This is a genomic window from Rhodococcus chondri, assembly GCF_036327435.1.
Taxonomy (GTDB): Bacteria; Actinomycetota; Actinomycetes; order Mycobacteriales; family Mycobacteriaceae; genus Rhodococcus; species Rhodococcus chondri.
The window spans coordinates 1-57,671 of sequence record NZ_JAUZMZ010000005.1; the positions used below are offsets into that span (position 1 = coordinate 1).

Annotated in this window: 54 protein-coding genes and 1 pseudogene (1 of these 55 running past the window's edge); 24 read left to right on the forward strand and 31 right to left on the reverse strand. The window is 62.8% G+C overall.

Annotated elements, in window-relative coordinates:
* The 7 genes from Q8814_RS01690 to Q8814_RS01720 all read right to left on the reverse strand — a co-directional run.
* The coding region (locus Q8814_RS01690) for a CoA transferase (protein WP_330150268.1) at positions 1-513 on the reverse strand (513 nt) is incomplete at its 3' end.
* Positions 510-2,144 (reverse strand): FAD-dependent oxidoreductase, encoded by a 1,635-nt coding sequence (locus Q8814_RS01695; protein WP_132472094.1) that lies wholly within the window; start codon positions 2,142-2,144, stop codon positions 510-512. The genes Q8814_RS01690 and Q8814_RS01695, both read right to left, overlap by 4 nt.
* 85 nt (positions 2,145-2,229) lie before the next feature.
* Entirely contained in the window at positions 2,230-3,849 is a 1,620-nt protein-coding gene (locus Q8814_RS01700) for an FAD-dependent oxidoreductase (RefSeq protein ID WP_330150269.1), read from the reverse strand.
* Positions 3,850-4,124: 275 nt separating this feature from the next.
* Positions 4,125-5,048, reverse strand: coding sequence for an SDR family NAD(P)-dependent oxidoreductase (locus Q8814_RS01705; RefSeq protein ID WP_132472092.1), 924 nt, complete (start codon positions 5,046-5,048; stop codon positions 4,125-4,127).
* 31 nt (positions 5,049-5,079) lie between these two features.
* The gene (locus Q8814_RS01710) at positions 5,080-5,538 is read right to left on the reverse strand and encodes a Zn-ribbon domain-containing OB-fold protein (protein ID WP_132472091.1); all 459 of its coding nucleotides are present in this window, start codon (positions 5,536-5,538) and stop codon (positions 5,080-5,082) included.
* A gap of 6 nt (positions 5,539-5,544) precedes the next feature.
* Entirely contained in the window at positions 5,545-6,372 is an 828-nt protein-coding gene (locus tag Q8814_RS01715; protein WP_330150270.1) for an enoyl-CoA hydratase/isomerase family protein, read from the reverse strand.
* Positions 6,373-6,415: 43 nt separating this feature from the next.
* The gene (locus Q8814_RS01720; RefSeq protein WP_330150271.1) at positions 6,416-7,648 is read right to left on the reverse strand and encodes a cytochrome P450; all 1,233 of its coding nucleotides are present in this window, start codon (positions 7,646-7,648) and stop codon (positions 6,416-6,418) included.
* 171 nt (positions 7,649-7,819) lie between these two features.
* Here Q8814_RS01720 and Q8814_RS01725 point away from each other — a divergent pair, with 171 nt between their 5' ends.
* The gene (locus tag Q8814_RS01725; protein ID WP_330150272.1) at positions 7,820-8,431 is read left to right on the forward strand and encodes a cysteine hydrolase family protein; all 612 of its coding nucleotides are present in this window, start codon (positions 7,820-7,822) and stop codon (positions 8,429-8,431) included.
* On the opposite strand, the gene Q8814_RS01730 is transcribed toward Q8814_RS01725, so the two are convergent.
* The 6 genes and pseudogenes from Q8814_RS01730 to Q8814_RS01755 all read right to left on the reverse strand — a co-directional run.
* Positions 8,432-9,226 carry an SDR family NAD(P)-dependent oxidoreductase gene (locus tag Q8814_RS01730; RefSeq protein WP_132472088.1) on the reverse strand — a complete coding sequence of 265 codons (795 nt, stop codon included), beginning with the start codon at positions 9,224-9,226 and terminating at the stop codon, positions 8,432-8,434.
* Positions 9,227-9,330: 104 nt separating this feature from the next.
* Positions 9,331-9,549, reverse strand: a complete 219-nt coding sequence (locus tag Q8814_RS01735; RefSeq protein ID WP_132472087.1) for a hypothetical protein — start codon at positions 9,547-9,549, stop codon at positions 9,331-9,333.
* A 12-nt stretch (positions 9,550-9,561) separates the two neighbouring features.
* Positions 9,562-10,785, reverse strand: a complete 1,224-nt coding sequence (locus tag Q8814_RS01740; protein ID WP_330150273.1) for an amidohydrolase family protein — start codon at positions 10,783-10,785, stop codon at positions 9,562-9,564.
* 199 nt (positions 10,786-10,984) lie between these two features.
* Complete coding sequence (locus tag Q8814_RS01745; RefSeq protein WP_330150274.1) at positions 10,985-11,770, reverse strand: SDR family NAD(P)-dependent oxidoreductase; 786 nt, start codon at positions 11,768-11,770, stop codon at positions 10,985-10,987.
* Positions 11,771-11,849: 79 nt separating this feature from the next.
* Positions 11,850-12,272 (reverse strand): hypothetical protein, encoded by a 423-nt coding sequence (locus tag Q8814_RS01750; protein ID WP_330150320.1) that lies wholly within the window; start codon positions 12,270-12,272, stop codon positions 11,850-11,852.
* A gap of 9 nt (positions 12,273-12,281) precedes the next feature.
* Positions 12,282-12,590: pseudogene (locus Q8814_RS01755) on the reverse strand (helix-turn-helix domain-containing protein); the annotation flags it as partial.
* Between Q8814_RS01755 and Q8814_RS01760 the strand changes: the two are divergent.
* The 3 genes from Q8814_RS01760 to Q8814_RS01770 are packed head-to-tail and all read left to right on the forward strand — an operon-like array spanning position 12,591 to position 14,666.
* A complete protein-coding gene (locus Q8814_RS01760) occupies positions 12,591-13,364 on the forward strand; it encodes an SDR family NAD(P)-dependent oxidoreductase (RefSeq protein WP_132472178.1) in 774 nt (257 codons plus the stop codon).
* Positions 13,361-13,852: a nuclear transport factor 2 family protein gene (locus Q8814_RS01765; protein WP_158289162.1), complete on the forward strand. Its 492-nt coding sequence runs from the start codon at positions 13,361-13,363 to the stop codon at positions 13,850-13,852. The genes Q8814_RS01760 and Q8814_RS01765 overlap by 4 nt, the downstream gene beginning before the upstream one ends.
* Positions 13,853-13,910: 58 nt before the next feature.
* Positions 13,911-14,666, forward strand: a complete 756-nt coding sequence (locus tag Q8814_RS01770; protein ID WP_330150275.1) for an SDR family NAD(P)-dependent oxidoreductase — start codon at positions 13,911-13,913, stop codon at positions 14,664-14,666.
* A 19-nt stretch (positions 14,667-14,685) separates the two neighbouring features.
* On the opposite strand, the gene Q8814_RS01775 is transcribed toward Q8814_RS01770, so the two are convergent.
* From Q8814_RS01775 to Q8814_RS01790, 4 genes are all read right to left on the reverse strand, one after another.
* Positions 14,686-15,450 carry an alpha/beta fold hydrolase gene (locus Q8814_RS01775; protein ID WP_330150276.1) on the reverse strand — a complete coding sequence of 255 codons (765 nt, stop codon included), beginning with the start codon at positions 15,448-15,450 and terminating at the stop codon, positions 14,686-14,688.
* 83 nt (positions 15,451-15,533) lie between these two features.
* Positions 15,534-16,130 carry a carboxymuconolactone decarboxylase family protein gene (locus Q8814_RS01780; protein WP_330150277.1) on the reverse strand — a complete coding sequence of 199 codons (597 nt, stop codon included), beginning with the start codon at positions 16,128-16,130 and terminating at the stop codon, positions 15,534-15,536.
* An 86-nt stretch (positions 16,131-16,216) separates the two neighbouring features.
* Positions 16,217-17,494 (reverse strand): acyl-CoA dehydrogenase family protein, encoded by a 1,278-nt coding sequence (locus tag Q8814_RS01785; RefSeq protein WP_330150278.1) that lies wholly within the window; start codon positions 17,492-17,494, stop codon positions 16,217-16,219.
* A gap of 35 nt (positions 17,495-17,529) precedes the next feature.
* The gene (locus Q8814_RS01790; protein WP_132472079.1) at positions 17,530-18,594 is read right to left on the reverse strand and encodes a phosphotransferase family protein; all 1,065 of its coding nucleotides are present in this window, start codon (positions 18,592-18,594) and stop codon (positions 17,530-17,532) included.
* A gap of 138 nt (positions 18,595-18,732) precedes the next feature.
* Here Q8814_RS01790 and Q8814_RS01795 point away from each other — a divergent pair, with 138 nt between their 5' ends.
* From Q8814_RS01795 to Q8814_RS01805, 3 genes are all read left to right on the forward strand, one after another.
* On the forward strand, positions 18,733-19,740 hold the full coding sequence (locus tag Q8814_RS01795; RefSeq protein ID WP_330150317.1) for an NADPH:quinone oxidoreductase family protein: 1,008 nt from the start codon (positions 18,733-18,735) through the stop codon (positions 19,738-19,740).
* Positions 19,741-19,884: 144 nt separating this feature from the next.
* Positions 19,885-20,379: a cupin domain-containing protein gene (locus Q8814_RS01800; protein ID WP_330150279.1), complete on the forward strand. Its 495-nt coding sequence runs from the start codon at positions 19,885-19,887 to the stop codon at positions 20,377-20,379.
* A gap of 75 nt (positions 20,380-20,454) precedes the next feature.
* Positions 20,455-21,213 carry an SDR family NAD(P)-dependent oxidoreductase gene (locus Q8814_RS01805; protein WP_330150280.1) on the forward strand — a complete coding sequence of 253 codons (759 nt, stop codon included), beginning with the start codon at positions 20,455-20,457 and terminating at the stop codon, positions 21,211-21,213.
* A 159-nt stretch (positions 21,214-21,372) separates the two neighbouring features.
* Here Q8814_RS01805 and Q8814_RS01810 read toward each other — a convergent pair whose 3' ends face one another.
* The 9 genes from Q8814_RS01810 to Q8814_RS01850 form a co-directional block, all read right to left on the reverse strand.
* On the reverse strand, positions 21,373-22,806 hold the full coding sequence (locus tag Q8814_RS01810; RefSeq protein ID WP_330150281.1) for an ABC transporter substrate-binding protein: 1,434 nt from the start codon (positions 22,804-22,806) through the stop codon (positions 21,373-21,375).
* Between the two features lie 245 nt (positions 22,807-23,051).
* Complete coding sequence (locus Q8814_RS01815; protein WP_330150318.1) at positions 23,052-24,566, reverse strand: ABC transporter substrate-binding protein; 1,515 nt, start codon at positions 24,564-24,566, stop codon at positions 23,052-23,054.
* Between the two features lie 395 nt (positions 24,567-24,961).
* Complete coding sequence (locus Q8814_RS01820; protein ID WP_330150282.1) at positions 24,962-26,392, reverse strand: ABC transporter substrate-binding protein; 1,431 nt, start codon at positions 26,390-26,392, stop codon at positions 24,962-24,964.
* Positions 26,393-26,690: 298 nt separating this feature from the next.
* Complete coding sequence (locus Q8814_RS01825) at positions 26,691-27,641, reverse strand: ABC transporter permease (RefSeq protein WP_330150283.1); 951 nt, start codon at positions 27,639-27,641, stop codon at positions 26,691-26,693.
* A gap of 154 nt (positions 27,642-27,795) precedes the next feature.
* Positions 27,796-28,626 (reverse strand): ATP-binding cassette domain-containing protein, encoded by an 831-nt coding sequence (locus Q8814_RS01830; protein ID WP_330150284.1) that lies wholly within the window; start codon positions 28,624-28,626, stop codon positions 27,796-27,798.
* Positions 28,623-29,693 carry an ABC transporter ATP-binding protein gene (locus Q8814_RS01835; protein WP_330150285.1) on the reverse strand — a complete coding sequence of 357 codons (1,071 nt, stop codon included), beginning with the start codon at positions 29,691-29,693 and terminating at the stop codon, positions 28,623-28,625. The genes Q8814_RS01830 and Q8814_RS01835 overlap by 4 nt, the downstream gene beginning before the upstream one ends.
* The gene (locus Q8814_RS01840) at positions 29,686-30,603 is read right to left on the reverse strand and encodes an ABC transporter permease (RefSeq protein ID WP_330150286.1); all 918 of its coding nucleotides are present in this window, start codon (positions 30,601-30,603) and stop codon (positions 29,686-29,688) included. The genes Q8814_RS01835 and Q8814_RS01840 overlap by 8 nt, the downstream gene beginning before the upstream one ends.
* Before the next feature lie 65 nt (positions 30,604-30,668).
* Complete coding sequence (locus Q8814_RS01845) at positions 30,669-31,853, reverse strand: thiolase family protein (protein ID WP_330150287.1); 1,185 nt, start codon at positions 31,851-31,853, stop codon at positions 30,669-30,671.
* A complete protein-coding gene (locus Q8814_RS01850; RefSeq protein ID WP_330150288.1) occupies positions 31,850-32,263 on the reverse strand; it encodes a Zn-ribbon domain-containing OB-fold protein in 414 nt (137 codons plus the stop codon). Before Q8814_RS01850 ends, Q8814_RS01845 begins: the two co-directional genes overlap by 4 nt.
* 720 nt (positions 32,264-32,983) lie before the next feature.
* Between Q8814_RS01850 and Q8814_RS01855 the strand changes: the two genes are divergently transcribed.
* Both Q8814_RS01855 and Q8814_RS01860 read left to right on the forward strand, forming a co-directional pair.
* Positions 32,984-34,186 (forward strand): CaiB/BaiF CoA transferase family protein, encoded by a 1,203-nt coding sequence (locus Q8814_RS01855; protein ID WP_330150289.1) that lies wholly within the window; start codon positions 32,984-32,986, stop codon positions 34,184-34,186.
* 87 nt (positions 34,187-34,273) lie between these two features.
* A complete protein-coding gene (locus Q8814_RS01860) occupies positions 34,274-35,821 on the forward strand; it encodes an MFS transporter (RefSeq protein ID WP_330150290.1) in 1,548 nt (515 codons plus the stop codon).
* A gap of 93 nt (positions 35,822-35,914) precedes the next feature.
* On the opposite strand, the gene Q8814_RS01865 is transcribed toward Q8814_RS01860, so the two are convergent.
* On the reverse strand, positions 35,915-37,009 hold the full coding sequence (locus tag Q8814_RS01865; protein WP_330150291.1) for a TIGR03857 family LLM class F420-dependent oxidoreductase: 1,095 nt from the start codon (positions 37,007-37,009) through the stop codon (positions 35,915-35,917).
* Between the two features lie 91 nt (positions 37,010-37,100).
* Here Q8814_RS01865 and Q8814_RS01870 point away from each other — a divergent pair, with 91 nt between their 5' ends.
* From Q8814_RS01870 to Q8814_RS01905, 8 genes are all read left to right on the forward strand, one after another.
* The gene (locus Q8814_RS01870) at positions 37,101-38,204 is read left to right on the forward strand and encodes a phosphotransferase family protein (protein WP_330150292.1); all 1,104 of its coding nucleotides are present in this window, start codon (positions 37,101-37,103) and stop codon (positions 38,202-38,204) included.
* A 14-nt stretch (positions 38,205-38,218) separates the two neighbouring features.
* Positions 38,219-38,668 (forward strand): FAS1-like dehydratase domain-containing protein, encoded by a 450-nt coding sequence (locus Q8814_RS01875; protein WP_330150293.1) that lies wholly within the window; start codon positions 38,219-38,221, stop codon positions 38,666-38,668.
* Complete coding sequence (locus tag Q8814_RS01880) at positions 38,665-39,090, forward strand: MaoC/PaaZ C-terminal domain-containing protein (RefSeq protein WP_330150294.1); 426 nt, start codon at positions 38,665-38,667, stop codon at positions 39,088-39,090. The genes Q8814_RS01875 and Q8814_RS01880 overlap by 4 nt, the downstream gene beginning before the upstream one ends.
* A gap of 66 nt (positions 39,091-39,156) precedes the next feature.
* Positions 39,157-40,488 carry a TetR/AcrR family transcriptional regulator gene (locus tag Q8814_RS01885; RefSeq protein ID WP_330150295.1) on the forward strand — a complete coding sequence of 444 codons (1,332 nt, stop codon included), beginning with the start codon at positions 39,157-39,159 and terminating at the stop codon, positions 40,486-40,488.
* A 187-nt stretch (positions 40,489-40,675) separates the two neighbouring features.
* Positions 40,676-41,446, forward strand: a complete 771-nt coding sequence (locus Q8814_RS01890; RefSeq protein ID WP_330150296.1) for an SDR family NAD(P)-dependent oxidoreductase — start codon at positions 40,676-40,678, stop codon at positions 41,444-41,446.
* A gap of 536 nt (positions 41,447-41,982) precedes the next feature.
* Entirely contained in the window at positions 41,983-42,819 is an 837-nt protein-coding gene (locus Q8814_RS01895; protein ID WP_330150297.1) for a mycofactocin-coupled SDR family oxidoreductase, read from the forward strand.
* A 33-nt stretch (positions 42,820-42,852) separates the two neighbouring features.
* Positions 42,853-44,349: an aldehyde dehydrogenase family protein gene (locus Q8814_RS01900; RefSeq protein ID WP_330150298.1), complete on the forward strand. Its 1,497-nt coding sequence runs from the start codon at positions 42,853-42,855 to the stop codon at positions 44,347-44,349.
* Positions 44,350-44,446: 97 nt separating this feature from the next.
* Positions 44,447-45,343: a LysR family transcriptional regulator gene (locus Q8814_RS01905; RefSeq protein ID WP_330150299.1), complete on the forward strand. Its 897-nt coding sequence runs from the start codon at positions 44,447-44,449 to the stop codon at positions 45,341-45,343.
* Between the two features lie 342 nt (positions 45,344-45,685).
* On the opposite strand, the gene Q8814_RS01910 is transcribed toward Q8814_RS01905, so the two are convergent.
* Entirely contained in the window at positions 45,686-46,870 is a 1,185-nt protein-coding gene (locus Q8814_RS01910; RefSeq protein ID WP_330150300.1) for a CaiB/BaiF CoA transferase family protein, read from the reverse strand.
* A gap of 51 nt (positions 46,871-46,921) precedes the next feature.
* Positions 46,922-49,072, reverse strand: a complete 2,151-nt coding sequence (locus Q8814_RS01915) for an acyl-CoA dehydrogenase (RefSeq protein WP_330150301.1) — start codon at positions 49,070-49,072, stop codon at positions 46,922-46,924.
* 309 nt (positions 49,073-49,381) lie between these two features.
* On the opposite strand from Q8814_RS01915, the gene fdxA reads away from it, so the two are divergent.
* Genes fdxA through Q8814_RS01945 form a run of 6 tightly spaced genes read left to right on the forward strand, consistent with a single transcriptional unit; the run spans position 49,382 to position 54,286 of the window.
* Positions 49,382-49,705, forward strand: a complete 324-nt coding sequence (gene fdxA / locus Q8814_RS01920; RefSeq protein ID WP_330150302.1) for a ferredoxin — start codon at positions 49,382-49,384, stop codon at positions 49,703-49,705.
* Between the two features lie 40 nt (positions 49,706-49,745).
* The gene (locus tag Q8814_RS01925; RefSeq protein ID WP_330150303.1) at positions 49,746-51,257 is read left to right on the forward strand and encodes a class I adenylate-forming enzyme family protein; all 1,512 of its coding nucleotides are present in this window, start codon (positions 49,746-49,748) and stop codon (positions 51,255-51,257) included.
* Between the two features lie 46 nt (positions 51,258-51,303).
* Entirely contained in the window at positions 51,304-51,609 is a 306-nt protein-coding gene (locus Q8814_RS01930; protein ID WP_330150304.1) for a hypothetical protein, read from the forward strand.
* Positions 51,610-51,618: 9 nt separating this feature from the next.
* Complete coding sequence (locus Q8814_RS01935) at positions 51,619-52,791, forward strand: CaiB/BaiF CoA transferase family protein (RefSeq protein WP_408015802.1); 1,173 nt, start codon at positions 51,619-51,621, stop codon at positions 52,789-52,791.
* Positions 52,788-53,588: a crotonase/enoyl-CoA hydratase family protein gene (locus Q8814_RS01940; protein ID WP_330150305.1), complete on the forward strand. Its 801-nt coding sequence runs from the start codon at positions 52,788-52,790 to the stop codon at positions 53,586-53,588. The genes Q8814_RS01935 and Q8814_RS01940 overlap by 4 nt, the downstream gene beginning before the upstream one ends.
* A gap of 5 nt (positions 53,589-53,593) precedes the next feature.
* A complete protein-coding gene (locus Q8814_RS01945) occupies positions 53,594-54,286 on the forward strand; it encodes an SDR family NAD(P)-dependent oxidoreductase (protein WP_408015803.1) in 693 nt (230 codons plus the stop codon).
* A gap of 290 nt (positions 54,287-54,576) precedes the next feature.
* On the opposite strand, the gene Q8814_RS01950 is transcribed toward Q8814_RS01945, so the two are convergent.
* Both Q8814_RS01950 and Q8814_RS01955 read right to left on the reverse strand, forming a co-directional pair.
* Positions 54,577-55,437, reverse strand: coding sequence for a 3-carboxyethylcatechol 2,3-dioxygenase (locus Q8814_RS01950; protein ID WP_330150307.1), 861 nt, complete (start codon positions 55,435-55,437; stop codon positions 54,577-54,579).
* Between the two features lie 97 nt (positions 55,438-55,534).
* The gene (locus Q8814_RS01955) at positions 55,535-56,854 is read right to left on the reverse strand and encodes a TetR/AcrR family transcriptional regulator (protein WP_330150308.1); all 1,320 of its coding nucleotides are present in this window, start codon (positions 56,852-56,854) and stop codon (positions 55,535-55,537) included.
* 163 nt (positions 56,855-57,017) lie between these two features.
* Between Q8814_RS01955 and Q8814_RS01960 the strand changes: the two genes are divergently transcribed.
* A protein-coding gene (locus tag Q8814_RS01960; RefSeq protein WP_330150310.1) for a 3-keto-5-aminohexanoate cleavage protein crosses the window boundary here: on the forward strand, positions 57,018-57,671 show its 5' portion. Its footprint extends 318 nt past the window's final position; the window shows 654 of its 972 coding nt (coding positions 1-654); its start codon is at positions 57,018-57,020; its stop codon lies off the right edge, out of view.

Genomic DNA, 57,671 nt, shown 5'->3' on the forward strand with positions numbered 1-57,671 from the left:
GTCGACGATCGACGCTCCGATCCGCTTGGGCGGATCGCCCTTGAAGCCGGTGGTGTACATGATGCCGGTCGCCGCCTGGATGACCGGATCGTAGGCCGGGTCGTCGGCGCGCGGACCGGTGGTGCCGAAGGCATTCACCGAGCCCACGACGAGCTTCGGATTACGTGAGACGAGCATCGCGGGGTCGAGACCGATACGCGACATGACGGACGGGCGCATGTTCTCGATCAGGATGTCCGCTTTGTCGATCATGTCCACGGCCGTTGCCAGTCCGGCCTCGGATTTCAGATCCAGGACTACGGACTTCTTGCCGTATGCGGTTTCCGTGAAGAACAAGCCGTCCCCGTCGAACGCAGGGTACGAGTGGCGTCCGTCATCGCCGGTGCCGGGCCTCTCGATTTTCAGGACGTTGGCGCCCAGCGCCGCCAGGTTCCGGCCGACCATCGGACCGCTGACGTAATTGCAGATCTCGACAACCGTGCGACCTGCCAACGCGTTTCCGATATCGATCATTGCGTTCCTCCAACTTCCGCAGCCGTGCGAGTGTCCGCAAGTTCGGTGCCGGCCACATATCCGAGAGTCATGGCGGGTCCGAGCGTCGAGCCTGCACCGGGGTAGCCCGTAGAGAGTGGATGGGCAGACACATTGCCCACTGCGAACAGGCCCGGCACGACGGAACCGTCGGTGCGTAACGCACGTCCGCGGGCATCGGTCGCAACACCACCCGCGGTGCCGAACGCGCCCGGCAAGAACTCCATGCCGTAGAACGGTCCGATCTCCACGGGCGCGAGGTTCGAGTTCGGGTAGGGGTTGGTGGCATCTCCGCTGTACTGATCGTAAGGACTGTCGCCGCGATGGAAGTCCTCGTCCACTCCTGCCTCGGCGAACTTGTTGAAACGCTCGACGGTGGCGGTGAGCGCCTGCGCCTCGAGTCCGAGCGACTCGGCGACCTCCGTGAGGCTCGCACCGGTAGTGATCCATCCGGGGAGTTCGTCGCCCGCGGCATACGTGAGGAAGCCGTACCGCTCGAGGAAGCGATGATCGAAGACGACGAACATACGCAGCGGAATGCCCTTACTGCGTGAAGCTTCCAGCGCGGATCGAATCAGGCTGTTGTAGTCCTGTGCCTCGTTCACGATGCGCTCGCCTGTGCTGTCCACGATGATGACGCCGGGAGACTGCCGCTCGGAGCGGATGTGTCGGCCCACCCGCTGCCCATCGACCTCCTGCCCCGGCACCGACACCATGGGCGCCCACCACGCCTCGTCCATGTGGTCGAGACGAACGTCGATGCGCTCGGCCATGCGGTGTCCGTCACCCGTGTTGTGGGGCGGGCTGCAGCGGATCGGAATCGGCATCGGCAGATGCTCTTCCATCATCTCGGGATTCCACTCGAAGCCACCACAGGCGAGCACTACACCGCCGGTCGCGGCGATCTGCCGGCTGTCGACCGACACTCCGCGGACAGAGCCGCCCTCGTCGACCAATTCCTGTGCCGGGGCATTCACTGCGAAGTCGACACCGGCTTCCAGGCACGCCTGGAAAATCGGGCCCACCAGTGCCGCACCGCGCGCCACGATGCCCTTCGCTGTGCGCTCTCGCAGTTCGTCCCAGGGGAAGTTCGCCCACGAACCCCACTGTTTGAACTCGATCATCGAGTACTGGAGCAGGTTCTCGTCGCGGCGGAGAATATCCTTCCACTCACCGAGCTGACGAGAATCGTACGTGGTCGGCTGCATCGCGCGACCGTAGCGCGATCCCGCGAGGCCCAGTTTGTAGTCGGGATACCCGAGGGAAGCCACCAGTTCGAGTGAGGTCCGTTCACGCAGGAACGACAGCATGTCGTTCGCGTGGTCGAGAAACGCATCGACGACCTCTCCGCCGCCGACCGTCTCGGTGAGATACGTACGTGCGCTCTCGATGTCGTCGTCGATCCCACCTTCTGTCATCCCGTCGTTGGCGGGGATCCAGATCGTGCCGGCGGACACGGCAGACGTTCCGCCGATCTGACTCGACTTCTCCAGCACGAGAACGGACTGGTCTGCGGACGCTGCAGTGAGCGCGGCGACGAGGCCGCCGGCGCCCGATCCGACCACTACGACGTCGTATCGGTCCGAGAGATCTTGCTTTCCGAGTATCTTCATGAATCTTCCCTTGCGCTCGGCGGCTCGGCCCTTGACACCTCGACGTCCGGGTGTGCGGTCTCGCAGGTGTAGGCGGCCGCTGGGGTCATTTCTTGGGGGCTGCGTCGAACATGCTCGAACGCGCGGTGATCAGCGATCGCATATTGGCGACCCCGCTCTGGTATCCGCCGCCGACCTCGAGCATCGCCGACGAGTTGCCGGCAGCGTACAGCCCTTCGATCGGCCGGCCGTCGTAGTCGAGAACTCGTCCCACCGCATCGGTATCGAGCCCGGTGGTAGGGATTCCGGTGCCGACGAGGACCGGTCGCATTGCGTAGAACGGTCCGACGGCTACCGGACCGAGGTTCGGGTGCTGGCCGGCCTGGTGGTCTCCGTAAGAGACCTGGGAGTACATCCGCTCGCCTCGGCCGAATTCGCGATCCACTCCGTCTGCGCAGTCGGCGTTGAATCGACGGACCTGGTCGGAGAAGGCATCAACGTCGACACCCATCTTTTCTGCGAGCCCTTCGATCGAGTCGGCGGAGACGACATCCCATTCCGGCGGGAAATCCGTTCCCGGGGAAATCGAGGAGAACGAGTACTCGCTTCGGAACTTGGTGTCGAACACCCACCAGCACGGCCAGTTCGCGAATGCCTGTCGCCGGCCGTCGATCGTCTTGAGCGCATGTCCGATTGCGGGATAGAACGATTCGTCACAGAAGCGCCGACCGTCACCGTTCACGAGAATCGAGTACGGGTAGGAGACGGCGCGGAAGATGCCGGTCATCGCCTGTCCGTCGTCTTTCCGACCGGGGATGGGGTACCCGAGCCGCATCGGCTTGGGTTCGCTCACGACGCGAGCGCCCAACGGCGCGGTCAGTCGGAAATGATCGCCGACGACCGAAGGGGGCGTAGCCGAGGCCACGTCGGGGATTCCCTCGAAGCCCATCATCGCCCTGGGGTCCCAGTCGTACGCCCCGGTTGCGATGAGGACGCCGAAGCGGGCCCCGAAGCTCCGCCCGTCGTCTATGCGCACGCCCGTCACACGTCCGTCTTCGGCGACGAGTTCCGACACCGAGGTCGACGTCATGATCTCCGATCGCGCTTCGATAGCACCGCGGAGGAACAGCGCCGCGAGACCTGTGCCCATGCACAGTTCGTCGTCGGCTTCACGCTGGTCGAGCAACGACCGATCCCACGTGTGGCTACGTGCGATCCCGCCGAGTTTCCACATGTCTTCGTGCGTGAGCCGATACTGGACATGCGGAGAGACCCTCAGGAGCTTCCGCCACTGGCCCAACGACGCACCCGGGTACGGGTCGACTTCGAGAAGCCGTCCTTCCCTGCGCGCATCGGGAAACTCACCGTAGTAGTAGTCCGGCAGGTCGTCGACGATCCGGAACTTGGCATCCAGGAGTTCGGTGAAGTACTCGAGTGTCGGGTTCGCGTTGTCCGCATAGAAGCGCACGTGTTCCTCGTCCGCGAAACCCATGCCGAGGCGGCGCAGATACGCCGCACCGGCTTCGGCCGAGTCCTCGATCCCCGCTGCACGCTCGAGGAACGAGCCCGCCACCCAGAGCTGACCGGCGGAATACGCAGTCACCCCACCGAGAGTGTCGGTCTTCTCGATCAGCAGAGCCGAAAGACCGCGTTCTTTGGCAGCGGTCATCGCAGCCAATCCCGCGAGGCCCCCACCGATTGCAATCACATCGAACGTCGCGTCCATCGACGCCGCCTTTCTGCTCGTGATGTCGTCCCACCAGTGGCGAGCGCAGCGGCCGAGCGAGAAAGATCGCTCCCGCGATGGGCCGGCATAGGGGGATCGAAGTACTTGTCTCGCACTGTGAATGGATGCAGTCGCGCTTCACAATCCGCATCGTGGCCAGAGTGAAGTAGCGTCACTGAATTCAGAAATCTATATTCTATTTTCTATTGGGATAAGGACCGGGCATGCCCGCCCCGAGGGAGCCGCCGGGCGGTGCGCCCGCCGGCCATCCCCAATCAGCCGCCCAAACGCAAACCGGCAGCACGCGTACCGAACACATCGGTAGCGAACACTGCACCGAGTTTTTCTGCTTCCCAACGCTTTCCGTTGTTCGACACCGTCGCAATCGGCGTCCAGCTCCGCAACCACGAAATGTTCTCACCCAGCGCCTTGATCACCTGACCGCTGACATGCCCGGCCTCCGGACTCGCCAACCACGCCACGACCGGCGACCCCAACGACGGATCCTTCGGATCGAACACGTCATCGGTACGCTGATCGGGCTCGACCGCCTCCGCGCGACCCGGCATCGTCGCCGACATCCGAGTGAGACCACCCGGACTGATCGCATTGACTGTGGCACCGATCGATGCCAGCTCCAGACTCAGCGTCTGGGTCAACCCCGCGATCGCGGCCTTCGCCGGAGCGTAATTCGTCTGACCGAAATGCCCCTGCAGCCCGGCGCCCGACGTGGTGTTGATGATTCGGCCGTACACCTTGCCGCCGGATGCCTTCGACTCCTCACGCCACTTACGTGCCACCGCACGACTGGTCAACCACGAACCCCGCACATGCACCCGCATAACCAGGTCGAAATCCTCGGCGCTCATGTTCCAGATCGCCCGGTCCCGCACGATCCCGGCATTGTTGACCACGATGTCGAGACGGCCTAGCTGCGAATACGCCCGTTCCACCAGCAGATCCACCTGCTGCTCGTCACCGACGTCACTGAAATCCGAGATCGCCCGGCCACCGCGATCCTCGATGACCTGCACCACCTCGTCGGCAACCTTGCCGGTGCCCTCGCCGCTGACCGAAGTCCCCAGATCATTGACGATCACGGTCGCGCCATGACCGGCCAACTCCAACGCATGTGCGCGACCGATACCGTGACCGGCGCCCGTAACCAGCGCGACCTTACCCTCGAGCAACTTGCCCATGAAATGTCTCCTTCTACTGGAAGATTCGCTTTTACCGATCGGTTGCTGCAACAGGACGGAAGATCGTCGCGTCGAGCTCGTAGGTCAACGACCGGAACGCAACCTCTACTGCCATCCCGACCTCCAGCTCGTCGGGTTCGCACCCTTCGATATTGGTCATCACGCGCGGACCTTCTTCGAGTTCCACGAGAGCCGCCACATACGGCAACCGTGACTTGAACGGGTGAAGGTCGTTCACATACACGGTCGAATACGTGTACAACGTGCCGCGTCCGCTGGCTTCGACTGCGGTTACGTCCTCACTCCAACAGAACGGGCAGAACGGTCGCGGGTAGTGGTGCACCTTGTCGCACTCACCGCACTTCGCGATCAGCAGCTTTCCTTGCTTGGCCGCGTCCCAGTAGGGAGCGGTCGCCTCGTCGACGGTCGGAATGTCCGCGCGCGGCTTTTCCGGTCCAGCAGTCTTCTCGGATGCGGTCTTCTCGGTCATCGTCCCTCACCAACCCACGTAGTCGGCGTCGCGCTTCTCTACGAAAGCTTGCACGCCTTCTTTGCTGTCCTGCGAATAGCCCTGAATCTCCTGCGCCATCGCTTCCGCGACGAAGGACTGCGTGCGGTCGACGTCGGGGGAATCGTTGAACAACCGCTTCGTCAGGGCGATCGCGCTGGTGGGCGCGACAGCCAACCGAAAGGTGAATTCATTGGTGGTTGAGTCCAGTTCTTCGGCCGGAACGACGCGGTTCACCAATCCCAGTTCGAGAGCGTCACGTGCCGACAACTTGTCCCCGAAGAAGACCATCTCCTTGGCACGCTGCACCCCGATGCGGCGGGGCAGCAGGTAGGCACCGCCTCCGTCGACGACAAGACCACGCTTGACGAACGACTCCGCGAAGTATGCGCCCTCGGAAGCCACTACCAGGTCCGATGCATATGCCAGATGCGCGCCTATGCCGGCAGCTGCACCCTGCACGACCGCAACGACCGGCTTGGGGCAGTCGAGGACCGACGCGATCAGACGCTGCGCACCGGTCATGATGGTGTGCATCGCTCCGGTGACCTTCTTGACCTTGGTCGCACGATCACCCGACAGCCTGACCACATCCGCACCCGCGCAGAAATGCCTGCCGTTCGCACGCAATACGACGACGCGCACGTCGGGGTCTCCCCCAGCTTCCTCGAAGAGGCGGATCAACTCGTTGCGATCATCGGGCCGCAGGGCGTTCGCGGCATCCGGCCGGTTGAGCGAAATCGTCAAGATCCCGCCCTCCAGCTGCCGAAGCACGCTCTCCGTACGCTGTGTCTGTCCGTCAATGACGTCGGTCACCGAATCCTCCTCGACCCATGGTCTGTCGTAAGCTGTTCTGTCGTCAGGGCGCCGTGTACTCGACTCGAAGATGCTTGATCCCGTTCAGGAAATTGGCGCGCAGCACATCCGGCTCACCGATGGTGTGGATATCCGGGAAGCGCTCGAAGAGCATCCGGAACGCAACGTGCATTTCCAAGCGGGCTAGGTGAGCGCCCAGGCAGAAATGCGGGCCGGGAGCGCCGAAGGCCAGGTGCGGATTCGGATCGCGGGTGATGTCGAAGTCATACGGGTTCTCGAAGACCGACTCGTCGCGATTCGCCGAGCCATACCAGAGCACCACCTTGTCGCCCTTGTTGAATTCCTGGTCGCCCAGTCGGACGCCGTCGTGGGTGACGGTGCGGCGCATGTGCACCACAGGACTGGCAATGCGGAGGATCTCCTCGATCGCCGTGGGGGCGTATCGATCGTAATCGGACAGCCACTTGTCGCGCTGTTCCGGGTATTTCGTGAGCAGATGCAGGCCGTGTGAGATGGCGTTGCGGGTAGTCTCGTTCCCGGCGCCGACCAGAAGAATAAAGAACTTCGCCATTTCCTGCGGCGTGAGATTCTCCGCGTCGTTGGCGGCGACCAGCCTCGTGATGAGATCGTCCTGCGGCTCGGCGATCCGCTCCTCGGCGAGGTCGTTCAGGATCGCGATCAGCCTCTTGCTTGCCGCTGTCATTGCCGAGGCGAGCCCTTCGGAGCTCTGATCCGGCACGTACTCCGGGTCCACCGCGCCGAGCAGGACATTGGTCGCCTCGAGGATGAACGCCTCGTGCGACCTTGGAATGCCGAGCAAATTGTCGATGATCCGCAGCGGCACCAGCGCGGCAAATTCGGAGACGAAATCACAACCATCACTCGGCATCCCGTCGAGGATCTCGGAGACGGTCGCTTCGATATCTTCGCGGATCGACGACAATGCCTTGTTTGTGAACCCACGAGACACGATCTTCCGCAATCGCGCATGCTCAGGGTTGTCCATGTCGATGAACGAACCCCGGTATTCACGAAGTTTCGCCGGCTGGTCGAAGATCTGCGTACCCTCACCCGAGCAGAAGTCCTCCGGGCGTCGCGATACTTCCAGAACATCCGCGTGCCGCGTCAACGCCCAGAACCCTCGCGTACCAACCGGAACGAACGCTCGCGGGTTTTCTCGGCGCAACGACGCGAAGAAGTCGTCACGCTCGGCGGAACGGTACTGCCACCAATCCAGGTCCATCAAGAGCGACGCCACCGACTCGGTCCCCACCATCACAACCTGCCTCGAATTTCTCGCGGACACGACCCCGTGCCGCCGCGGTTATTTCCTTGATTCTGGCAGTAATGTCACTATTACACAACAGCCATGAACAGGGTTTTTGCCGATGGTTCATGAGATACGATTCCATGAACTGGCTTACCCGTCACAATTTGGAGACCACGCATGCCGGACCACTTCCCCGCCCCCGCGCTGGTGATCAGCGAATGCCAGCGCGGCATCCTCGACCCGACGTCATCCGTATCTTCCGGGCTCGCACGCGAGGCCGCCGAGCGAAGCATCGTCAGCCGCACCGCGTCGCTCGCACGGCAGTTCCGCGATCGTGGACTACCCGTGGTGCACTGCATCATCGAGCATCGCGCCGACCAGCGCGGGATGCTTCCGAACTCGTACCTCGGCACGATGGCGCTGCGCACCCGCAGCTTGATCGCCGGCACGCCGGATGTGGAGATTCCATCCGAACTCGGACCCGAGCCTGACGACATCGTGAGCAGTCGCGCAACCGGTATAACCGCCTTCTACGGCACCGACCTCGACGCGATGCTCCGCCTCGAAGGCGTTCGCACCATCGTCCTGGCCGGCGTCTCGACCAACGTAGCGATCCCCGGCCTGGCGAGCGAGGCGGTGAACCGTGGTTATCACGTGGTGCTCGCCGAGGACTGCACTGCAGGAACGTCTCCACAGGCACACGCCGCGATGTTGGAGAACCTGATCGGGGCACTGGCCCGCATCATGCCCTCCGACGATATCGTGGCGCGCCTGCCGAAGAATCGATAGTCAGACTGCTTGCATGGAAAGGCTTTCCGCGTCGGAGACAGCATCACCGTTGATCGAGAAGCCACCGTCGACTGTAACCATCGACCCGGTTGCGAACTCGGCCTCATCGGATACCAGCCAGGTGGCAGCGTAGGCGATGTCCATCGGGTTGCCGATACGTGTCAGGCGGCCGCCCCCAGTGTGGTGGCCGGAGTCGCCTTTCGACGCGACCACACGGCCGACGAGAATGCAGTTGGCCCGGATTCCATCCGCACTGCCCTCGACCGCGAGAGATCGTGTCAGGCTGTTGACTCCGGCCTTCGCCGCGCCGTACGCCGCGAAACCCTTGAACCCGGATAGCGATTGACCGGATGAGATGTTGAGGATGGATGCCCCTTCTGCCCGGACAAGATGCGGCCACGCGTATTTTGTTGCCCAGAAAACATTTCCGGTCAGAGTTCCGGTCATGATTCGTTCCCACTCCGCAGTGTCGTACTCGTGGAGGGGCTTCATAGTGCCGGCTACCGCGTCGGTGGGGGCCGCATTGTTCACCAGGGTCGACAGTCCTCCGAACCGTGCGACGACTGCCTCGACGACCTCTCGGATGCTCGCTTCCGACGTCACATCGAGAGAGAAGAACTCGGCTTCTCCACCCGCCGCCCGGATCCTGTCGACGACCTTCTGCCCGCGCTCCACCGTACGTCCGGTGACTGCGACACGTGCGCCCTCCGCGGCGAAGTGTTCCGCCATGGATCTTCCGATGCCGCGGGTGGAACCCGTTACCAGTACGGTCTTGCCCTTCAGTCGATCACTCATAGTGTTGCCTTTCATCAAGGGATATAACAAGCTCGGACAACGCTGCATACGCAAAGCAGGCCGGGCCGCCTTCCCGCATCGCAGGAAGGCGGCCCGGCCGGAGTTCACAAGGTGCCGCGCAATCTCTCCATCGCGGTCAATCGGCGCCGAACGAGACCGAGCGAGGCAGCTACGTTTTTGCCGGCAGCATCCTGTGTCTCGAGTTCGTTCAGGCGGGCGCGTGTCGACTCGATTTCGTCGTCGAGCCGTTCCCCGGCCTCGTCCTTGGTGAGCAGGTCCTGATCGGTCCAATCGGAAGCGTCGATTTCCTTCTCGTGAGCCATTTTTCGTACCTGCTACTGTCCGTCGGTACGAGGGAAGTTGTAAAGCTTACGAGCGTTGAGTTCGACGATCTTGTGTGCATCCTCGTTCGGCACGTCCTGCAGGAGCTTTGCCGTGTACTGGCGGCTGTTGGGCCAGTTCGAATCCGAATGCGGATAATCGCACTCCCACGTGATGTTGTCGATCCCGATCCGATCGCGCCGGGCAACACCTTCGAAGTCGTCGATGAAGCATCCGTACATGTGCTCACGGAACAAATCGGACGGCCGAACGTCCTTGTTTACGTTCTGGTACCAGCGATGCTTCTCCCAGGTCAGGTCGATGCGCTCGAGCAGGTACGGCATCCAGCCGATACCCCCCTCGGACAACGCGACCTTCAGATTCGGGAACTTGTAGAACACCGGAGAGAACAGCAAATCTGCCGTCGCATCCATCGAGTTCGTACCGAACAGCGAGATCATCACTGCCATCGGGGCTTCGGGAGACGTAATCGGGGCCCTGCCCGAGGAGCCGAAGTGCATGCACAGCGGCATACCGGTCTCCTCCGCGGCGCGGAAGACCGGATCCCAATGGTCGGTGTAGAACGAGGGCAACCCCAAGCCGACAGTGTTCTCGGGGAACGTGATCGCCCTGGCGCCCTTGGCGGCGCAGCGGTAGATCTCCTTCGCCGCCTCGGCGGGATCCCACAACGGCACGATTATCAGTGGGATGAACCGGTCCGGGTGGGCTCCGGCCCACTCGTCGAGGTGGAAGTCGTTCCACGCCTTCACCGACAGCAGGGCGAGTTCTTTGTCCTTGCCTTCAAGGAAGACCGTGCCGGCGAACCGGGGAAAGGACGGGAAACACAGCGCGGCTTGTACCCCGTCGATGTCCATATCCTGTACGCGGGCGTTCACGTCATAACAACCGGGAAGCATATCCGAGTACCGAGTCGGGTCCATGCCATATTCCTGGGGCTTCTTACCTGCGACGGCGTTCAGGCCGATGTTCGGATAGATGCGGCCCTCGTACTGCCAGACCTCCGCAAGTTTCGGTGCAGCAGCCTTCTTGCCGTGGCGAGCGGCGTCGAGCAGGAGCGCCGACAGACCCTCGTCGCCATGCTCGGTGCTCATGTCTTTTTCGATGATGCGCGGACCCTCGTCGAGGAACTTCTTCGGCAAGCGGTCCGACCACACGTTCGGCGGTTCGATCAAATGATCGTCCACCGAAATCAAGTGCATATGGTCCTGAAGCGGCACAGCGACTCCTTCGAGGGTCGAGCTGGGACGTGAAAAGGATGGGCAGATCCGGAACGAATCCCACCGCGTATCTGACACGTCGTATTCTAGTGATCGTCATCACAAGCGTCAACCCTCCAGTGACTTAACCTCCTCTTCAGTGCTTACCGGGCAAGAAGCTATGAGCACTTCGCGGTCGAGACGAGAAGTTATCTGACGCTTAGTCACTTATCGGGCGGGCCCTGCCCATGACGCTGTCCGCGGCCTCGAATGCTGCTTCGATCCTGCGATGCCGCTGCCTGACCGACCCGAGGCGCTCCGGGTGGGTCACGATGTACAAATCACCGCGCTCGATGGCGTCGGCTACCGTTTTACCCACCACCTCCGCCTCGAGAAGCGACTGCGATCCGGCCTGCTGCGCGATCGGACCGCCCGGTCCGCCGGGCCGGTTTCGTTCACTGGCGCCAATACGCGACCGGACTTGCCCCGGAACGACAACCCCCACCCCGACGTGAGATCCGCGGGCTGCGAGTTCCTCGTCGAGCGCCTCGGTCAAACCCACCACCGCGAACTTCGTCGCCGCGTACGCAGTCAGACGAGGCGCGGCGCGGAGTCCGGCCATCGACGCAGTGTTGACGACGAATCCTGCACGTGACGTGCGCTCGATGATCGGCAGGAACGTCCGTACGCCGTTCACCACGCCCCACAGATTGACGTCCACCAGCCAATGAAAATCCTCGTCGATCAACTCCTCGAACGGGGCCACTCGGGCGACCCCGGCGTTGTTGATTATCACGTCGATCCGGCCGTGCCGAGTGAGAGTCTCCTCGGCCAGTCGTTCGACATCCTCACACCGGCTCACATCAGCCCGGATGCCCAGGACACCAAGGTCGGCTGCCGCATCCAAGAGCGCCGACTGCTCGACGTCGGAGATGACGACGGTCGTCCCGCGGTCACGCAGCGCACGAGCCACGGCAAGTCCGATTCCCGACGCACCTCCCGTCACGACACAGACGGCGCCTGCCAGTCACCGATTCCTCGTGCCATTTGCATTCCCTTCGGATTGTCATTGCCGGACTGTTGCTTCAGGCCCGGTCGGACTTGCTCTCGGCGCGGGCGTCGAGCCCGCCGAGCACGAACCGACCCGTCCACTCGACTTCCGAACGGGTCGGGGCCGTCCCGTTCCACAGGTGACGGCGCATGGCGCCCAGAACGAGATCTGCGATGCAGTCACCGTCGAGCCTGGGATCGGCCCCCAGTTTCGCCAAGGGTTCCGAGAGCAGCTCGCGGAGGGGGTAGAGCAGCTCGTCCGGCGTATTGCCCGAGCCCGAATCGCCGGACTTCTTGAGGGGTTCGAGCACCGCCCGGCTCGTCTGCGCGGCTTCGGTGGCGGTGACCTGGCGCAGCACGCCACGCGTCCACACGAGAATCTGTTCGCGGGGGTCCTTCGCCCGCGACATGCGTTCGCGCAGGTAATTCGTGACCCGCAGCGTTCCCTGCTCCAGCACTGCGAGCAGGAGATCATCTTTACTCGGGAACGAGCGGTACAACGTCTGATTCGAAATACCCGCTGCCGCCACGATCTCCGAGACGGAAGGGATTGCGGGTGCGGACTTCTCGATGAGTTCGAGTGTTACCGCAAGGATCCGCTGGATCTCGTCCTCCGCGGACTTCCGTTGCCGTGCCGTCCGACGCTCGGCCGCCTGCGCGACTCTACGGGAGACTGCCGATGACTGTAATTCTGATGTATCTTTCTTCACAGTGGGTAATCCGATTCTGATCCGAGGATATTTATGACTCCCAGTATGAAGGACGACGCCCAACACATGGCGTCGGATCCGCAGTCGCCCTTCGATCTGTTCAGCCTCACCGGCAAGGTCGCACTCATCACCGGTGGCAGTCGCGGGATGGGCAAGGAAATGGCACTCGCCTTCGCGCGGGCCGGCGCCGACGTCGTCGTCGCCAGCCGCAAACTCGAGAACTGCGAAGCCGTGGCCGCCGAGATCGAACAGACCACCGGCCGCAACGCCCTGGCCTACGGATGTCACATGGGCCGATGGGATGAGATCGAAGGCCTGGTCGACGCCGCATACGAGCGGTTCGGGCGCATCGACATCCTCGTCAACAATGCCGGCATGTCACCGGTCTACGACGACGTCACCGACGTGACCGAGAAGATGTACGACAGCGTCCTGAATCTGAACCTCAAAGGCCCGTTCCGGCTCACCCAGCTGGTCGGAACGCGAATGAAAGCGCAAGGTTCCGGCTCGGTCATCAACGTCAGCAGCACCGGTTCGCTGCGACCGATGGGGTCGATCATCCCTTACGCCGCCGCAAAGAACGGCCTCAATGCGATGACCGAGGGCTTCGCCCAGCTCCTGGGGCCCGAAGTCCGGGTCAACACCCTCATGCCGGGGCAGTACCTCACCGATATCGCCGCGGCATGGGACATGGACCACACCAACCGGATGTCCGAGCGCCTGCACCTCAAGCGCATCGGAAATCCACACGAAATTGTCGGCGCAGCACTGTTTCTCGCAAGCGCCGCATCGAGTTACACCACCGGCGCCATCGTCCGCTCGGACGGCGGCATCCCGTGACCGACCGCGACAGGTCACTTCTCGACGAACTTGCCATCCGCAAGCTGACCGACGCCTACAGCCACGCCGTCATGCGGGGCGACGGATCTGCAGCCGCGGCATGTTATTCCGAGAACGGAATCCTCTCCGCATACAACGCGCCGGATGTCGTCGGACGAGACAGGATCGGGTCGATCCTCGACAGTACGCTGGCCCCGCTGAAATTCATGATTCTCACGTGCACGAACGGCATCGTCGAGGTCGCGGGCGACACCGCCGTGGCAAGTTGGTCCGTGTCTGAATGGCTGGCAGTCGACGACGGAGACAAGCTCAACTGCAACTTCGGTGTGTACGAGGACACCCTCGTCCGGTTGGACGAAGGGTGGCGGTTCACGCGCCGTCGGTTCCAGGTGTTCGGCCGGGGGCAGGTGCCGTTCTCCGGCAAGTTCTCTCCCCGCCCCAATCTCGAACACGACTACACGGTGCCCCGTTTCCTGGATCCGGCGTAATCGCCCCGCACTTCACGATCCGGCAGACCGTACACATCGACGGAAGGACGGACTTCCGATGAGAAGATTCGACGCCAAGGTCGCCTTCGTCACCGGCGGCGCACAGGGCTTCGGCGCAGCATTCTGCCGATCGCTCGCGGCCGAAGGCGCGGCGGTGGTGGTCGCAGACATCGATGGAACCCGCGCCGAGAATACAGCCGAGGAACTGAAAGAAGCCGGCTTCGAAGCACTGGCGGTCCATTGCGATGTGGCCGACGAGAAAACCGTTGCGCGTGCCGTGGCACGAGCAACGGAAGCGTTCGGTGGGATCGACATTCTCATCAACAACGCCGGTCTGCACCTGACCCGCTACAGCCGGCCCTTCTCGACAATGAGCCGCGAGGACGTACGAGCTCTGTTCGACGTCAACGTGTTCGGCATCGTCAACACCTCGATCGCATGCCTCGAAGCCATGCGGTCGAGGGGGGGCGGCACGGTCGTCAATATTTCGTCGATGGCAGCATACAACCCGATTACCGCGTACGGCGTGTCTAAGCTGACAGTTCGTGCCCTCACGATCGCGCTGGCCCACGACTTCGCCTCCGCGGGTATCCGATGCAATGCTATCGCCCCTGGCCTGATCGGGACGGACAGCGCTCTGGCCGATCTCCCTCAGCCATTTGTCGACTCCATCGTCGAAGACCGGCAGCTCGTGCATCGTCTCGGCCGGACCGAGGACATCGTCGCCATGATGCTCTACCTGTGCTCGGACGAGTCATCGTTCGTCACCGGCGAGACCTTCAAGGTAAGCGGAGGCACACCGCTGTGGATCTAGTCGGAGTCGTAAATCCGGTTCAGGTCTGGGAATCCCGTTTACCGGACGGCGCCGGGTAGTGCTCGACGCACTCGAGCACTACCCGGGCCAGCGCGGCAGGTTCGCTGATCATCACGTCGTGGCAGCTTTCGATCTCCACGACTTCGGAGACACCACCGAGATTGTCGATGTGCTGGCGTTGTTGTGCCGGCGGCATCGCACGATCGTGTCCGGTGAGCACCCACACCCGAGGGACTCCCTGCGGCATCGCGCTTCTGTCGACGCGTTCCGTAGCGAGCCGTGAGCTTTCCGCACACAACTCCGACAGCGTGAATTCGGTTTGCTCGTCGGTCATCCCGTTGCAGAATAGTTCTGTTGCCATTTCGCGGGGAAAGGGTTCGGTCACCCTGGACGTCACCCGCTCCCCTACCTGGCCCTGCAAGCTGCCCTGAAGATTCTCGAGGATCGACCATCGGTTCGGTGGAACGGCGGCGGCAATGAAGACCATGCTGCGCACCCGTTCGGATCCGAGTTCGGCCGCTACACCGGGAATTGTGACACCGCCCATCGAATGGGCAACCAAGACAACGTCGTCGAACTCCGCTTCGTGAATGTCCTCGAGAACAGACGCGACGCATTCGGCAATGCCCACTTCGGCGAGATCCGCAGGGTTGGTCGCACGGCCCGGCAGGTCGACCGCCAGCACAGGTAGATCCGGCTGCAGCATCTTCAGTTCATCCACTGTCCGCGACCAGCAACGGCCGGTGTGTTGTCCACCGTGCACCAGCACGATTCCTGTGCTCATACGTATCCTTCTGTCCCAAAACGCTTCACACGGATTACCATGTACGACACTGCCGTCAGATTAGGCGGAACGCGCAGCAATCGTCAATGCTCCGAATACTGCTGCCGCACACGGTGAGTAATTGGGCGATCGATCTCGGACGGGTCGAATTTCAGTACAGGTTCCGAATCGTCCAACACGTCGAGAATATGTGTCCACCGATGCGTACCGATGAAGGTGGCGCACATCTGTCCCAGTTCGACGATTTCAGCTGTTGTGAACACTTCGGCCAACTCGAGCAGGTCGTGATCACCGATCGCATGATGATCGCGGTTGAACGCATCCAAGAACTTCAGAGCGCGTCTCTCCCGTTCGGAGTATCCCGCAGACTCCAGCGGCCCGGCCATACAGGTAACGTCTTCATCGGAGATCGACGCATTCTTGCGGGACGCCGAGCACGCTCCGCACCCGTTGATCTGTGCGCTTCGGATACGCAGGAGTTCCTCCAAGCGCACATCGAGTAGCCCCTGCCGGAAGGTCAGCCGGTAGCGCTCATCGCTCGCCACCGCGTATGTCTTTGCATAAGCGTAGATCCGCAGCGGAACATCCGTCGTGTAGCGGCCCGCTTCGAGACCGGAAGCATATCGACTGCGCAGATCCGGATCGAGCTCGTCGAACGGAATCGGTTCGATCCTCGGCATTGGGCCTCCTCCAGTCTCATTCTTCCACTGTGGTTCAACCTTTGGGGCGGCGTCGTCCGCCGGGACGATGCTGATTCGGATCGACGTCACACCAATCCGAGCTTGCGTTTCGCGGCCTCTACCTTGTCGAGCAGGAACTCGGTGGGCCACGCGCCGTCCGTACCCTGTTGTCCCTTGAGCACACCACGGGCCACCTGTCGCAGGTGCACTTCAGTCGGACCATCGACGAGTCCCATAGCCGGCGCGGTAACCCACATCTTGTGCAGCGGTGTAGCGCGGGTGACGCCGAGTGCTCCGTGAACCTGAATCGACCGTTGGACGATGTCGTGCAACACCTTCGGTGTCAGGAACTTGATCGCACTGATGTCGGTGCGGCACTGCGAGTAGTCCTTGGTCTTGTCGATCAGCCAGGCTGTCTGCAGGACGAACAGGCGGAACTGCTTCAGCTGGGCGTAGGACTCCGCGATGTAGGTCTGCACGGTTTCGCGATCGGCCAGCGGTTTGCCGCGAGTCGTGCGGCTCAGCGCGCGTTCGCACATCATGTCGAGAGCTCGCTGGGCCAGGCCGACGGTGCGCATGGCGTGGTGCACACGTCCGCCTCCGAGGCGCACCTGTGCGACCTCGAAGGCACGACCCTCGTCACCGAGCAACGCGGTGGACGGCACGCGCACGTCGGCATAGTCGATGAGCGCCTCCGACCCCTCTTCTTCCGGTTCGTGGATCAGCGCGAAGTTCCGCTCGATGGTCAGACCCGGTGTATCGGTGGGTACGAGGAACATCGACATACCCTTGTGCGGGCCGGCTTCCTTGTCGGTGTAGGCCATCACGATGCAGAAAGTGGCGTAGCGGGCGTTCGACGAGAAGAACTTCCGTCCGTTGATGACCCATTCGTCGCCGTCACGGACCGCGGTGGTCTGGAAGCCGGCCACGTCCGCGCCACCCTGGGGCTCTGTCATCGAGTAGCAGGAGAAGATCTCACCGTCGAGCAGCGGTTGAAGATACTGCGCCTTCTGCTCTTCCGTACCGAAATGCGCGATGATCTCGGCGTTGCCCGTGTCGGGTGCCTGTGTTCCGAAGATTGTCGGTGCCCATGTGGAGCGACCCAGAATTTCGTTCAGCAGCGCAAGCTTCAGCTGCCCGTATCCCTGACCGCCGAGCGCCGGTTCGAGGTGACAGGCCCACAGTCCCTGCTCGCGTACGCGCTGCTTGAGCGGGTCGACGATCCTGCGGTGCTCGTCGTCGAGCGGTTTGTAGTTGTCGTACGGCCAGACGAGGTCGAGCGGCTCGACCTCGTCACGAACGAATTGAGCAACCCAGTCCAGCTTCTGCTGAAACTCGGGGTCGGTGTCGAAATCCCACGCCATGACGGCTCCTAGAGGTTGAAAGTATGGATGGACGGTCAGCGCAGGGTGACCTGCCGGGACAGCGACGCCGCAAACTCCATGAGTTCGAGCACGATGGGGCCGAATCGGGCGACCCGGTCGTCGGCTTCACCCTTTGCGTGGCGAGCCACGCTCGCTTCGAGGACGAGCGCGAGCTTGAACCGCGCCAGGATCACGTAGTAGTCCACATCGGAGACATCGAGACCGCTGACGGTGGCGTAGTGCTCGAGCATCGTGTCACGGGAGGGCATGCCCTCGTAGTTGAGGTAGCGGGCGTGCTTCATCGCGTCGCCCTCGGGCCCCCAGGAGACGAGAACCCAGCCGAGGTCGAGCAGCGGGTCGCCGATCGTGGCCATCTCCCAGTCGATGATCGCTGCCAGCTTTGCGGGCTTCCCGTGGCGGAACATCACGTTGGCGAACTGGTAATCGCCGTGCATGATTCCGGGGCGGAAGCTGGTCGGCTGGTTTTTGCGCAGCCATGCGGCGGTCTCTTCGAGGCCGGGAATTTCGCGGAACTTGAATCCCGACAGGTGTGACAGCCAACGATCGACCTGGCGATCGAGGAAGCCCTCGGGCTTGCCGAAGTCTTCGAGGCCCTGTGCCTTCCAGTCGACCCGAGCCATTCGGGCAGCGCCGTCGACCAGTTCGAGGCCGAGCTGGCCCTTTGCTTCGAGATCGGTGTCGAAGGGCGGGGCCCAGCCGCCGCCCATGGGGCTCCACCCATCGACGAGATCCATCATGTAGAACGGGGTGCCGATCACCGAAGTATCGGCGGTCGCCCCGCGGAGTGCGGCATGGGGAACATCGGTGCCCGCCAGTGCCTTCAGAAGCCGAGCTTCGCGCATGAGTACCTTGGCGCGACCCTCGACTGCGTAGCCGGGGGGTCGACGCAGTGCCATCTTTTCGCCGCCGCGGACGACCTCGAACAGTTCGTTCTGCGATCCGCCGGACAGCGTGCGGGCCTGTGCGAGCTCCCCGTGCCCAGGCAGACCTTCCCGGTCCATCCAGCGGCTGAGTGCCTCGACGTCGAGGGAAGTGGGCGCCAGCGCGCCCCCTGAAGTGGTGTGCGTGTCCTGGGTCATATCGAGTAATCTAATTACTCAAATGACGAAACACAATTACTAGCGAGTTTTGGATGCCGAATGCGCAGGTCGGAGCGCACGGACAGGTACGCACCGGAACCAAGGAGGCAGATAGTGAGTACGCGAATGAGCCCGATGATGCGTGCCGCACGGATCCACGAGCTCGGCAGCCCCGATGCCGTCACGATCGACACAGTCGCGAGACCGTCGCCGGCCGCACACGAACTGCTCGTGTCGGTCGAGGCCGCGGCCGTCAACTTTCCCGACACCCTCATGATCGCCGGGCGGTATCAGACGACGACACCGTTGCCATTCGTACCCGGGCACGAGTGCGCAGGGGTCGTCACCGCCGTCGGTGCCGACGTAACCGGATTCTTCCCGGGTGACCGAGTCGCCGCACTCGCACCGGGTGCCTTTGCGGAATACGTCGTTGTACCGGAATCGTCCGCAATTCCGGTCCCAGCCGGGGTAACCTCCGCCGAAGCGGCGGCCACATGGGTCTGCCACCTCACCGCATACCATGCCTTACGGTCGATCGCTCAGGTCCGATCCGGCGACCTGGTCCTCGTTCTCGGAGCGGGCGGGGGCATCGGTCTTGCCGCAGTCGAACTTGCGGTTGCCCTCGGTGCCACCGTAATCGCGGCCGCATCTACCATCGACAAGCTGGACGCCGCCCGTGCCCGCGGAGCTCGGTATGTTGTGGACTACGCCGGAGGTGATGTGAGGGAAGGCATCCGCGCGGCCGTGGGCCCGGGAGCGCTCCAGGTGGTGGTCGACCCGGTTGGCGGCCCGTGGGCAGAACCCGCACTCCGCGAACTCGCCTGGGGCGGCACGTACGTCACGCTCGGATATGCGAGCGGCGAGATTCCCTCCATTCCACTGAATCTCGTGCTCCTCAAAGGTGCGGTGATCAAAGGCCTCGAAATCAGAACTTTCGCCCAGCACGATCCCGAAAGCGCCGCCCGGGACCGCGCCGAGTTCACCGAACTCTGGAGCGCAGGCCGGATCCGGCCCCACATCCATGCTCGATACCCGTTGGACGACACCGCCGCGGCAATGACCGCGGTCGCAAGCCGGCAGTCGGTCGGGAAGACCGTCATCGAAGTCATCTCGTCGGAACCGCGCCGAGCCGAAGAGGATTCCTAAACAATACGCTCCTGCAATGATTTTCGTTGACCTTGCGAGATCGATCATGGTAAGCATCACGAATCCGTGCACAGCGTCTCGGCATCAGCCGAGGTTCACGAGGAACCGATGACGCGTCAGCACACCACATCCAGGAGGACAATCATGCGCGGCGGACCTTTGATCAAGCATCTCGACGACGTGCCTTGGTTCGAAGCCATGCGACTCCGTTTCGACGACGGCCACACTGCATCGATCTGGGAGAAGTGGATCGAGTACACACCCAGATACTTGGTGTTCTACAACGTTTGGGAACCCGGAGCGCTCGCGCCGTACCATGGGCATCATGGGGATCATACGATCTTCGTCTTGAAGGGCGAACTGATCGACGGCGACGGAAATCGCCACGGCGCCGGCACCCACATGATGCTGGACTGGGGCGACATGTTTGGGCCATGGGAGGCAGGTGCCGAGGGCGCTGTTCTCTACTGCGTCATCATGGGCACCGGCAAGTTCTTCGGAGGCGACCTCGAAGGCTGGCACAAGCTCCTGGCGGAGAAAGGGGCTGTCAGCGAGGACCTCCCCCGCCCTCCCACCCCACCGTTCGCGGACAGTGGCATCAGCGATCCTGCATTGAAACTGGGACGGGCCGAAAGGTAGCTCGGTCGCCGACGGCCGCAATCCGGGCAAAGTGTCGATGTGATCTACATGTACGAGCAGACCAGCTAGGAGTAAATGATGCGATTCGAAGGCAAGGTAGCGATCGTCACGGGCGCGGGCAGCGGCATCGGCGAGGCCTGTGCACAGACGCTCGCCGCCCAGGGAGCAGCGGTGGTGATCGCGGACGTCTCCGAACCGGGCGGCAATCGAGTAGCCGACGGGATCACAAGAGCAGGAGGCCGGGCGGTCTTCTGCCGCACAGACGTATCCGATGAATCCGATGTCGCAAACCTGGTCCGCACCGCGATCGACTCGTTCGGCGGGCTGCACCTCGCCGTCAACAATGCCGGACTCTCGCATCCGCAGGCACGACTGCACGAGATCGCCCCCGCGGATTTCGATACAGCGGCGAATGTCACCCTGCGAGGTACTTTTCTCTGCATGCGCGCCGAACTCGGGCACTTTGTCGAACACGGAACAGGCGCAATCGTCAACGTCAGTTCCTGCGCCGGACTGAAATCGGCAACCCGGATGGCCGGCTATTCCGCATCGAAGCACGGAGTCATTGGACTGACGCGCACTGCTGCAATCGACTACGCGAGCGAGGGAATACGGATAAATTCCGTCGCGCCTGCCACGATCGCAACACCCAAGATCCTGTCGTACCCCACCGAATTGCAGGCACAGTGGGCCTCGCTCATCCCCATGGGACGGATGGGTACGCCCCGAGAAGTCGCCGATCTCGTGACATTCCTGCTGTCGGACGAGGCTTCGTTCATCACCGGAAGCACCTACGAACTGGACGGTGGAATGATGCAGGCTCTGCCCGCGTAACACGACACCGGACGCACAGTGCCCACCCGGAGGAGAGGGCGGGCACTGTCCCATCAGGGTGGACGGTCAGCTGCTACGCAGGCGATCCGTCCACACGTCGGGCGGTTCGATCAGGTGATCGTCGACCGAGATCACGCGCATACGGTCTCCGACCGCTGTTCACGACGTCACGCCGGCGTACCGGACGTCGAAGACACTCGTGAAATCGGCGTGGCCGAGTGAGTCCATCCCGACTGTGTCGGACGTGTAGGCGATCATCGTCGGTGAACCGCACAGAAAGACGCTGTACGCCTCCTCCGCAGCCGTTCCCGACGCGGTCTCGTACAGCGCGGTACGTTCGTCATCCGACAACGACGGATCCAACGACCGCACCACCGTGTCGGCGAAATCCAGCGACGGCGGGGTCGGGAATCGGAAGTCCGCCAAATAGTTCGTCAGGAGAGTCTGGCCGGGAGTCGGCGCCGACAGAAAAATGTTCAGCAGTCCGTAGCGCCCGGTCCGGAAGGTTGCCTGCGCGTCCACGGCCGGGATCGGAACCAGCTGCACGTCCACTCCGACGTCACGCAGCTGAGCCTGCACGGCCGTCGCCATCTCCTGTTGCGGCGAGGCACCGGCCACGTAGATGATGCGGATCGGCAGGTTGTCGGGTGCCCCCGATTCCTCGAGCAGTTGCCGGGCGCGATCCGGGTCGTGCGGATACAGGTCCGCCGCGCCGGCGTCGTGGCCGTCGAGACCCGCCGGAAGCGGTTGGGTGAGCGGTGGGCACCTGCCGTTCAGCAGGGCACTGTTGATTGACTCACGATCGATCGCATAGTTCAACGCCTGACGCACCCTCTTGTCTTCGAGACCCGGGGTACCGATGTCGAGATACAGCACATACGACTGGACGATCGGGTACTCGTGCAATTCGAATCCCGGTTGCGTAACCACCGACTGCAACTCGTCGTACTGATCCGGATCGACCTTGATCGCATCGACCTGCCCGGACCGGAAAGCATTGAGCCGCGAGTTGTCGTCGGGTAGACCGATCAATTCCAACCGAGCAGGCTTCTGGGCCTCCGGGTCCCAATACCCTTCGTGTCTCACGTAGGTGATCCGGTCACCAGGCCGCACCTGATCGAATACGTATGGACCCGAGCCCGCGCTCTCCTGCGAGATATCGAGGCCGTTCGCCATTGCGTCCATATCGACAATCGCCGACTCCGTGGTCGCCAGGACCGACAGAAGGTCCAGCGCAGGACGGTTCGTCGTGATTCTCACGGTAGATTCGTCGACTACCTGCACGGACGCCACCATCTCGAAGCGGCCGGAAACCCTCGACTGCTGGGGATCTCTCGCTCGTTCCAGGCTCGCGACTACTGCATCTGCATCGACCGGGTTACCGGAGTGGAAGACCGCGTCGTCCCTGAGCCGGAAATCCACCGACCGGCCGTCTTCCGCAAATGTCCATTCCTCCGCCAGCATCGGCACGATCTCCGGACCTGAAACCACTTGGGTGAGGCGGTCGTAGACGGGCGAAAGGAAGGGATAGTCGACCGTGTAGTTGCCCGATTGGTGCGGATCCAGATTGTTGGGCACGACGTTCCCCGCCACGCGGAGAATTCCCTCACGGTTCACGTCTTGAGAACGATTTTCCTGCTGGCTAGATGCACCACACGCGGTCAGCAACAGCATTGCAGCGATCAGCGTGGCGAACACAAAAACACCAGGCGCTTCGGCGCCGGGTCGAAACTTACGGGCGAACAGCAGCATAGGCCTGGACCTCCGAGTCGGGAACAGATTTCGACCAAGCGGTTGTCCGTCCGCGCATGCGCGGACGGACAACCCTCGCCTGTCGGTCAGGAAGTGATACCCATATAGCGGGTGTCGACAATGCCGACAAAGTCTGCCTGGGCACCTTCGTCCGCTCCGACGACCTTGTCCGTGAACGCCACCTGGGTCGGGATACCGCAGATGAACAGATCGTAGGCTTCCTCGGAAGCGATCGTGGATGCCGTGGTGTACAGCTCGGTCCGCTCCGCGTCACCGATGCTCGGATCGAACGACTTGTCGACCGTATCCTGAAACTCTTGCGAAGCGGGTGTCGGGAAGCGAACTTTCGTCAGATAATTGGTGAGCAGCGTCTGAGCCGGGGTCGGGTAGGCCAGCCGCGGATTGATCAGTGCGTAGCCGCCCTCACCCATACGAATCTGGGCCTCCTCATTCGGCAGCGGAATGATCTCGACCTTCACACCGACCTCCGCGAGTTGTGCCTGGATCGCCGTGGCCATCTCTTGCTGCGGCGACAGGCCTGCCACCGTGATCAACCGAAGGGTGATGTTGTCTGCACCGGCCTCATCGAGCAGCCGGCGAGCCTCCTCCGGGTCGAACGTGTATGCATCCTGGAGAGACTCGTTGTGACCATCGACGCCTTCCGGAATCGGCTGATAGACAGCCTGACACTGGTCCTGCAAGAGGGCCGAGTTGATGCCTTCACGGTCGATTGCAAAGTTCAGCGCCCGGCGAACTTTCGGATCCTGCAGTTCCGGCTGGCCGATGTCGATCTGTACCGCGTAGAACTGGGCCACCGGGTAAGTGTGCATGTCGTACCGCGGTTGTGAGAGGAGCGGTTGAAGGTCGTCGGTCTGGCCCGCCTTGGCGAGCATCACATCGATCTGACCACTCCGGAACGCATTCAGACGGGCGTTGTCGTCTTTTATCCCCATGATTTCCAGCCTCGCAGTCTTCTGCGCTTCCGGATCCCAATACCCGTCGTAACGCTTGTAGACGATGCGGTCACCGCGCCGGATCTGTTCCGGGACATACGGGCCCGAACCCGCCATCTCGACCGACAGGTCGGCCTTGTTGTCCAATGCGACTGGATTGATGATCGCGGCCGTGGTGCTGGCCAGAACTGCGGGCAGATCGACTGCGGGGCGATTGGCCACCACCCGGACGGTGCGATCATCGATCTCTTGAACATCGGTCACCATCGCCAACGACGGTGCAGACCTGGCCTGCTGCGGATCACGGGCCCGGTTCAGGCTCTTGACCACCGCAGCAGCATTCACCGGAGTGCCATCATGGAACGTCGCATCGGTGCGCAGAGCGAAGTCGACGGAAGTGCCGTCCTCCGAGTACTCCCACGACTCCGCCAACATCGGCGCGACTTCGGGGCCGGAGACAATCACCGTCAATCGGTCGTACACGGGCGCCAGATAGTTGAAATCAACCTGGTAGTTGCTTGATTGATGGGGGTCCAGATTCGCGGGTGCCACCGTCCACGCCATCCGCAGAGTTGCGTTGCGGTCGATCTCGCCGGCCGAGGTGTCCGAACCGGCCGCACCACTTCCCCCACACGCGGTAACGACCACAGCCAAGGCCAGCGCTCCTGCAATAGCTATCGCCCTGACAGACAACCCATTTCGGATTCTCATTCCACACGTCTCTCTCTCGGTGAACTGGGTGATGTCGAGAAGCGCTATCCCAGGATGCAGAGTCCCAGCTCCACTGAAGGACTCCGATCGACCGCGCTGCAACAACAGTAGTGATCGCAATCACATGACGCAATAGCAGTAATGCAATTACTCCAAGCGGGGCGCATTCCGGCGCGAATGCTTGCCGCGCGTCCGCTCTCGCGATTCGACAACCCGTAGATCCCGATGCACCCATGTGATGCGGAGATCTCTTGGCAGAAACGGGTACCGGGCCGCGCCTGTACGCAGCCCGGTACCCGTCAGTTCTCAGTCAGGCAGTGAATAGTTCTCGGTCAGGAAGTGATTCCCATGTAGCGGGGATCGACGATGCCGACGAAGTCGGCCTGGCCGCCTTTATCCGCGCCAAGTACCTTGCTGGAGAAGGCAACCTGGGTCGGAACGCCACACACGAACAGGTCGTAGGCCTCCTCGGAAGCGATCGTGGAGGCCTTCGAATACAGCTCGGTCCGCTCCGCGTCACCGATGTTCGGATCGAACGACCTGTTGACCGCATCCTGGAACTCTTGTGACGGCGGCGTCGGGAAACGCAGTTTCGTCAGGTAGTTCGTCTGCAGCGTCTGAGCCGGCGTCGGGTATGCCAACCGGGGGTTGAGCAGCGCGTAGCCGCCCTCACCCATACGGACCTGAGCGTCGGCAGTCGGCAGAGGGACAATCTCGACCTTCACACCGACCTCGGCGAGCTGTGCCTGGATCGCCGTAGCCATCTCCTGCTGCGGCGACACACCCGCCACCGTGATCAACCGGAGGGTGACGTTGTCCGCGCCGGCCTCCTCGAGCAGCTGACGCGCCTTCGCCGGATCGTAAGAGTATGCATCCTGCAAGGACTCGTTGTGACCATCGACGCCCTCGGGAATGGGCTGAGACACCGGCCGACACTGGTCCTGCAACAGGGCCGAGTTGATACCGTCACGATCGATCGCGAAGTTCAACGCTTGGCGAACCCTGGGATCCTGCAGTGCCGGCTGCCCGATATCGATCTGGACCGCATAGAACTGGGCGACCGGATAGGTGTGCATGTCGTACTGCGACTGCGAGAGCAACGGCTGCAGATCGTCGGTCTGGCCCGCCTTGGCAAGCATCACATCGATCTGACCACTCCGGAACGCATTCAGACGCGCGTTGTCGTCACCGATGCCGATGATCTCCAGCGTCGCAGTCTTCTGCGCTTCCGGATCCCAATACCCGTCGTAACGCTTGTAGACGATGCGGTCCCCACGCCGGATCTGCTCCGGCATATACGGGCCCGAACCCGCCATCTCGACCGACAGGTCGGCCTTGCTGTCCAGCGCAACGGGATTGATGATCGCGGCCGTCGTACTCGAGAGCACGGCGGGCAGGTCCACAGCGGGGCGATTGGCCACCACCCGGACGGTGCGTTCGTCGACCTCCTGGACGTCGGACACCATCGACAAAGTATTGGCCGATTTCGCCTGTTGCGGATCACGCGCCCGATTCAGGCTCTTGACCACCGCAGCAGCATTCACCGGAGTGCCGTCGTGGAAGGTGGCATCGGAACGGAGGGTGAAGTCGACAGACATCCCGTCCGCCGAATACTCCCACGACTCGGCCAGCATCGGCGCGACCTCGGGGCCGGCAACCACAACGGTCAACCGGTCGTACACCGGCGACAGATAATTGAAATCGACCTGGTAGTTTCCGGATTGGTGCGGATCCAGGTTGCCCGGAGCCAGCGTCCACGCCATCCGTAGGCTCGCGTTGCGATCGATGTCTCCGGCCGATGCTGTCGAAGAGGTCTCCCCACTCCCACCGCACGCGGTCACGGTCACGGCCAAAGCGAGTGCGCCGGCAAGCACTCTCGCACTGGCAGACAATCCCTTTCGGATTCTCATTTCCACACGTCTCTCTCTCGGTAAACAGGTGCGTCAGAATTCGAGAAGGCGCGGTCACGGGGTGCCGATTCCCTGACCGACCGGACGGCCCGATCGAGCGCACGTCTCAACGGTATCGGTAACAAGAATTTAACCAACCTTGGATTCGGAACTAGGTGCGCATCTTGGGATTCAAGTACCCATAGGACATGTCGACGAGTAGGTTACAGACGAGCACGACGATCGCACTCACAATCACCACGCCCTGCACCATCGGCAGGTCTCGCTGGATCACAGCGGTGTAGCCGAGCATTCCCAGACCCGAGATCGCGAAGACAAATTCGACTGTGACAGCGCCACCAAGGATCCGGCCCATCTGCAGGCCGAGGACCGTTACGATCGAGATCGCAGAATTCTTCATCGTGTGCTTCCACAACACCGACGGTTCACTCAGCCCCTTGGCCCGCGCCGTCCGAACATAATCCTTGGACAGCGTGTCGACGATCGATCCCCGTGTTTGGCGTGCCATTTCAGCGGCAGAGACCGCTGCGAGCGCAAGTCCTGGAAGAATCAGATGACGCGCCCACTCGACAAACCCGCCTTCGGCCAAGGACACGTATCCGGTCGCAGGCAACCACGCTCGGGTGATCGCAAATGTGATCACCAGAATCAACCCCAATACGAACGGCGGCACCGACATCAGCAGGGAAGCCAGAGTCGTGACAAAACGATCCACAAGCGACCCCTGACGTACAGCCGCCCACACCCCCAGTGGGATGCCGATGATGACGGTCAGCACGATCGCCCACAGGGCAAGGGATGCCGTCGGCCAGATCCGCTCCATCAGAGCCTCTGTCACGGACTGTCCACTGTAGAGCGAGGTTCCGAGATCGCCGGTAACCGCATCAAGAACCCAATCCACATAGCGAATGATCATGGGAGAGTCGAGATTGAGGTTCTCCCGAACCATCGCGATCTGCTCCGGACTTGCGCCCTCACCTGCGATACGCGCGGCCGGATCGGTACCGCGATTCGCGAATTCGAGCAGGACGAACGACAGAAATGCCACGAGCAGAAGCAACGGGACCGAGGCAAGGATACGACTGACGACAATTTTTAACACGACCGGACTCCTCGGGATTGGAAAGATATGTCAAGCGCCGGTTTTGCCGACGTACCCGAGATCAACGATGTGCACCGTTGACCACTCATTCGCTTACGATTCATATTGCTCGATTGCACAGGACACAGTGAGCCGCACAGGTGGTTCAGTGGGATCACGCACTCGGCGTGACGGCCGTCTTGCGCGAGGCTCGTCGGGGGTTCATGACGGGGATCGCAGAGAGCAGTTCCTTCGTGTAGGTCTCCTGTGGATCATCGAAGATCTGCTCGGTAGAGCCGGATTCGACAATCTCACCACGACGCATGACCGTCACGTCGTGAGCGAACATCTTCACCAGCGCTAGATCGTGGGAGATGAACAGATAGCTGATCTGCCGCTCCGCCTGAAGGTCCTGCAAGAGGTTCAGAACCTGGGCTTGGATGGAAACATCTAGGGCCGCGACCGGCTCGTCGCACACGATCAACTCAGGTTCGGTTGCGAGCGCGCGGGCGATCGCGATGCGCTGCAGCTGGCCGCCGGAAAATTCGTGCGGATACTTTTCGATCTGGTCTGCGCGTAGGCCGACGCGATTGAGTAACTGTGCCACCTTCTGCTCACGTTCGCCACGATTGAGCGAGGTGTGCAGGACCAGCGGCTCGGCTACGGACTCACCGATCAGCATGCGCGGGTCGAGCGAGTTGAACGGGTCCTGGAAGATCATCGTTGCGCGGCGGCGGAGTTTGCGCGCCTGTGCGGCGGACAGGGCTAGGATATTGTCGCCGAACAGTCGCACCGACCCTTCGTCCGGAACGGCAAGTCGCAGGACCATACGTCCCACAGTGGACTTGCCCGCGCCGGATTCACCAACGATGGCTCGGGTGCGTCCCTTGTCCAAGGTGAACGACACGTCCTTGACGGCGTGCGTCCGCTCCGCGGGCAAGCCGAAGATGTTGCGCTTCTTTATGAAGGACTTCGTCAGCCCCTCGACTTCGAGGATCGGACTCATTCCTTGATTCCTTCCAGACGCAACTCGTCGGCGCGGACACACCGCACCAGATGGTCTCCGGGGCCGCCGAGGGCAACCACTCCCTGGTCGCACCTGCCGGCCTGAGAGTAGGTGCAACGCGGATGGAAGCGGCACCCGCTCGGCCAACTCCACGGAGGAGGGACGGTTCCCGCGATTGCGTACAGTCGCTCAGCGCGGACCTGCGCGTCCGGAGTGGACGCCAGCAACCCCTCGGTATACGGGTGCTGCGGATCGTAGAACAACCCTTCCGCGTCGGTCATCTCCATCACCTGGCCGCCGTAGAGCACCGCGACACGGTCGCAGGTCTCGGCGACCACGCCCAGGTCGTGTGTGATGAACAGGACGCCGAGTCCCATTCGGTCCTGAAGCTCGGTGAGGAGAGCGAGTACCTGTGCCTGCACAGTGACGTCGAGCGCCGTGGTCGGTTCGTCGGCGATCAGAACGACGGGCTCACACGCCAGTGCCATCGCGAGCATCACGCGCTGGCACATGCCACCGCTGAACTGGTGCGGGTAATCGTGTGCGCGCTTGTCCGGTTCAGAGATTCCGACGAGGTCCAGCATTTCGACTGCCCGGGCCCACGCATCCTTCCGAGTGGTATCGGTGCGATGCCTGCGCACGACCTCGGCGATCTGGTCTCCTACGGTGAACGCGGGATTGAGGCACCGGCGAGGTTCCTGGAAGATCATCCCGATCGACTTGCCGCGCAATCTGTTCACCTCTCGGGCGGGCAGCCCGATCAGTTCCTGGCCGGCAAGCTTGACCGACCCTGTGACCTTCACCCGCGGACCGGTGAGCAGTCCCATCACGGCGAGCGAGGTGACGGTCTTGCCCGAGCCTGATTCGCCGACAAGGCCCAGGGTTTCCCCGCGATTGAGGTTGAGATTCACGTTGTCGACGACCCTGGACCAGCCGTGAGGGGTATTGAAGTCGACGCACAGATCCCGTACTTCGAGGACCGTCTCCCCCAGGCCGAGGTGCTCCGCGGCATCTTTCGCAGCATCGAGTAGGGCGGTGTCGCCCGTTTCTTTCATGTGTTCAGCCATTGGCTCCACGTCCTTCGAAGGCGTCCCGCATGCCGTCACCGAAGGTCGACAGCGCCAGGACGGTCAGTACAATCGCCACGGTCGGTACGATCATGAAACTGGGTGACGTGCTGACGTTCTGGAATGCGTCTTGCAGCATGGAACCCCAGCTTGCCTGCGGTGACTCGACGCCCAGCCCCAGGAAGCTCAGGCTCGCTTCGACGATGATGATGATGCCTGCGCCGAAGGTAATCTGAATCATCAAGGCGGAGCTTGCATTCGGCAGAACGTGCCGCCACAGGAGCCGAAAGTTCGAGCATCCCACGCTGCGGCACGCCTCGATGTACGACTCTCCGCTCACCGCTTGCGCTTCGGATCGTGCAATCCGGAACAGCCGGGGAGCGAGGAGCAGTCCGACTGCGATCATCGCGTTGGTCAGGCCGGGCCCGAGCACACCGACGACCGCCAGCGCCAGGATCAGCGGAGGCAGTGCGAGCAGCGCCTCCGCAATGCGGCTGAGAACAGCATCGACCGGACCACCAACCAGACCGGCCAGCAAGCCCAACGGAATGCCTGCCACCGCAGCGAGAGTCATTGCCTGCACAATGGCCAGCACCACGACCTGAGTCGCATCGACCAGGCGGCTGAAGACGTCCCGCCCGTAGCCGTCGGTGCCGAGCCAGTGTTCTCCGCTGGGGCCTTGCAACCGATCTCCCAGAGCCTGCGCATTGGGATCGTGTGTCATCAGCAGCGAGCCGAAGACCGCTACCAGGACCAGCAGAACCAAAAAGGCCAGCGACACCATCGCAGCCCTGTTGGTACGAAGCGCACGCCACTTACGACCGCCGCGGAATCGCTTGCGGCGCGGTTCCTTCACCACCGCCGGCGTCGGTGATGTCGCGCCTGCGGGGATTGTTTCGGATATCGACATTTCCGGTCTCCTGTGTAGAGCCATGCGCCGTAGGGCGCGAGAATTCGACTTCGGCTTCGGCGCCGTCACTCCCCGCGACGAATCAGCATGCATCCGGCTTCCGGACCCCCACCGATGCCGACTGCGGCGATCTCCACGTCCTTGGGAATCTGTCGGTCGCCGGCTTCGCCCCACAGCTGTACACAGGCTTCGTGGAGGAACCCGTACCCGTGGAGACGGCCGGCGGAAAGCTGACCGCCGTGCGGGTTGATCGGAAGTTCACCCTCCAGGCGGTAGTAGTCGTCGTGGTCCAGGAACTGCCCGACCTTGCCGTGCTCACAGAACCCGAGCGCCTCGATCCATTGAGTGCACAGGTAGCTGAATCCGTCGTAGAGCGTCGCAAAATCTACGTCTTTCGGGGTGAGCGACGTGGTCGACCACATCTCGGCGGCGACATCGTGCGCGGCCATCGTGGTCAGATCTTCGCGCTGGTCCCACGTGTGCCGTTGATAAAGCGCCGATCCCGCAGCCTCGATGTGAAGCGGAGTGTTCGCCAGCCCCGTGGCCGCTTCCTTCCGCGACACGATGATCGCGGTCGCGCCGTCACAGGGCACGTCACAGTCGTACAGTCCGAGCGGCCACGACACAAGGCGTGCGCCGAGGTAGTCGTCCATTGTCATCGCATCCCGGTAGATCGCATCGGGATTGAGACCCGCATTGCGCCGGGCATTGATGACGAGTTTGCCGACCTGCTCACGCGTCAGGCCGTAATCGTGCATGTAGCGCTGGGCATACATACCGATCCAGTTCGCCGGCGAAGCTGCGCCGAACGGCAGGCGGAACTCCGCGTGGCCTCCGGCACGAGTCGATTTGGAGGTCAGGGCGGCGGCGCGGCCCGAGGCCTGCGCGGTCGCTTCCCACACCGAGCGGAAGCACAGCACATGGGTTGCGCGGCCGGTTGCAACGGCCGCGGCCGCGTCCAGGAGAGTTCCGGCCTGGCCGGAGGTTTCCACACCGCTGACGTGCCAGCGGGTCTTCAACCCGAATGCGTCGCGAACGTCGTGGGTGGTGGCGCCGACGAACCCGCCTTCCGCGTGCACGGGTCCGGGATAGCTTGCGACGCCGTCGATGTCGTCGAACGACAGGCCTGCATGAGCAACCGCACGCTCAGCAGCTTCGAGCGCGAGATCGATTCCCGTACGGCCGATCCGTCGGCCGATTTGAGACTGTCCTACACCCGTGATCACAGCACGGTCGTCAACGAAGGTCATGCGGTCACCGGCCTGAAGAAGGGAAGAGCTACATCGTCATGCTTTTCGAATACGACCTCGACCTGCATGCCGACCTCGACCTCATCGACATCGACGTCGATGAGGCACGTGGTCAGGCGCACGTCCGGCTGCTCTTCGAGTTCGACTGCCGCGATGACATACGGCGGCGGAAATGCGGGGAACCAGGGGTGGTGATTGACGGTGAATGCCGCAACCGTTGCCCGGCCCGAGACGACGTCGGGACCGACGTCCCGGCTCCGGCACCGCCAGCAGGCCCCGACCGGCGGATGGAACCAGCCACTACACGAACGGCATCGATAGATGCGCAATTCGTTGTCGAATCCCCCGGTCCAGAAGTCCCGCGACTCCGCGGTGACCTCCGGCAGGATCCGTCCCGCTGATGTGGACATCGAGTTCCTCCAAGAACGTCACGGTGCGATCGGCTCGCCTGAAAAGCTCGTCCCGCGTCGCCACGAGTGGTGATGCGGGTCACGATTGTGAGAACAGTAACATCTGATGGTGGTGTCACGGAATAGTCAATGCTGGAAGCTGACCCGGACCGCACTTCGGCAGACCTGCCGAATCGGAGCGTCTGGCCTCCGACTCCCCGGCGGACCGTAACGCCCCCAAGGTGGATCGGCCACTCGAGAAAGGTCTCGGATATGGCGGATAAATTGCCGAGGCCTGGGAATATGCGGACTTCTCCCCTCATCGAATGCGCCAACGGAGTTGGTGTGAGAGTTCCCTTAGGTAAAGCCACTCGCCGACCCGAGCGCATCATCCGTCCCACCGGAACCTCGATCCGGGTATCGCTCTCCAGAGTCGAAATCCGGTACTGACTCTGACAGTTGTGTTCGGTTTTGACGGGATTGGAACCTGTTCACGCGCGCCCCATGTCTCGAATGACCCGGTCGGCGCGTCGAAGCGACGGGCTACACAGGACCATGTTGCAGATATCTCGACGAAGGTCTTGTGATGACCGACACACGTCTGCGACACTTTTATGTACACTGAGTCAGATTTCAGTGCCCCCTCCTTCATGGTGGCGGAACGCCGGCCGGACACAACCGATCACGCACCCGCACCATGGCAGTCGAAACTTGGAAAGGACCCACGTCGTGGTCGGTGTGATGAGTGGAATCAGAGTCGTCGAAGTTGCCGCCTGGACGTACGTGCCGGTGGCCGGAGCGATCCTCACCGAATGGGGTGCGGACGTTCTCAAGATCGAGCATCCCGAGTCGGGCGATCCGCAGCGTGGCCTGGTCACCTCCGGCCTGATTCCCGCGGGTGCGATCAACCACATGTTCGAGCTTCCCAATCGCGGCAAGCGCAGCGTCGCACTGGATCTCAAGTCGGAGCAGGGGCGTGAGCTGCTCATGAAGCTCGTGGAGACAGCGGACGTCTTCCTCACGAACTTCCGGCCTTCCGCGCGCAAGAAACTCGGTATCGACGTCGAGGACGTCCGGGCACACAATGACAAGATCATCTACGTCCGCGGCTCGGCAGCGGGACAGTCGGGACCCGAATCCGAGCGCGGGGGCTACGACATGTCCTCGTTCTGGTCCCGCAGCGGCGCGGCCGACAACGTCAGCCCCGAGGCACTCGGATACCCCGTCAATATGCCTGGCCCCGCCTTCGGGGACGTGCTCGGCGGCCTCACCATCGCAGGCGCGATCTCGTCGGCTCTGTTCCACCGCGAGCGAACCGGCGAGGCAACCATCGTGGACAGTTCCCTGCTGGCACTCGGCGCGTGGGCGATGGGCCCGACGATTGCCGGTGCACACGCATTCAACCTGGAGGGCTACCCGAAGACGACACCCGACAAGGCCGCGAATCCTCTGGTGAATACGTACGGCACCAAGGATGGCCGGCACATCACGATCGTGATGCTCGAATCCGATCGATTCTGGCCCGAACTGATGACGGTGCTCGAGAGCCCGGAGCTGATCACCGATCCGCGTTTCGACAGTCACGCCAAGCGTGCCGCGAACAACGTCGAATGTGTGGCGGCCATCGCAGCCGGCTTCGCAAGGAAGACCCTCGAGGAGTGGAAGATCGCACTCAAGGACATCAACGGGGTGTGGGCCCCGGTCCAGCGCCCCCGCGAAGTGATCACCGATCCCCAGGTCGAAGCCAACTCGTACATCGCCGATCTCGAGGATTCCGCCGGCACTCCCTTCAAACTGGTGTCTGCACCGGTGCAGTTCGACGAGCGGCCGGGCGACGTCCGGCGAGCGCCGGACCACGGTGAGCACACCGACGAGGTGCTCCAGGAACTCGGTCTGACGATGGACGAGATTATGGAATACAAGATCAGCGGAGCCGTTCTCTGATCCCACGACGCCGGTGACCGTGGTCGAGGGCCCCAGCGCCGAGGGCAGGGGCCCTCGACGACGTTCCCATGCTTTCGAAAGGCAGCCATGAGCATCCGTCAGGAGCCCCCTGCCGCCCGCGCCGACGCACCCGACTCCGAGGAGATAACTCGGCGTCGCATGCTGATCGCCATGGTCGGGACGCTGCTCGGCATCGTTCTTTCCGCACTTGCCTCCACGACAATCCTCACGTCGCTTCCCGTGATGATGAACGAGCTCGGCGCAGGGCAGACGGCATATACGTGGGTCATCACGGCGAATCTGCTCACCACCACCGTGAGCTTGGCGATCTGGGGCAAGTTGTGCGATTTGTTCTCGCATACCCGGTTGATGTTTGCCGCGATCGGAGTGTTCGTCGTGGCGTCACTGTGCGCCGGACTTTCTCCTACTGCCGAGGCTCTGATCGGCTTCCGCGCAGTGCAGGGCATCGGCGCAGGCGGACTCATCTCCGTGGGCAGCGTGTTACTCGCCGATCTGGTCAGCCCACGAGAACGCGGCAAGTATGCCGGGGTCATCGGCGGGGTCATCGGCGTCGGCACCATGGGTGGGCCGGTCCTGGGCGGGTTCATCACAGACGGCTTGGGCTGGCGGTGGAATTTCTACCTCGGAATACCGTTCGCCGTGGCCTCGGTGATCCTCCTGCATCGGACGCTGAACTTGCCGTCTCCCCGCGGATCGGCCCGGATCGATTGGGCCGGAGTAGTTCTCGTCACCGCAAGTGCGGGTGTGCTGATGACGTGGGTTTCCGTCGCCGGCCACATGTTTCCGTGGTGGTCGTGGCATTCCGTCGCGATGGTGACCGCGGCGCTCGGGTTCGCGGTCGCAACGATCGTGGTCGAGCGACGGGTCTTCGAACCGCTCATACCACTCGGACTGCTCACCGATCCGACGATTTCGCGAGTAGTGATCACCAATGTGTCGCTCGGGGTGACGATGCTGTCCGTGCCGGCCTTCATGAGTCAGTACTTCCAGATTTCGCGCGGCATGAGTCCGTCTGCGTCCGGCAGCATGATTCTGGCCATGTCGGCATCGACCTTCGTTGCGTCGACCGTGCTCGGTCAGGTGATCAGTCGTACCGGGCGCTGGAAGCCGTGGGTGATCGTCGGCTCGGCGTTCCTGTTGTCGGCGACAGTCGGGCTCGCCACCCTGACCAGCACCACCCCCCTCGTGCTGGTCGGTGGATATCTTGTCGGGGTCGGTATCGCGGTCGGCACACTGATGTCGAATATGCAGATCCTGGCGCAGAACAGTGCTCCCCCGGACAAACTCGGTGCCGCCACCGCACTACCGGCGTTCTTCCGTCAACTCTCCGGAACCCTCGCCGTCAGCGTTCTCGGCGCCGTAATCGCCGCCCGTGTCACCGGAGCGTCGGGAGCCGCCGGCGCCACCCGAGATACCGTGCCCGATGTCGCAGAACTGCCCGAACACGTTCGCCAGGCGGTGCAGACGCTGTATGCCGACATCATCGGCGACCTGTTCCTCTGGTGTATCCCGCTGGCCGCCGCTGCATTCTTTGCCACGGCGTTGCTGCCGAATCGTCCGCTCCGCACCAGCACCGCTGTTCAACAGCGAGCGGAGACACTGCTGCCGGAATGAGCCGCACGACTCCGCTCCCAGTGCGACGTGAGGATCGAGCCCACCCGTCACGCTCGGCCCGATGACCACGCCTGCTTCTGAGCCTATTTCTGACTAGAGTGTCATTTCTTCTGCGGTGGTGGTTCCACCAACGACGGCACCAAGTTGATCAGGAGTGCTGCCGTGCAGGACCAACTCGTCGGCACCCGCCTCTCGATAGCGTTCGAACATCTCACGACACGCTGCCGGCGACCCGAGCGCGGAAGCTCCGGTGATCCATTCCGACGGCAGTGCAGATGAGGCCTCGACAAGCTGGTCGCGGGTGCGAACCGAGTCGGCTGCCCCTTTGAGGCCGGCGAGTTGCGGATGGTTGCGCAGCAGGGCGAGAGCGTCGGGATCCCATTCGTTGACCCGCGCAAGCTGTTCCCCGAAACCCGGTATCTGGTAGTAGGTCACCGCTCGCCCACCGACGACCGCAGCCTCTTCCTCCGGCTCGAGACCGGAGGCCACCACGACGGTCGCATAGATCCGCACGTGCGCCGGATTCCTACCCGCCTCTTCCGCCGCAGCACGAACGATGACGGCCGAGCGGCGCACCGCCTCCGGCGTCAGGAACGGATGAAGCAGCACACCATCGAAATGCCTCCCTGCCAATGCAAGTCCTTTCGGTCCCAGCGCGGCAAAGACCAACGGAGGTACCGGAGCATCGGGGACGTCATTGAGGCGTAAGGACGGGAACTTCCCTGCAGGACCGTCGTATTTGACCTTCTCACCACGGCAGAGACGACGGAAGATGTCGACGGAGTCGACGATCGAACTGTTGGTGGCCCGGGGCAACCCCACCGCATCCCACATGGCATCGACGGATCGTCCGACACCGAGAACGATCCGTCCGCCGGTGAGAGCCTGAGCGGTCATCGCCATCGACGCCAGCATTGCGGGGTGGCGTGATTGGAGATGGGTCACGCCGGCTGCAATCTTGATCCGGGTAGTGACCTGACCGAATGCCCCTGCCAGCACACCGAAATCTTTCGTTCCCCATCTCTCACTCAGCCAGAGAGTGTTCAATCCGAGGCGCTCGGCTTCGGCCGCCTGCGCAATGCCCGGCTTCGGATCTGCGACGCGGCCCGGTAGCGCGTACGCGCCCAGTGCGAGAGTGGACCGGCGGTCCGGCACGATGGCAGACGGACTGGATTTTTGATCGCTCATACCCGTATTCTGACAGTATTGTTCACAAATAGGAACCCGATTCCTTCCATGTAGAGCACCCTGGTACTACACGAATGAGAAGAGGTAGCCGATGGCACGCGATGCAACACAGCTACAGCTACATCAGGACGTCACTCTCGGCGACACCCTCCGGAAGTGGTTGCCCGACAAACTCGTTCCGGATGCACACAGCGACTTTGCCATCGACGATCTCGACGCACCGGATGCCGGATTCTCCGGCCAGACAGTCTTTTTCAACGCGAGCTGGACCGCCGACGACGGTACACGGGAATCTCGTGAACTCGTTCTGCGCATGCAGTCGTCCGACCATCAGCTGTTCACGGAACCCGACGCGCTGCGCCAGGCCGAGGTCATGCAGGCACTCGGCAGCCACCCCGGCGTCGTAACTCCCCACATCGTGCTCACCGAGTCGGATCCGGCAGTGCTCGGCGCGCCCTTCTATCTGATGACACGTGTCCGCGGCCGGGTGCCGTCCGACATACCCAGCTGGCACAAGAGGGGCTGGACCGTCGAACTCGACGCGGACGACCGTCGACGGATGTACGACAACGCACTCCGCGCGCTTGTGGCAGTCCATGCCGTAGATGACGAAGAGACACTCACCGTCCTGCGCGACCCTGTTCAGAAGTCGGAAGACACTGCGCTGCGACGCTATCTGGCACGCCTGCACGACTGGTACGAGGTACGGCGTCCCGAACTGATCGTCGGCGAGGACGTGCTGTCCGAAGCGTGGAAGGTGCTGTCGTCGTTCTCTCCGGACACCGACGCCGAAACGGTCGTATGGGGCGACGCCCGAGTTGGCAATATGGCCTTCGCCCAGGATTTGAGCGTTGCCGCCCTGTTCGACTGGGAGACCGCAAGCACGGGACCCGCGGAGATCGATCTCGGCTGGTGGCTGATGTTCGAGCGGTTCCTGTGCGAATCGCTCGGATTCACCCGCATGGAAGGCGTACCCGACGACGACGCCATCGTGCGCCGCTATCTGGAACTCGGTGGCCACATCGACACCGACCTGCGCTACTACACCGTTCTCGCTGCGTTCGTCTTCAGTTTGATCACCAATCGGCTCGCCCTCCTCCTCGTCCAGAACGGCCTTGACGAGGAGACCGCACGCAGCTACGCGGAATCCGCAGTGTCACTTGTTCGGCACTACCTCGATGAATTCACTTCATGAAGGAGAAGGTCACCATGGCCATACCCACGCCGGAAGAATCGCCGGTAGGCACGACGGGAGACGAATGGGAGGTCTTTGTCGAGCGCGGAAAGATACGTGAGTTCGCGGCTGCGATGCAGTCGGACAACCCCGCCTACCAGGGGGCCGACGCCATCATCCCGCCGACGTTCCTGAGCAGCGCGAACCAGTGGGCACCGGCGGGCGCCCGTGTCAGCGTCGGATTCGACCGCAAGCGGCTCCTTCATGGTGAACAGGAGTTCGTCTTCCACGGCGGGCTCCCCAAGGCAGGCGATCGTCTACTGGCCCGGGACAGGGTGGTCGAGCGGTTCGAGAAGCCCGGCAAGAAGGGTGGCCGGATGCGCTTTGCCGTCGTCGTCACCGAATTCCACAACTCGGCGGGTGAACTGGTAGCCGAATCACGGGGAACCTTCATCGAGACCGCAGCCAAGGAGGCAACGAAATGAGCGCACCGACCACCGAGCTCGAGGTGGGCACCACCGCCGAGCCACGCACGTTCGGCCCTCTCACGAGGCAGATGTTCGTCCGGTATTCAGGAGCGTCGGGTGACCTGAACCCGATGCACTACGACGACAACATGGCTCGGGCCGCCGGAAACCCGTCTGTGTTCTCCCAGGGAATGCACCAATCGGCTCTGCTGGCCACCTTCGCGACCGATTGGCTCGGCGCCGAAAACGTACGCAGATTCGGTGTGCGCTTTCGCGAGCAGGTCTGGCCGGACGATGTGCTTACCTGCACCGGCGAGGTCACCGCCGCTGCAGAGGTGGACGGTGGACGGCTCGTCACCGTCGCGCTCACCTGCACACGGCAGACCGGTGGTGTCGCTATCAGCGGGACAGCCGACTTCATGGTCCCTACCGACCAGTAAGATTATGGTCACAATCCTCTCCGAGTCGTCGCGGCAACCGACTCCTCTCATCTAGGCTGTGCACTGATGTCAGAAAATCCGATCTACCGTCGCGCAAGTTACGGCCCGTCGAGCCCCGAAGTGGGCAAACGGGGCGCCTCGACACGTCGGCGAATCATCGAGGTATCGCTGGACCTGTTTGCGGAGCAAGGGTTTTTCGGTACCTCGGTAGATGCCATCGCGAAGGCCGCAGATATCTCCCGCGCCACGCTTTACCAGTATTTTCCGGGTAAGGACGAGATCTTCCTCGAACTGCTGGACGAGTGTGGACGTGCCCTGTTCCGCGTAGCTCGCCGCATCGGCCCCCTTGGGCCGACCGAGGTGGGATTCGACAATCTCAACTGGTGGTTGGGCGAGTGGAGTTGGGTCTTCGAAAAGTATTCGACGATGTTCGTCCAGTGGACCGTGGTCGCTGCGTCGGAGTCCGCGGTGCAACCGGAAATCAACCGCTTCGTCGCGACCTACAACGAGCGAGTCTCGAAGCGTCTCGAAGAATCCAATCTTGCCGGCATCGAACCACGAGTTGCGGCGATGGCAATGACAGCTCTGGTGCACCGCGTCAACCTGTTCATTCACACAGACCGGGCTTACGGTCGGGAAACTCAATCGATTGTCGACGCATTGTCGGTGTTTCTCCAGTTGTTTCTGTTCCCGGAAACCCCTGCGTCCGTGCTACACAGCTTGAAATTGCGCACCGTAGGGGTGGGTGCCATCAGCCTGCCCGATCGGCCCTCCACCGAAGGCTTGAGCCTTGCCGACCGCACCGAGGGACTCACCAAACGCGCCTCAAACACGGTACGGGCCTTGGTTGCGGCTGGTGCGGAACAGTTCCGCGCAAAGGGTTACCACCGCACCAGCGTCGACGACATTGTCGAGGCTGCCGGCTTCGCCCGTGGCACGTTCTACAAGTACTTCAGCGAGAAGCAGGATCTACTCACCACCCTGTGCATTGAATCGGCAGACCGCGCCCTCGATCTCGCGCACGGTCTCCGCGAGCTCGACTTGACTGATCCCGGCGACACGGCACCAAGTGAGTGGCTGAAGGCCTTCATCGAGTACACCGAGCACTACTCGGGTTCCATCGAAGCGTGGACCGAACGAACTGCCGACAGCGAGCTCGTGCACGGTCTCGGCGCCTACGCACAAGCTTCCATCGATATTTCGTTACTGAAGGTCTTGGCGCCCTACCCTCGCACTTACCCGTTCGACCCGATACTGTCCGCTCTCATCCTTCGGGCACTTATCACGCGCCTACCGCAAGCAGCACAGGAAATGGAAGAACCGCTCACTCCCGACGAAACGATCGATCTCATATTGACCGCCATTCGGCGTGGGTTCTTCACCTCTGTGGAGGATTGACCTCCCACCCCCGCGCAACCGCGCCGACCCAGATTTCGGAGTGGGCACAACCGCTGCGCGCAAGAGCGCATTACCATTCCCGAAAAACAATGCCCTACATGGGTATTGCTAATTTCTGACGCTTATGTCATTTTGGATGTAGATGCAACCACCGCTTGCACCCAAGCCGATAGGAAGGCCCGATTCCATGGACATTACGACTGCGTCCGCGCTTGTCACCGGCGGAGCCGGTGGCCTCGGTGAGGCAACGGTTCGCCGGCTCGTTGCTGCCGGTACCGCCGTTGTCATCGCCGACCTCAACGACGAGAAGGGAAAGGCCCTCGAGTCCGAGCTCGGCGAGCGGGTCCGCTACGTCGCCACCGATGTACTGGATGAGGCCAGCGTCAACGCTGCAATCGCCGTCGCAGAAGAACTCGCGCCGCTCAAGATCGTCGTGAATGCTCATGGCGGTAGCGCCGGAGCGGCACGTGTCGTCGGCCGCGACGGCGAGCCTGCGTCCTTCCAGCAATTCCAGTGGTACGTCAATCTTTTCCTCAACGGTACCTTCAACGTGCTGCGGCTCGGAGCCGCTGCAATGGCCAAGAACACCGCGGACGAGGACGGCGCTCGCGGCGTCGTCATCAACACCGCCAGCATCGCCGCATTCGAAGGTCAGATCGGTCAGACTGCGTACTCCGCAGCCAAGGGCGGCGTCGTAGGACTGACACTTCCTGCTGCTCGCGACCTCACGAAGCAGGGCGTTCGTGTCATGGCCATCGCACCGGGCACCTTCTTCACGCCCGCCTTCAAGATGGAGCGCGAAGAGGCCGACCAGAAGTGGGGATCGGCTGTTCCGTTCCCCAATCGCATGGGCAGCCCGTCCGAGTACGCCGCACTGGTGCAGCACATCGCCGAGAACAACTACCTCAACGGCGAAGTCATCCGCATCGACGGCGCACTACGCTTCCAGCCGAAGTAGACCGGACAAGTTCGCACCCGAGAGAAAACGCGGCCCGACCTTCGTCGGGCCGCGTTTTTCGGTGTCCCCGGCCGTGGTCGTTACCGGCCGGACCGCTTCCGCGACGAGTTCCAGATCTGCGGCGAGAGTAGGCTGTCTCGATCCGACCTGGATTCCGGTATCCGCATCAGAGTGGCAACCTGTCCGGTGGTGTGTGAAACGAACACCGAACCCGGATTCATATTTTCGGCAATACCGCTCGGGCCCAACGCTATCCCTCTTCTGCCGGCCGGTCTACGACCTCATCCTTGCGGGTAGATACGTGCACTGTGAGTACCGCCGGGAAAGTATGAAATGTATTCATGCGAAGCGTGAATGAATACCATGACGAATGTAGCTCCTCCCACTTCCTATCGTGATGTGGATCACCTAGGTTCGAATCGATCCTTACCCCGCCCCTCGCGGACTCACGGTCGACCCGATTCAAGGGAGACGAGCGGCTCCGCATGAGCACATCGCCGGCTCTTCGTGTTTCACAAGCGATAGGAAGAACGAAGTTGAAAAGAACTCAGGGCAAAGTCGCACTCGTTAGTGGAGCGGCACGCGGCCAGGGCCGTAGCCACGCCGTGCACCTGGCCGAGGAAGGCGCCGACATCATCGCCTTCGACCTGTGTGCCGATATCTCGACGAACGAATACGAACTGGCCACCGAAGAAGACCTCGCACACACGGTCAAGTTGGTGGAGGCCGAGGGTCGCCGTATCGTCGCTGCGAAAGTCGATGTGCGCGACCGAGTCGGTCTCGAACAGGAACTGGCGTCCGCCGTCGAAAAGCTCAGCCGACTCGATATTGTGGTCGCCAACGCCGGAATCTGCCCACTGGGAGCAGACCTCCCGGTTCAGGCATTCATCGATGCGTTCGATGTCGACTTCGTCGGCGTTGTCAACACAATTCATGCCGCCATTCCGCATCTCGGGGACGGCGGATCGATCATCGCGACAGGTTCACTGGCCGCTTTGATGCCCGCAGGACTGTCGTCGCCCGGCGGAATGGGATACGGGTTGGCGAAACGTATGATCCCCAACTACATCCGCAGTGTCGCCCACCTGCTCGCAGCCAAGGGTATCCGAGCGAACACGATCCATCCCACGAACTGCAACACCGACATGCTGCACAGCACCCCGATGTACCGCATGTTCCGGGACGACCTGGACAATCCCACTCTCGCCGACGTCAAGGACGGCTTCACCAGTATGCAGGCGATCCCCACACCGTGGGTCGAACCGTCCGACATCTCGAGCGCCGTCGTGTACCTCGCATCCGACGAATCCCGTTACCTCACCGGGCAGGAGATCCGCATCGATGCGGGTGCCGGTCTGAACCTCGGTCTCTGACCGCACCGCCGGAATGCGACGAAAGGACAATCAATGGACGGCACCACCGAATCTCGTTCGCACATGAATGCTCTCGTGTTGCGCGAGTCCCGGATGCTGATCAACGGGCAACTCGTCCCCGCCATCTCGGAGCGGGTGTACGAAAACATCGATCCCGCGACCGAGGAAGTCATCGGCGTAACCGCAGACGCGGCGATCGAGGACGCAGACGCGGCGATCGGGGCCGCTCGCCACGCCTCCGATTCGACGAACTGGTCGACCGATGCAGAGCTGCGCCGACGCGTCCTTCACCAGCTGGCCGATGCAATGGAGAAGCACGCCCCCGACCTCGGCGCAGTGGTCACCGCTGAAGCCGGGGCCCCGATTGCACTGCACGACCATATGCAGATCGGTCCCGGTATCTCGGCACTGCGCTGGGCAGCAGACCTCGCTACCACGTATGAATACGAGCGACAGTTCCCGGCACGGTCCGCGCTCGGGACCGAGACCCGCCCGATCGTGCGAAAGGAATCCGCAGGTGTGGTGGCGGCCATCACCCCGTGGAACTATCCCTTCTACCTGAACATGACCAAGATTGCTCCTGCACTCGCCGCCGGCTGCACTGTGGTACTCAAACCTGCACCGGACACGCCCTGGTCCGCGACAATGATCGGCAAACTCGCAGTTGAGCACACCGACATGCCCGCCGGTGTGCTCAACATCGTCACGTCGTCCGACAATGCTGTCGGTGAAGCCCTGACTACCGATCCACGGGTCGACGTCGTCACCTTCACCGGGTCCACAGCGACAGGTCGGCGCATTCTGACTGCAGTCGCGCCGATGGTGAAGCGCACGCTCCTCGAACTCGGCGGCAAGTCTGCGGCAATCGTGTTGCCGGACGCCGACCTGCAGGCAGCCCTTCCGTATATCGCAGGCTCGGTGTGCTCGCACGCCGGGCAAGGCTGTGCACTGACCACCCGTCTGTTGTTGCCGCGTTCCCGCTACGAAGAAGGGCTGCAACTGGCCGAGACGGTCATGGAACACCTCGTGCCCGGTGACCCTACCGATCCGACGACCTTGATCGGACCGGTGATCAACCGAACCCAGTTCGAACGGGTGCTTTCGTACATGGACCTCGGCCGTACCGAAGGGCGTGTGGTGTTCGGTGGCGGCCGTTCGGATCGTCACGAGCGCGGCTTCTTCCTCAACCCCATGCTGATCGCCGACGTCGACCCCGGCGCCAGGATCGCACAGGAAGAAATCTTCGGTCCCGTCCTCGTTGCGATTCCATACGACACCGAGGAGCAGGCGATCGAGATCGCCAACAACTCCCTGTACGGCCTGTCGGGCTCGGTGTTCGGTGCCGACGTCACACATGCAGTCGGCGTCGCTCGCCGCATCCGCACCGGCACGATCGCAGTCAACGGGGCCGCGTTCATGAGCGACGACGTGCCGTTCGGCGGATACCGCCAGAGCGGGCTCGGCCGTGAGCACGGTATCGAAGGATTCGAAGAATTCCTGGAGACCAAGTCCATCGGAGTCCCTGCCTGACCGAAACTCGGCGATTCGCTCGGGGCGTCGGTGTGTACAGCACACCGGCGCTCCTGAATCAGGTTGGCATGAAACCGACTACGCCTACACTGGCCGGGTGGAACTGCAGCAGGTCCGAATCCTGGTGGCTGTCGCTGAGCACCGATCCTTCACCAGGGCGGCGGCCGCCCTCCATGTCACGCAATCGTCGCTGTCACATTCGATCGCCAAGCTCGAGACGGAGATCGGGCTGCGACTGTTCCATCGGACACGACACGGCGCCGTCCTGACGTCGGATGGTGAGACGCTGCTCGTTCCTGCCCGTCGCATTCTGCAGGATTTCGATCTGTTCGACGAAGCGGTATCCGGCATCCGGGGCACGACCGTAGGACATCTCAGGCTTGTCTATTCACAAACGATTTCGGTATCCACGGGAGACATCATCTCCGAATTCGCGCGGCGATACCCTGGGATCCGGATGCAGATCTCAGCTCCACGCGACGACGCAGACATCTTCCACCTTGTCGAAACCGGAGTGTGCGACGTCGGATTGGCACGTATCGACGAGGCGCTACCGGGAGTCGACACCGAGCCGATCGCCACCGAGACGCTTGTCCTTCTGCTCCCGCAAGCGTGGGACAGTGATCCGAACAGGACCGACCTGCCGTGGGACGAGTTGTCCGATGTACCACTCATCGTGCCTCCGGCTGGATCGGCCTCGCGGAATCGACTCGACCGTTTCTCACATCAGATCGGCATCACAGTAAATGCGGTGCTGGAGAACGAGAATCGGTGGATGTCGATCGAGATGGTTCGATCCGGGGTGGCTGCGTTCCTCGCATCCCAAGCATCGGAGATCACGATCCCCGGCGTGGTGCGGAAGCGGCTCGTCCCGACGGAAACCAGCGAGGTCGGCATCGTCACTCGACCCGGTCTGCTCACCTCGGCGACTTCCGCATTCGCCGAGGTGGCACGGGACTGGGGCCGGGACGGAACCGACAGTCGACGGCGATAGTGCTCATCGATTCCGGCTATGTGTCACTTCGTCTTTCCCAGGTATCGAGGATCGAAGGTGCCCTGGAAGTCGGCGGGCACGCCGCCCGGATACCGGGGGTGTTCACATACAGTCCGAGCAGTGACGACGGCGCTGTGGCACGCACATTGCGATCGATTCGAGCAGCAGGACCCAGCGCAACTTTGACCCGTGTCGATCTCCTCTCACACTGCCACACCATCATCTGGACCACCCTTTTCGGGACGAATGGATATCGAACGACTACGGCGTATGAACTCGCCGGAACCTGAGAAGCTGCGCTGCACACTGCACCTCGCTGCATACTGCACAGCTGCATACTGCTCACACGATTCCGGCGGAGCGAAGCCGATCGATCTCGGTCTTGCTTCGGCCCAGTTCCGCCAGGATTGCGTCGGAATGCTCGCCGAGCGCAGGTACGGCGGCCATGCGCGGTTCCACACCGGCAAGGTCCGCGGGGGGAAGCAGCGCACGAATCGCACCGCCGGGCGTGGGCACCTCCCGCCACCGTTCACGTTCCGCAAGCACGGGATGCTCCCAGAGTTGATCCATGGTGCTCATCCGCGCGTTGGCAATCGAGGCCGTCTCGAGTTGCTCCGCGAGTTCGTCTGCGCCGTAGCGTTGCACGATGTCCGCAATGATCTTCTCGAGCTCGTCACGGTTCGCGACGCGATCGGGATTGCGCGCGAAACGCGGATCGTCGATCAGATCGGGACGACCGAGCACGTCGGTGCACAGCCGACCCCACTCACGCTCGTTCTGCACCGCGAGGAGGACCGTCCCGCCGTCCCCCGCAATGAACGGCCCGTACGGAGCGATGGTGGCGTGACGGGCGCCCGTGCGCCGCGGACTGCTCCCACCGTATGCAGCGTAATAGGCAGGCGAACCCATCCACTCGGTCAGGGCCTCGAACAGTGACACGCGCACAGCGCGGCCCCGGCCGGTGGTGACCCGCGCGAACAGCGCGGCAAGGATTCCCGAGTACGCAAAGCTGCCGGCCGCGATATCGGCAACCGAAATCCCCGCCTTGGCAACCTCTTCCGGTGAACCTGTAAGCGACAGCAGCCCTGCCTCGGCCTGAACCAGGAGGTCGTATGCCTTGCGGGTCCGCCACGGGCCGTCCGAGCCGTATCCGGAGATCTCACACACGACCAACTCCGGGTGGGCATCCGTGAGCGCATCGGTACCGAAGCCCATCCGCTCGGTAGCACCGGGACCCAGATTCTGGACGAATACGTCGGCACTACCGATCAATTCACCGAGGACCTCCAGTCCGTCCGCCGACTTCAGGTCGAGGGTGACCGATTCCTTCGAGCGGTTGAGCCATACGAAGTAGCTCGACTGCCCGTGGACCGTCTCGTCGTATCCACGCGCGAAGTCGCCCGCATCCGGACGCTCGACCTTGATCACGCGCGCGCCGAGGTCCGCGAGCTGCCGGGTTGCATACGGCGCTGCCACTGCCTGCTCGACGCTGACAACGGTGATCCCCGCAAGTGGAAGATCGGTCATGGTGAACCCTCCTGCACTCGAACGACTCAGCGGACCATGCACTCGAACGACTCAGCGGACCAGTGGATCACGGGGCAAACCGATGATCCGCTCGGCGATGGTGTTGCGCATGATCTCCGAGGTTCCGCCGGCGATGGTCAGGCACCGTGAAAACAGGTACGGGTACGTGACATCGGGTTCTCGGCCGGTGACTGCCGCGGTCCCCGCGAGGGTGAGGCCGAGGTTGGTGATGCGCTGTGAATGCTCGGCCCTCACCAGCTTCGTGACGTTGGCTTCGGGGCCGGGGCCCGCGCCGATGATCGCACGGACCGCCTGGCGCATATTGAGCAGACGGAGGGTGTGCTCCTCCGCCAGCACCTCGCCGACCTCGCGTTCGACCCCGGCGTCGGCATCGACCGCACTGTCCAGAAGCTTGACCAGTTCGTTGCCCGTGAACGGAATCGAACCCGCGCCACCACCGATCGATACCCGCTCGTTGCCCAGCGTGGCGCGGGCGACCTTCCACCCTTCGCCCACTCCCCCGACGACATCGGAGTCGGGCACGAAGACGTCGTCGAAGAACACCTCGTTGAACAGTGCGTCGCCGGTGATTTCACGCAGTGGGCGGATCTCGACGTCAGGCGAGGTGAGGTCGATCGCCATCATGGTGACGCCCGCGTGCTTAGCGGCCTCGGGATCGGTGCGAACCGTCGCCAATCCCCACTGGCAACCGATCGCAGCGCTCGTCCAGACCTTCTGGCCGTTCACGCGCCAGCCGCCGTCGACGCGAGTCGCGGACGTCCGCACAGCAGCGGCGTCCGAACCCGCACCCGGCTCACTGAACAGCTGGCACCAGCTGTTCGTTCCCCGCAGAACCGGATCGATCCAGCGCTTCTTCTGTTCTTCCGAACCCACCTGGGACAGAGTCAGAGTCACCCAACCCGCAATCCCCAGGTCCGGGAGTTCGACGTCCTCGAATTCTTGCTCGATGACCAGCTGTTCGATTGCCCCTGCCTCACGGCCCCACGGCTTGCGCCAGTGCGGCACCAGGTATCCGCTGTCGACAAGGTAGTCCCGCCGTTCGGACTCGGGCAGCGTCGCCAGGCGTTGCACCGCAGCGCGGGCCTGCTCCCGGAATTCTTCGGCCTCGGGCGGCAGTTCGAGCGCGGCACCGTGCGCTTGACCGGCACGGTAGGCCGCCACAATATCGGCGTGGGGACGGCGTCCGTCGTTCAGCAACGCGGCCACCGTATCGGCTCGGCGCAGGTACAGATGTGCGTCGTGCTCCCAGGTGAACCCGATGCCGCCGTGCAATTGGATGTTCAGTCGCGCAGCGTTGACCTGCGCGCGAGTGGCGTTGGCCGCCGCCACTGCGGCGGCGAAGCCGCCCCGGTCGAGATCGGCGGACCGCGCCGCGTCCCATGTTGCGGCGACGGCGAGCTCGATGTCGATGAGCATGTTCGAGAGGTGGTGCTTGACTGCTTGGAAGGTGCCGACCGGCCGGCCGAACTGCTCCCGGGTTTTGACGTACTCGGTCGCTGTCTCGAGGCAGGTGAAGGCACTGCCGACAGCTTCGGCCGCAGTGAGGATGCGATACAGGGAAACGGCAACGTCGGCTGCTCCGCGCAGCACTCGGTCTGCGGGCACTGTCACCGCTTGTGCGGCCACGGTCCCGATGCTTCGGGTGGTGTCGAGTCCGGTGAGTGCCGTAACGGTCAACCCGATCGAGTCCTTGTCCAGCACCACCACGTCGTCGCCGGCAACCAGGACCAGGAGGCGTGCTTCCGGGGCGCCGAGAACTGCCCGGCTCTCCCCGGTGAGAATCCTGGTCGAATCCAGTCGCAGACCGGGTGCGATGCCGACCGCACCGATCACAGAACCGTCGGTGAGTCCGGGCAGAAGGGCCGACCGCAGCTCGTCGCGAGCCGCGTGCGCGAGGATCGCAGCAGCGGTGACAGTAGGCAGGAACGGGAGAGGCGCCAGGTCACGACCGACCGCTTCGAGGACGACCGTGAGTTCCGGCAGGCCGAAGCCGGATCCTCCGAATTCTTCGGGGACGTGTAATCCGAGCCAGCCCAGCTCTGCCGTCGAGGACCACAACGTGGTTGTGTCCACCGCGCCGTCCAAGGTGTTTCGAGCTGCTGCTCGGGCCTTCTGACGCGCGAGGTGCGCCGCCGCGACGGCAGCCAGTTCCTTATGGTCCTCGGAGATCGCCAATGCCATGGCGCAATACCTTTCGATCGAGCCGGTCCCCCCGGGGCACCGCAGTGTCCCGATGGGCCGGCCGAAACTAATGACTCACTTGTCAGATCGCAGCGTATCGAACCTGCCGGACTTACAACAGGGTCAACCGTTCAATCGTGCGCAGTACGTTTTCCTGAGGGCAAATTGCCCTTACTAACACCAACTTCTGCGGTTGACTGTCCAGCTTCGGGATCACGCCGATCGAATATAGACAAAGCGTCAGAACGTCGCTTACTCTAGGCATTGAGTTGATCTGGGTCACAACCCGAACGAGGAGTATCGCCCGCCGTGCCGTACGTTATCGCCGAACCTTGCGTCGATGTGATGGACAAGTCCTGCATCGAAGAATGCCCCGTCGACTGCATCTACGAGGGTGCCCGCATGTTGTACATCCACCCCGACGAATGTGTCGACTGTGGTGCGTGTGAACCCGTCTGCCCCGTCGAAGCGATCTTCTTCGACGACGACGTTCCCGAGGAATGGAATGGCTATATCACGGGCAACGCGGACTTCTTCGTTGACCTCGGCTCCCCCGGCGGAGCCGCGAAGGTTGGTCGTACCGAGAACGACCCGCCTTCCATCAAGAACCTCACCCCGATGAACCAGAGCTGACCCGGCCTCGCCGGATCCCGACGATCGATCGGAACGGACAATGAGTATTTCTCTCCTCCTCGAGATGGCAGTCTCGGGAAACCCTGACCGCACCGCACTAGTTGTCGACGACACGACTGTGACCTACCAACAGTTCGCAGACCGGGTGGCTGCCGCGGGCTCGGTGATCCAGTCTGCGGATGTCGACACCGTCGTGTATTTCGGAGGGTCCGGGCTCGATCTGCCCACCCTGGTGTTCGCCTCGGCCCACGCCGGCGTCCCGTTCGCCCCGGTGAACTACCGGCTCTCGCCCGAGCAACTGGAACAACTCATCGGGCGATTGTCACGTCCTCTCGTGGTCGTCGAACAACGCTACCTCGACGCCGTGTCCAGTGCTGCCGGCCAGATTGTCACCGTCGAAGATTTTCGCGCCCGCATCGAAACGGTCGCCGTCACCGAACCCGCCGTCGTGGATCCGGAAGACACGGCCATCGTGCTGTTCACCAGCGGCACGACCTCGGCCCCGAAGGGCGTGGTTCTGCGCCACAGCCACCTGCTCAGTTATGTGATGGGCACCGTCGAGTACGCGTCGGCGGAGGAGACGGATGGCGCACTCGTCAGCGTGCCCCCGTACCACATCGCCGGTATGGGCACGATTCTGACGAACATCTACGCCGGCCGTCGCATCGTCTATCTTCCGCATTTCGATGCACAGCGCTGGCTCGACGTCGCGCGCGACACCGCTGTCACGTCGGCGATGGTGGTGCCCACGATGCTGGACATGATCGTCGACACCCTCGACGGAGCAGAGGCGGACGTACCCACGTTGAAGTCGCTGTCGTACGGCGGGGCCCGCATGCCACTGCCCACCCTCGAAGCCGCGTTGCGTGCGTTTCCGGGGGTCGGTTTCGTCAACGCCTACGGTCTCACCGAGACCAGTTCGACTATCGCATTGCTCGGACCCGACGATCATCGGGATGCACTCTCCAGCAGTGACCCCAACGTGCGAGCCCGTCTCGGTTCCATCGGACGTCCTGTTCCCGGCATCGAGATTGTGATTCGAGACGCCGAGGACAACCCCGTCGGGATCGGCGAGCAGGGTGAACTGTGGGTGCGAGGCCCGCAGGTTTCCGGTGAATACATGGGGTCGGGGTCGTCGCTCGACGACGAGGGGTGGTTTCCGACGCGCGACCTCGCGTACCAGGATGCGGACGGATTTCTGTTCGTGGTCGGCCGCAACGACGACACCATCATTCGCGGCGGCGAGAACATCGCACCGGCGGAAATCGAGGATGTCCTGATCCGTCATCCGAAGGTACGGTCCGTCGCGGTTGTCGGCATTCCCGATGACCGTTGGGGCCAGGCGATCGCTGCGACCGTGGTACCCGAGCCCGGTGACCAGCCCGACCCGGAGGAACTGCGCCAGTACGTCAGAGCGCACCTGCGCGGATCCCGCACTCCCGACCTGATCGTCTTCCGCTCGGAACTTCCGTCCACCGCGACAGGGAAAATTCTGCGACGCAACATCGTCGCAGACATTCTCGCCGACAGCGCAACCGTCGTTTCCGTGTGAACAGCCCACTCTCCCCATCTCAGCCATCTCAGGAAGGACCGCACTCATGCTGAAGACCGGAGCACGCCTGCGCAGTCAGGTCTGCACTACAGAAGTCATCGTCGTTCGTGCCGACAACCCGCCGGCCGCCCTGAACTGCGGGGGCCATCCCATGATCGAGATCGGCAAGCCCGTCACCGAAGGACTCACGATCGACAGCGCCTTCGCCGCCGGCAGTGTTCTCGGCAAACGTTATCGCGACGCCGAGGCCACGGTCGAGATCCTGGTGACCAAGCCCGGCAGCGGCAGCCCCGCGCTCGGCGATCAACTGCTCGAGCTCAAAACGGCCCAGCCGCTGCCCTCGAGTGACTGACCGGAACCGATGAGATACGCGGCAGATTCGGACCGGGACGGGCAATCGCCCTCTGCCCCTGCCGATAACGAGCGTGGTCCCCTGGCCGGACTTCGGGTCGTGGAGTTGGTCAACGCAGGACCGAGCGGATACGCCGCCATGGTGCTCTCCGACCTCGGCGCAGAGGTAGTGTGCGTGCAGCGACCGGGCCTGCCGCGAAGCGCCGACGATCAGATCCGACGGGGACGCACGCTCGTAGCTGCCGACCTGAGCGATCCCGATTCCGTGGCGGAAGTACTCGACCTCATCGCTCGCGCCGACGTGCTGGTCGAGGGTTTCCGGCCCGGGGTCGCCGAACGACTCGGGCTCGGCCCAGATGATTGCCTCGCCCGCAATCCGCGGCTCGTCTACGCGCGTGTGACCGGCTGGGGACAGTACGGCCCTCGGTCCGGGCAGGCCGGGCATGACATCAATTTCCTTGCACCGACGGGCATCCTGCATGCAATGGGGCGTCCCAATGATCGGCCCGTACCGCCCCTCAACCTGATCGGAGGGTTCGCCGGGGGCTCGATGTTCCTCGTCGTCGGCATCCTGTCGGCACTGTGGGAGCGTGCCGCATCCGGACGCGGGCAGGTGGTCGATGTCGCCGCGGCCGATGGTGCGGCGTTGTTGGCCCAGTTCAACTGGTCGCTGCGCGGCAGCGGTGCGTGGTCCGACAGAAGGGGCGAGAATCTCGTCGACGGCAGCTGCCCGTATCTCGACACCTACGAGTGCGCCGACGGCCGATATATGGCCGTGGGTGCATTCGAGAAGAAGTTCTACGGGCGGACGCTCGATGCCCTCGGACTCGACGAAGCCGCGGTGCCCGATCGCGGCGACCGCGAAAACTGGCCCGCCCTACGAGAAATCCTCGCCGCCCGGTTCCGTACCCGCACCCGAGACGAGTGGGCCGAGATATTCGATACGGTCGACGCCTGCGTCACCCCCGTTCTGACGTTCGGTGAAGCTCCTGCCGATCCTCATTTCATCGCGCGAAACACTTTCGCCGAGCTCGACGAAGTGGTCCAACCGCTTCCCGCCGCCCGGTTCTCTCGTACTCCGGCGCCGACACCCAGCGCTCCGCCTCGCATCTCCGTCGCTCCCCGGCACATGTGGCGCGAGCACGACACCGCACGATCCGACTCTGGAGAGGAATATCCATGACTTCACCCGGTGTGACCACGACCGCGCCTTCCGCCCTGATCGAACGTCACGGCCACGTCATGCTCATCACGCTCAACCGTCCCGAGGCCCGCAACGCGGTCAACGCTGAAATGTGTCTCCTTGTCGGCGACGCTCTCGAGGAAGCCGACCGCGATCCCGAGATTCGCGCCGTCGTCCTCACCGGCGCCGGGGATAAAGCGTTCTGCGCGGGAGCAGACCTCAAAGCGATCACCCGCGGCGAGCGCATCATCCCGGAGGGACGCGAAAAGTGGGGATTGGCAGGATATGTCGGTCACGCCATCAGCAAGCCTACGATTGCTGCAGTGAACGCTCCCGCGCTCGGCGGCGGAGCCGAACTCGTTCTGGCCAGCGACCTCGTCATCGCAGCGGATACGGCCGTGTTCGGACTGCCGGAGGTCAAGCGCGGACTTATCGCCGGCGCCGGCGGCGCGTTCCGCCTGACTGCCAAACTCCCGCAGACCGTGGCGATGGAACTACTGATGACGGGCGATTCCATTACTGCTCAGCGGGCGCTCGAACTGCACCTCGTCAACCGTGTCGTGCCGGCGGCCGATGTGCTCACCACCGCACTCGAACTCGCAGAGGCGATCGCTGCGAACGCACCTCTGGCCGTACAAGCGCACAAGCGAATCGCCTTGGCTCAGAATGCTTCCGGCGAAGATTCCGGTTGGCAGATGACGTCCGATGCACTGCCCACCATCGCATCGTCTGATGATGCGAAAGAGGGACCGCGCGCATTCGCCGAGAAGCGCGCCCCCGTATGGTCTGGACGGTGAGCGCGGTGAACCGAACAGTTCTGGTCACCGGTGGTACCGGAGGTCTCGGCTCCGTGGTCACGAAACACCTCCTCGACACGGGCTGGCGCGTCGTCGTGCCGTGGATCGTCCGCGAGGAACTCGACCGGCTCACCGAGCATCCGAACCTGCACCTTGTTGAGGCCGATCTGGCCGATGAGGGCAACGTCGAGACATTGCTGTCGGTGACAGCGGCGGATCCGCATGCACCGTTGTTCGGCCTGGTCAATCTCGTCGGCGGATTCACTGCTGGTCAGCGCGTGCACGAGGCACCGATCGAGGTGCTCGACTCGCAGCTCGATCTGAATCTGCGGACCGCATACACGGTCACCCAGGCATCTCTTCCGCATTTGATTCGCAACGGCGGAGGTTCCGTAATCTGCATGTCGGCGGCCGCGACCCGCCGACCGTTCCCAGGTGCAGCCTCGTACATCGCGTCCAAGGCTGCGGTGGTCGCGTTGGTCGAAACGCTTGCCCTCGAGTACATTGATGACCATATCCGTGTGAATGCGTTGCTGCCCTTCGTGATCGACACCCCGGGAAACCGCGCTGCAATGCCGGATTCCGACCGCCGATCCTGGTCGCAACCGGGAGACATTGCGAAGGTGATCGACTTTCTGTTGTCCCACAACGGAGCGGCGATTACCGGCGGCTCGATTCCGGTGACCAATGTCGGTTGAACAAGCGGTCCTTTCCCCGCGGGAGGCATCTACCACCGCATAGGACTCCGTGCCCGCATGTGTCGAGCCAGGTCACTGACTCACGCCGGTACATACGCATGGGCCAACGAGGTGTTCCTCGTCGGCGGCAGTGGCGGTGGCCATCACTGCCACTGCCACTGCCACTGCCACTGCCAGTGCCAGTGCCAGGACCGATTCATGTCGGTGTCCCGACCATTGCAGTAGCTGCCTACGGGACACGATCTACGTATACGGTGTCAGAAACTGGCCTCTACAGCCGAACACCCAAGTCAATCGGAGACGGCCACAGCCATCCCGGTGATCCACTCCTCAACCGGTTCGTAAACCAACGCGGAGAGCGGGCCACCGCCGCCTGCGGCGGATGCCGCGAGCCACGTGCGCACCTCGTTGGCCCCCGCGCCGGCGCGCGTGTGTGCCGAGTCGGCCAGCTCCACGAGTGCCGCACGGTCAGCGGCGGCGAACGCGTCGAGGAGGCTCTTGTCCCACTCGGGCTTGATCTTTTTGCGTGCGCCGGGAAGCCCCTCTGCAATTACCCGTGCGCGTTCCTTATCATCGATGTCGTAGGTGTCGAGCTCCAGACTCGGCGGTGAGTGCGACAGGCCGCCGGTACCGATCACGAGCACACGATCGCCCTGCTCATCGAGATAACGGCCCACCGCGTCACCGAAATCCAGTACCCGCCGGGCATGCGGCAGTGGCGCGGTCGCGCAGTTTATAGGGATTGGGATCACGGGGTATCGATCGAGAGCGCCCGTAAGGTCGCGCAACGGCTGCGCAAACGCGTGATCGAGTTCGATGTCGCGACAGACCCCGATGTCGAAGTGGGACTTGAGGAGGTGTTCGGCAAGCGCGCGTGCTCTGTCCTGTGGAACCGCCAACGCACCCGCGGCGTGCCCGCCCTCCGCGATGACCCCCGCCGACAGGGCCACACCGAACGTAGGCACGACGTGACGGAAGGCGCGTCGGTGGTCCCCTCCGAACAACACGATGTAATCGGGATCGAATTCGCGCACCCGTGCCGCAGCCCGTGCCAGGCCGTCCCGAAAGCTGGTCCCGAAGACCTTCTCCACATCTCGTTCCATGCCCGGACTGTGACTCGCACACACTACGAGCCTGTCGCGCTTTGCCATCTGCAGTCTCCTCGGTCACCGGGCCGTCGATCGGACTCAATATGACATAAACGTTAGATTATGGGGAGAGCTGCGTCGAGATACTCGGGAAATATCGTCAGACTCGGGCGAACAGTGCACGTTCGATCAGGAGGGAAAACAATTCGGTCTGCTCTTCGCGATCGACAGGTAGGCCGTTCGCCGCGAATGCCGCGGGGACCTCCTCGATGAGTGCGACCAGTAGGATGTGCGCCACGCGCACGTCGAGTGGATGACGTCGGGGCAGGTCACTGAGGGTGGTGCGCAACGCCCACCGCATATCGTCCACAACTTGACGACGCATGACGTCGAGGTCAGCGTGTGCCGGCGAGCGATCGATCCAGGTGCGATACACAGCCCGATACCGGTCGTGGAGGGAGAACGAGTCCCGCACCCACCGTCGCAGCTGAGTTCCATCGTGGTCGGTTGCTGGATCAAGGCGTCCGAAACGCCTTGCATCCGCAGCCAACTCATACGAACATTCCTCCGAAAGAGCGAGCAGCAGATCCAGCTTTTCATCGAAGTACTTGTACAGAGTGGTACGCGTGACCTCCGCGTCGGCTGCAATCTCGTCGACCTGCGCACGGTCGTAGCCGACTTCCGTCAACGCCCGTAGCGTCGAGCTCAGCAGCGCTCGCACGGTGCCTGCGGCGCGCGCCGACAGGCCTCCGAACCGAGCTTCGAACCCGCCGGAGCGCTTCCTCTCCTCCGGTGGTGGGACTCGGCGTGTCACCCACTCCGGAGGCTCATCCGCGCGAGGACAGACCGCCTCCGGCGGCGTACCGGGGTACAGCAATAGCTGAACCATCACCGCCAGAAAGTAGCCGAGCTCTGATCTCGTCTCGATGGCTCCCGACCGGTGCAGCGTGAAATTGAACCGCAGAATCAAGTTGGTGAGCACGATGGATGCGTGCATCGAGTCGAGAGAGACAGCCTCCTCGTTCCTCAAGATCGCTGCGAGTTGCTGGTGCAGCGCGGTGATCGTATCTGTGAGCGGGGAGGTACCTCGTTGCCCATCGACTCCGATGACCGCCCACTCCGCGAAGATCGGGAGGTAACGGTCGTAGATGGGGGCCCAACCCTCGATCCACTGGCGCAGCACGACGAAACCTTCGCGAGTGGGGCCGAGTCCGTGCAACGTGGCGACGAACTCTCTCGCCGCGCTCCCACACTCTTCCCTGAGTTCGAGCAGTATCTGGTCCTTGCCGGAAAAGTACTGGTAGAAGCTGGCTCGAGAGACACCCACTTCGCGGGTGATCTCCTGGACAGATACGGCAGAGAGCCCCCGCGCTGCGAACTGGTTCAACGCTACTGTCAGGATCCGTTCACGAGTGTGGCCGCCCCGCTCGCCGACAACAGCGGAGGCCGGACCGTATCCGCGTCGCCGGACAGACTCCATTTGGCAACCTCCTCGGAATGAACCATCCGATCGACACGATATCTCTGACAGCAAGTCAATCTAATCTAGCCCATCCTGTTCGCATACAAACCTTGCCAACAGCAGCTATAACGGTCTACTCGACTGGAGGTGCCGGTACAAAGGGTTGACTGCACGTCAGATTGTGAGCGACACTCGCGTTACTCCACTCCAGACGAACCCGCGATCCAGAGAGCATGGCGATATGACAGATAGCGGTTCCAGCAGCCTGTCCGAGCGTCCCGTTGTCATCGAGGCCGCGATAACACCCATCGGCCGCAATGCTCAAGACTTCACAGGAACGGTGACCACCGCCCTCGAATGCCTCGCAGCAGGGGCCTCGATCATCCACTATCGCCACGACTCCCGTCTGGATCCCGACGAAGCTCTCGTGGAGATGAGGCGCATAGGTCACGCCGTGCTGGACAAGGAGCCGTCTGCCATTCTTTACCCTGGCTCCCTGCCGGGCCCGTCCTTCCCTGACAGAGTTGCTCATTTTCGTCCCCTCGCCACGACGGGCACGATCGGCATGTTTCCGTTGAATCCCGGCTCGGTCATGATGGCGGGCTATGACAGTCGAGGATTTCCGGTGACCACCGATCGCGTCGGAGTCACATTCGACGATGCGCAGCGCGTAGTCCGACTGTCCGACGAGACCGGAGTTCCCCTGACCATCGGAGTACACGAGCCGGGCAATCTGCGGTTTGCACTGGCCTACGCACGCGCAGGAAAATTACCTGCCGGATCCATGGTCAAGCTCTACTTCGCCGGCGACCACAGTTCGTACGACGTCGGCAAA

Excerpts from the sequence above, each read along its gene's own strand:
- Q8814_RS01830 (WP_330150284.1), bottom strand. The coding sequence starts at position 28,626 with ATGAGTCCGATCCTCGAAGTCGAGGGGCTGACGAAGTCCTTCATAAAG.
- Q8814_RS01890 (WP_330150296.1), top strand. The coding sequence starts at position 40,676 with ATGGACATTACGACTGCGTCCGCGCTTGTCACCGGCGGAGCCGGTGGC.
- Q8814_RS01915 (WP_330150301.1), bottom strand. The coding sequence starts at position 49,072 with ATGGCATTGGCGATCTCCGAGGACCATAAGGAACTGGCTGCCGTCGCG.
- Q8814_RS01865 (WP_330150291.1), bottom strand. The coding sequence starts at position 37,009 with ATGAGCGATCAAAAATCCAGTCCGTCTGCCATCGTGCCGGACCGCCGG.
- Q8814_RS01910 (WP_330150300.1), bottom strand. The coding sequence starts at position 46,870 with ATGACCGATCTTCCACTTGCGGGGATCACCGTTGTCAGCGTCGAGCAG.
- Q8814_RS01725 (WP_330150272.1), top strand. The coding sequence starts at position 7,820 with ATGCCGGACCACTTCCCCGCCCCCGCGCTGGTGATCAGCGAATGCCAG.
- Q8814_RS01900 (WP_330150298.1), top strand. The coding sequence starts at position 42,853 with ATGGACGGCACCACCGAATCTCGTTCGCACATGAATGCTCTCGTGTTG.
- Q8814_RS01885 (WP_330150295.1), top strand. The coding sequence starts at position 39,157 with ATGTCAGAAAATCCGATCTACCGTCGCGCAAGTTACGGCCCGTCGAGC.
- Q8814_RS01875 (WP_330150293.1), top strand. The coding sequence starts at position 38,219 with ATGGCCATACCCACGCCGGAAGAATCGCCGGTAGGCACGACGGGAGAC.
- Q8814_RS01820 (WP_330150282.1), bottom strand. The coding sequence starts at position 26,392 with ATGGCGTGGACGCTGGCTCCGGGCAACCTGGATCCGCACCAATCCGGA.
- Q8814_RS01880 (WP_330150294.1), top strand. The coding sequence starts at position 38,665 with ATGAGCGCACCGACCACCGAGCTCGAGGTGGGCACCACCGCCGAGCCA.
- Q8814_RS01870 (WP_330150292.1), top strand. The coding sequence starts at position 37,101 with ATGGCACGCGATGCAACACAGCTACAGCTACATCAGGACGTCACTCTC.
- Q8814_RS01955 (WP_330150308.1), bottom strand. The coding sequence starts at position 56,854 with ATGGAGTCTGTCCGGCGACGCGGATACGGTCCGGCCTCCGCTGTTGTC.
- Q8814_RS01710 (WP_132472091.1), bottom strand. The coding sequence starts at position 5,538 with ATGACCGAGAAGACCGCATCCGAGAAGACTGCTGGACCGGAAAAGCCG.
- Q8814_RS01845 (WP_330150287.1), bottom strand. The coding sequence starts at position 31,853 with ATGACCTTCGTTGACGACCGTGCTGTGATCACGGGTGTAGGACAGTCT.
- Q8814_RS01855 (WP_330150289.1), top strand. The coding sequence starts at position 32,984 with ATGAGTGGAATCAGAGTCGTCGAAGTTGCCGCCTGGACGTACGTGCCG.
- Q8814_RS01735 (WP_132472087.1), bottom strand. The coding sequence starts at position 9,549 with ATGGCTCACGAGAAGGAAATCGACGCTTCCGATTGGACCGATCAGGAC.
- Q8814_RS01730 (WP_132472088.1), bottom strand. The coding sequence starts at position 9,226 with ATGAGTGATCGACTGAAGGGCAAGACCGTACTGGTAACGGGTTCCACC.
- Q8814_RS01930 (WP_330150304.1), top strand. The coding sequence starts at position 51,304 with ATGCTGAAGACCGGAGCACGCCTGCGCAGTCAGGTCTGCACTACAGAA.
- Q8814_RS01850 (WP_330150288.1), bottom strand. The coding sequence starts at position 32,263 with ATGTCCACATCAGCGGGACGGATCCTGCCGGAGGTCACCGCGGAGTCG.
- Q8814_RS01700 (WP_330150269.1), bottom strand. The coding sequence starts at position 3,849 with ATGGACGCGACGTTCGATGTGATTGCAATCGGTGGGGGCCTCGCGGGA.
- Q8814_RS01940 (WP_330150305.1), top strand. The coding sequence starts at position 52,788 with ATGACTTCACCCGGTGTGACCACGACCGCGCCTTCCGCCCTGATCGAA.
- Q8814_RS01840 (WP_330150286.1), bottom strand. The coding sequence starts at position 30,603 with ATGTCGATATCCGAAACAATCCCCGCAGGCGCGACATCACCGACGCCG.
- Q8814_RS01775 (WP_330150276.1), bottom strand. The coding sequence starts at position 15,450 with ATGAGCACAGGAATCGTGCTGGTGCACGGTGGACAACACACCGGCCGT.
- Q8814_RS01695 (WP_132472094.1), bottom strand. The coding sequence starts at position 2,144 with ATGAAGATACTCGGAAAGCAAGATCTCTCGGACCGATACGACGTCGTA.
- Q8814_RS01790 (WP_132472079.1), bottom strand. The coding sequence starts at position 18,594 with ATGACCCAGGACACGCACACCACTTCAGGGGGCGCGCTGGCGCCCACT.
- Q8814_RS01860 (WP_330150290.1), top strand. The coding sequence starts at position 34,274 with ATGAGCATCCGTCAGGAGCCCCCTGCCGCCCGCGCCGACGCACCCGAC.
- Q8814_RS01800 (WP_330150279.1), top strand. The coding sequence starts at position 19,885 with ATGCGCGGCGGACCTTTGATCAAGCATCTCGACGACGTGCCTTGGTTC.
- Q8814_RS01925 (WP_330150303.1), top strand. The coding sequence starts at position 49,746 with ATGAGTATTTCTCTCCTCCTCGAGATGGCAGTCTCGGGAAACCCTGAC.
- Q8814_RS01795 (WP_330150317.1), top strand. The coding sequence starts at position 18,733 with ATGCGTGCCGCACGGATCCACGAGCTCGGCAGCCCCGATGCCGTCACG.
- Q8814_RS01805 (WP_330150280.1), top strand. The coding sequence starts at position 20,455 with ATGATGCGATTCGAAGGCAAGGTAGCGATCGTCACGGGCGCGGGCAGC.
- Q8814_RS01720 (WP_330150271.1), bottom strand. The coding sequence starts at position 7,648 with ATGGTGGGGACCGAGTCGGTGGCGTCGCTCTTGATGGACCTGGATTGG.
- Q8814_RS01950 (WP_330150307.1), bottom strand. The coding sequence starts at position 55,437 with ATGGCAAAGCGCGACAGGCTCGTAGTGTGTGCGAGTCACAGTCCGGGC.
- Q8814_RS01780 (WP_330150277.1), bottom strand. The coding sequence starts at position 16,130 with ATGCCGAGGATCGAACCGATTCCGTTCGACGAGCTCGATCCGGATCTG.
- Q8814_RS01770 (WP_330150275.1), top strand. The coding sequence starts at position 13,911 with ATGAGAAGATTCGACGCCAAGGTCGCCTTCGTCACCGGCGGCGCACAG.
- Q8814_RS01785 (WP_330150278.1), bottom strand. The coding sequence starts at position 17,494 with ATGGCGTGGGATTTCGACACCGACCCCGAGTTTCAGCAGAAGCTGGAC.
- Q8814_RS01760 (WP_132472178.1), top strand. The coding sequence starts at position 12,591 with ATGGCGTCGGATCCGCAGTCGCCCTTCGATCTGTTCAGCCTCACCGGC.
- Q8814_RS01705 (WP_132472092.1), bottom strand. The coding sequence starts at position 5,048 with ATGGGCAAGTTGCTCGAGGGTAAGGTCGCGCTGGTTACGGGCGCCGGT.
- Q8814_RS01935 (WP_408015802.1), top strand. The coding sequence starts at position 51,619 with ATGAGATACGCGGCAGATTCGGACCGGGACGGGCAATCGCCCTCTGCC.
- Q8814_RS01835 (WP_330150285.1), bottom strand. The coding sequence starts at position 29,693 with ATGGCTGAACACATGAAAGAAACGGGCGACACCGCCCTACTCGATGCT.